This window comes from Leptospira levettii (genome assembly GCF_002812085.1).
Lineage (GTDB): Bacteria > Spirochaetota > Leptospiria > Leptospirales > Leptospiraceae > Leptospira_A > Leptospira_A levettii.
In genome coordinates, this window is the sequence record NZ_NPDM01000002.1 from 1 (window position 1) to 57,671 (window position 57,671).

Genomic DNA, 57,671 nt, shown 5'->3' on the forward strand with positions numbered 1-57,671 from the left:
CATATATAGAGAGGAAACAAATGATCAAAGCAGAGTTGATTTTTCTTTTAAATCAAAGAATAGAGAAATTCTATACATTGTGGAAATAAAGAAATGGGATGGGAATCACCATTTTGATTATAATGAAAAGTATAAAGCTAAGCGATTTGGGTATATTACGGATTATAATTTATTATATGAGCAAAAAAAGGAATGTGAATTAAAAAAAATCTCATATAAGACATGGAGAGAATTTTCAAAAAAAATTAAATCTCAGTCTGCTCCTTATCCTTTAATTGCATTTAACGAGTATTTAAAATTAGTGTGTAACATAAGAGAAATAAGAAAAATGAATTTATTGGAAGTAAATAGTTTAATAGATTTTAGCCATGTCCTTGATGAAATAATTTTTTCAAAATTTGTAAAAGAAAATAATTTAGCTAACAGAGCAAATATGCGTCAAGGTTACTACGGGTGGTATTGTAATAAATATATTTGGTTCGGACTTATCTTTGAAATTAATCAAAAAAAGAGAGAACCATTTATTGCAGTTACTATTGATAAAGAAGGATATTCTACGAACCATTTAACTCAAATTGATGTATCTAGAAAAAAAATGATTGGTGAAGTAGATAAAAGTAATGATGGAATGTTGATTTTTCCTTTGAAGCTAGTCGAATTTGAAAAATTTAATAAGATTGAAAATGTAGACAAACAAAAGGAGCTTTTGAATGAATTCTTTCAAGAGTGTATTGATTTAATAGAAGAACAAAAAATAGCAGATATAAAGTAATCAGATTTGTGTAAGGTTCATTGGATCAGCAATTATGATCCATTGCTATTCAATCGCTTCATTTTCAGCAAGTGACTGTCCATTCGCATCTTTCCATTCTGTCATTCCGTTCGCATTTCTGCCCATGACAATCACAGCACCTGCCGAGGGGGAGGAGAAAAGTTGGTCAGACGTAAAGACGTAATGTTCACCTTCTTTCTTTAGGATGTTCTCTGCGATGAGTTTTTCTCTTAATCGAACATAGCCTTTTGCCCACTTCTCCATAGAGGGTGCTAGTTCGGACAAAGCCTGGCTCCCTTGTTTTACGACAAATCCTTCGCTTGTGAGAAAGCCTGTCGCTTTGATTCCTTTGGTTGATATGGCATAATCTTGGGATTGGGAAGGGATGTCTTGCGTTTGTCGTTTATCTATTCTTTCAAACAGTTTGAAACCCAAGGTATGGACTGTTAGTTTCACATTCTCTAAAAACTCTTCCATCTCCGCTTGGTCTGCTTCTGAGATACTGGTTTTGGCAGGTATGGTAGCATTTTCCAGTTCGTAACGATTTGCCTCTTTGGCTAAATCGAATAATCGTTTTTCTAAGTATTTCACATGTGCTTTGTTTAGATTTTTGCTAAAGACACAAACTGCTTCGATCCAAAATTCCTTTGTCCCTAGATGTTGTTTCAACCGATCGAGTATACTTTCTGCTTCTCCGATATACACTAGGTCTTTCTCCTCGTTTTCTGGATTCTTTCCAAAGAGAAAGTATACACCAGTCGAATACAAATCCTCTCGATTCACAGATTCCTTGATCAAAGTCCTTGGGATTTTATACGTGATTCCATTCCAATTAGATAATTCCGCAGATATCCTCCCACTGGCATCACCATCAATCAGGAATAAGGTGATTTTTTTAGGGAAAGGTTTCATGAGATTACTGGTTGAACGCCAAGTTGACTCTTAAAATAATCCACAGTCTCTTCTTGATGTCCAAAGTGTCCACCAGATGCTGGATGGTAGAGCCAATACAATGGAATTTTACTGACTTTGTGTAGGAATTTCTCCCATCGTTTATCTTTAGGCTCACTTTCATCTTTTTGGAAATACTTTTCGATATCTGCTTCAACCTTAGCCTCACCATTGAAAATTATAATTACATCTGGAGAAAAAGCTGAATGCATCACATCCAAATCATCAAAAGATACACTGAGTTTTTTTAATTTATTATAGAGTTTTCTACTGAGGGAAGTCTTTCCTTTTACATGTTTATACGACTGTAATACATTGGTATTTCCCCAAGCAAAATCCTGTAAATGCAGTTTAAAATCTTCCTTACTTAAATCAAATTCCATACCTTTGAGTGCAAGATGAAGCTTAAATATAAGATTCCAAAATGGAGAAGTATTCCCGTTCTCTTTCAACCAGCCTATCATTTCATTATTCTTCAATGATGTAGTAGATTGAAAGATTTGTTCAGTTATATTTTTGTTAAATTCTTCTTCATCTATTAAAAAACTTAACCTTTTCCAATCTCGTACATCGATTCCCAAATAAAGTATTTTTCTTTTAGCTGTTGGATACTCTGCTCCAAAACCAGGAATATGTATGGATGGGATATCAACTAGATAGTCAGTCAATTCGGGAAGTTCGTGAAAAAGTTTGTCTCGAAAGTCTATGTATAAGGGTTTGTAGGTCTCAATTAGCTTTTGTTGTAAAATATTATCCATTTAAACTCAATCTCCAGAATTAATGCATCTCTTATGGGTAGGTTTATTTCATTTGTTCGCTAGCAGTTTTCTTGTTTTCAACGTATGGAATGGAAATAAGGATTGGTTTGTCAGATTTTACACCTTTCCCATATACTAGAGCATGTAATGGTCTTAAATTCGGTATTAAATTGATTTGATTTTGACCATAAACTTGGCTTAGAAACTCTAAACTGGTCTTGTCGATAATTTTAAATGTAATAAACGTATTGCATTGAGATAAGATTGTTTTGCTTACCAATGCAGTCCTTTGTGATACTACTACAAGTCCAACGTTGTATTTTCTTCCCTGTAGAGCAATTTGTGATATCCTTCCAACTACAGCATCTGTATCACTTCTATCATTTCTATAGAGATTAAATTCTGGTGCAATTGTATGTGCTTCCTCTAATACTATTAAAATCTGTTTATTCTTGGATCGATTTTTCTTAGCCCATTGAAAAATTGCAGATAAATATAATTCAGTAATACGAAGAGTTGCTCTAGTATTTGAAATATCATTTAATTCAAAAATTGATAAGTTAACTTTCGATTTCAAAAAATGATTAACTTCTTTATTAACTATAGATACGCACTCTTTAAAGAATTGATTAAATCTTGCTTTTTCTTTGGAGGCACTATATTCACCAGTTTCAATGTCTTCTAATAGTTGACTTGTTGTTTCAGGTAATTCATCCTTTAATCCAATTTTGCTTGGTTTAAATGATTTTAATCGTTGGGCGTAATCACCAGTTAGGTCAAAACAAATTATTTTCGTATCTTTATCTAATCCTTCTTTTATTAAATCGAAAACGACTTCGGTTTTTCCCATTCCAGTAATTCCTAATATGGCGGTATGAAATTTGGCTAGTGATTTGAAATCAAATTTAACTGGTTTAAATGTTCCTGGAATGTTGCCCAAACTAAAATAATTATTTTTCTTAGCTTTCTTTGTGTAGTTGAACTTAAATACTGGTGTATTCATTTCGGGAAGCCATGGAAACCAAGTATATTCCCCGCTATTGTCTTCTATACCAATTTGTGTAGCTTTAGCGACTCTACTACCGTATGGATTTTCTTTAAAAACTTCCTCCTTAGTCTTTGCTTCAATAATTTGATAGTATACGATTTTTTCACTAATTTTACAAAAAAGGATCATTCCTTCTTCAAGAATGGAATCAGAAGATATTTCGATTTTTATTTCTTGAATCGAAGAATCTTCAATTATGAACCCGATTAAAGTCCCATCTACGTTTGAACCAATAAATTTTTGTATGATTTCATTCGGTGATGGTAAATTGTCGCTGTGATAGACATACCCAGGTATCTCACCGACTATCTCCTGAAAATTATCGGAAAAGAATATACCTGTTCCGATTAATTTGTCATTAAAGTTTTGATAGAATAGAGGTAAGATATATCCTGCATTGGAATCCAAGAGAGTGGTTTTTTTTGCATGTTTCGAATTCCATTGGATTGGTGCTGATAAAATTACTCTTACGATGTTTGGGCTATCGATTCGAGATAATTTACCTACCACTTTTAAATCTTCTTTATCTTTTTTGAAAATATTAAATGTATATTTTAAGAACAATATCAAATTTTCAATAGGTTGAAAAAAGATTATTAACATCCAAAATGAAACGAGGAGAATTGTATCGTTTTCTGATGATTTATAATATCCAAAAATACTATATAAAGCAAGTGGCGAAAATATTAATTCAGGTTTAGATAAAAAGTAAATCAATCTATTGGTGATCGATTTAGATTTCGTAAATCCTTCGTTTTTTAATGAATATGCATTGTAAATGCCTGTAAAAAATAAAATTATGCTTAAAATCGTACAGATATGAATTAAAAAGATTAAAGATGGAAAATTATTGTAACTTGAATTTAGGTCTAACGTCGCTGAGGAAACGAATCCAGTTATTCCAAGGCTAATAGCATCGACTGCTTTTGAGAAAAAGGGAGCAGATAGTAGTCGGTAGGTTTGTAAACCTAATAAGCTTATAATCCAAATATTTTCTCCGTTGCCTGATATGCCGAATATACCAGTTAGGTAGTATTGCACCAAAAGAGATATTATTAGATACGAAAATAGGATTATAATTCTGGTAATGAAATTAAAGTCGTTTTTTCTTGAACTGTGCATAAGTTTTATTGAAGTTTAACTCTCGATCTTATCATAGTTTCCCCATACCCCCTCACACCAACCGTATCTTCCCAGTTAGTAGCACCTGCATCAATCCCTGTTTGATTCCCTTCGCTTTCTCCACCTTCTGTTCCAATACCTCAATTTCTTCATCCATTTCGGACAAAACATTCGCAATGGCTTCTTGTTCTAGTAGGTTTTCAGGAAAGCTACAATCTAAATCTTTGTATATTTCGCTACTTAGATTACCCTGTCCACCTTGCAAGAATGTAGATAAAATATATCTTTTCATTAGAGTAAGTTTATAAAATAAGAATTTTGAACTCTTATTCTTAATTAAAATTGCAAGAACCGCTTGATTAATGGCTGAAGTGATAAATGAGATTGCGGTAACTCCAGCAGTAGCCCCATATAAAGCGACTAAAACTGTTCCAGGTGTAACCATTTTACAGGCTGAGTTTTCATAACCTAAATTAGATATTCTTCCTTCTACGTCTTTTATATGATATTTATTCAAATCACTGGATGTGATCCAATTAATATGTCCATTGTAGTAATTTGGATTTGACGTGTTTGGTGTCCCGCCTGAATACATAATAGCCACATCCCCCAAACGTTTCACTTCCCAATCCTCTGGAATCAGTCCCACCTCACTGTCTTTCCATCCTTTCCCTTCACCAAATCCAGGCAGACGGCGTTTCCCCGTTAACAGCTCTTGCATGGTTCCTTGTTTGATGAGTTTTTTCTTTTCAATTTGGGCTTCGAGGGATTCGAGCCAAGCATCGGTGTCGGATAGCACAGTGGCAATGGCTTCTTGTTCATCAAGAGTGGGGGGAAGGGGGATGTAAAACTTTCTTTGAGTTAGGATTGGAACCTGCATTCTCGTTGATTGATACATAACAGGTTTGTATTGGTTTATGAAATAAGTAGATTTTAAGTTATAAAAAAAGTATTTGTATCGTAATTTAGAATTATTTATTCTGAAGCATGTAACCGTAGTACTACAAACACCATAGTTGCTTGGATGATTGAACAATGCAACTGGACCAACTGTAGCATTGTGGGCAAATAATATATCATTATTTCTTAGAAAACCCTTTCTGAATTTTCCAACCCTTTCTGGAGTTAATTTTTTACATTCATTAAAATTGATTCTATTGCCTTCGAAATCTGTTGCACCGACAAATGGGACTCCTTCGCTTACAAATTCTTGACTTCTCGGATATAGCTCTCCATGATTTCCATCGAGGTGTTCTATTATTAAACCTTCAGATATTAACTTATCTATTGTCTTCAGTTCCCAATCTTCGGGAATCAAACCAACTTCGGATTCTTTAAACTTCCCCTTCATATCCCAAACCCCATCTTTGTTAGATGATTTTTCACCTTCGCTTCTAGGTCTTTTGTTGTTTTCTCCAAATCCTGCAAGGGTTGTTCATACCGTTCCGCAAGTTCTTTGATTCGTTTGGTTAAGTTCTGGCTAATGCGATTTCGTTCGGAGTGGACATCTTCCGAGAGTTTGGCAAACCACTTAGAATCTACCACAAGGGATTTGATTTCGGTTTCTTTTAGGCTTTGGTAACGCTCTTGAAGCTTCGTTTGCAAATCAGCTTGACCTTGTTTGACTTTAGAATTTAGATCAGAGACTTGGTTTGCCACTGATAGATATTGGTTCAGGAGTTCGATTTCTTCCTTGGCTTCTTTGTCCGATTGGATTTGTTTCAAACGAGCCTGCACTAACTTAGGTGTAATCGTGTCTTTGTCTGTTTTTGCCTCAGAAAGGAGTCCTTCATCGCCACCGTGTTCTTCTGCCAGTTCTTCCAATTGCAAAGAGAGACTATCTCGTTCCGACTCCCAAGTTTCGATTGCCTCTTTTTCCTTTCCAAAATAAACATCTAAGAGAATTGATTTAGGAATCAGTTTCCCTTCAAACTCTTTGGACTTGCCAAGGGATTCTGTTTCCTTGCCAACCTTCCATCCCTCATCCACGAGGAGATACACATCGTCTTGCATGGTATCCAACCAATACGTCATTAGGTGTTGGTAGATATCATATGCATCGACAAGAGGTGTTTTGGAAAAAGCAGAAAGTAGACTTTCACTAAAGGAATGGATAAACTCTTTTGGTTTCGTATTCTTTCCAATGGAATGACAAAGACTTTCCTGTTCCTTCTTCCACTTGGTAAAGGTAGTTTCAATTTGGTTTCCAAATTTGACAAACTCAGGGTGTTCGTAGATTTTTGTTTTGATCTCTTCCTTACTGCATTTCAGGTTATAAAATCCTTTTCTTGCATGGGGAACAAATAAGGTCTCTTTTAGACCTTTATAGACTTCCCAAAAAGGAGATAGGGCATCCACATCCATTTCAGGAATCCCACCTTGCAAATGGGCTTCTATGTTTTGGATGTCTTCAGGTTCACTGCTATCAATATAACGAGGGATATTTAGATTGTATTCTTTCTCAGCAATCTCTTTCAGACTCACCTTACGGCTGTATTTTGGAATTTCGATGCGATTGGTAAAGACATCTACAATCTTATGAATGTCTTGTTCCCGAAGTCGATTTTTATTTCCGTCTTTTTCAAATCCCTTGGACGCATCGACAATGAAGAGGTCTTTTCTCGACTCAGCATCTTCTTTGTTGATCACAAGGATACAAGCAGGAATCCCAGTTCCATAAAACAAGTTGGCAGGAAGTCCAATGATCCCTTCGATATAACCCTTTTGGATCAGTTTTTTACGAATCTCGGCTTCTGCATTCCCCCGAAACAAAACACCATGGGGGAGAATGATCGCACCCTTACCATTGCTTTTCAAACTCCGAATGGCATGGAGTAAAAAGGCAAAGTCTCCATTCTTCTGAGGGGGAATTCCAAAATCCTGAAATCTCCCATAACGGTCGTTTAAGGGATCAAGACCATTGCTCCATGCCTTAAAGGAAAACGGTGGATTGGCGACAAAGAAATCAAATTGTTTGAGTTCCCCTTTGTCTGTTACATATAAAGGATTGGCAAGTGTGTTCCCTTGTTTGATCTCTGCTGTAGGATTGTCATGGAGGATCATGTTCATTCTGGCAAGTGAAGACGTTGCCACGTCCATCTCCTGCCCATAGAGAGTGATTTTACCTGCCTCAGCAGACACTTTGAGTAGGAGCGAACCCGATCCGCATGTGGGGTCATAAGCAGTTTTGCTAGATTTATCAGCAGAGGACACATGGATGATTTTTGCCATAATCCTACTCACTTCCGCAGGTGTATAAAACTGACCCTTACTCTTACCACTTTCGGTAGCAAAATGCCTCATGAGAAACTCATATGCATCACCTAAAATATCATCACCTTCAGCTATATTACCCGAAAAGTCGAGAGCAGGATTTTCAAAAATAGCAATAAGCTTTGTCAACTTTACCACCATCTCTTTTCCACTGCCCAATTTATTTACATCGTTAAAATCAGGAAAATCAGAGATTTTGTTCGCCTCACCGAGGGGTCCCAGTATCTTCTTATTGATATCGTCACCAATACTTGGCTTTCCTTTAAGGTTGATCATATCTTGAAAAGAGCTACCCTTAGGAACCGTAATGGGAGAGAAAGCCTGTCCTGCATATTTATCCGAGATGTATTTGATAAACAGCATCACAAGAACATAATCCTTGTATTGTGATGCATCCATCCCACCACGAAGTTCGTCGCAAGATTTCCAAAGAGATGAGTATAATTCCGATTTTTTGATTGCCATAGTTTATCGTCAGAGTCTTATATTTCCAAAAATTCTGCAATTGTTTCATGGTAAACGAGGGGTAGGACAAACAAGGCTGGGACTAATATTTTAATTTAAATATCACAATTTTATGCAATAAAATCCAGCTTTTGTGATACTTAAAGAAGATACACAGATTGCAAGTTCTGTATACGTTATCAATGGGAATTGACAAATAGTAGGAAACATCCTAAAATTCGAATCCTTGCATATAAAAGCCCTTTAAGATAAGAGAATTCAATTCAAATAGGAAAACCAATGTTAGCATTTACCAAAAAACCAGTTTCAATTCTTTTTATGACTACCTTCTTCTTCCTCAGTTGTAATTTTGAGAGTTATATCTCACTATCCTTGGAAGAAATCCAAAAACTCATCCGTTCTAAAGAGAAAAAGGGAATTTTGTTTCCTGCTACCATCAAACTGGAAGTAAGTGGTACCGAAAGTTGTGAACGTGACAAAGTGAAAATCACAGACTATGTAAATGACTACCTCATTGAACCGAAAGAAGGAGTCTGCACCAACGACAGTGACAAAATGAAAACCTATCTGGAAATTGAAGGGAAAGTAAAACTGGTCAACGATGAAAGTCTTCTAGCGGATGACATCCATCTTGTTAGTTTTTCTGCCTTCGAAAAAGACAAAGAACTAAAACTATCCCTCCACCTCAATAATAACAGTTTCCAATCCATTTCCGCATTCACCCAAAGAGAATTTTGGGCAAAATTAGAGCCGAAAGACTTATCTATCCAGATTTACCTTTCCAACAATACAAACCAAGATATGTCGATGAACTGTCGCAGTTGTTATCTCAATGGCACACCAAAACCATTCAGGGGCACAACCAACTTTCCAAAAGATTCCGAAGTCACAGTGAAACTCTCTACAATCTTTGTAGAATCCATCTTGGAGAACGGAAACGACACCGTTGTTTCTTTCCAAAGTAAAGACAATCTAGATACACAAACAAAAAGCAAATAGGAAAACAATGAAATGAAACAAATGAAATTAATAATTTTAGGTCTTCTCTGGTTCACTTCAACAGGCTGTTTGGATATTTTCCAAACCATTGAAATTGGAAAGGACAATGTGCTTACAAGTTTCATGCGATTAAAAATCTATATCAAAGAAGAAAAACAAAACTTTGTTCCGAGAGATAAAACTTTGTCTTTGAAAGATTACCCAGGTGTCAAGATTCAATCGAAGGTAATCTCAAATGACAATTACCAAGGTATGGATATTTCGTATTCAATACCAGTTTCAAAGTTGAAATCTAATATATCGAGTTTAACTCAGGAAATCTACCAACCGCCAATTATTGATAAAAACGGACAACTGATCTTCGTATTTTCTACTGATAAGAAGAATTTGGAAAATGCAAAAAAGGGAGAAGATGATCGAATGGCAGAGGGCATTCTTGGAATGTTTTCTTATAAGATGTATTTCCCTTCTGATTGGAAACCAAAATCTGCCGTGATACGTATATTTGATTCTAATCAAAGCATATCTCTCGATGTAATTCCCGCAGGAAATGGTGTTCTCGTTGATTTCCCAATGCGTTATGTAATTGCAGGATCTATTTTAACTTTATCAAAAACGGAAAAGGTAGATACAAGTTTAGCCAAAGAATCCATCGATAAAAACATAAAAGAAAAAGAAATAGCCAGAAAAAAAGAAGAGGAAGAGCGAAAGAAAGAACAAGAATTGGAAAGAAAAAGGCAAGAAGAATATGAAAAAGAGGAAGCCAAGAGGGAAGCGGAACGAAAGAAACAACAAGAGATTGATGATAGCAATGATGGGGAAGAGGAGTGAACTAGACTGAAGCTGATTTCCTTAGAATATATGAAAAATTTGAGAATTAATTATCAAAAAAGTCAGATTTTCTAATCTTTATTGAATTTTAGTATTGCAGGTGTTTGATGGCATTAGACTATTGCTCGATTACGAGGTGTCCTTGAATGAGAGTATTGGTCTGTTTTTTATTGATGATTTCCTTGCCTCTATATATCCAAGCCGAGACAAAATGTCCGTTAAAGTTTGAAACTGATTATATTTTGGAAGATGGAATAAATATTAGGCGTTTAACAGCTGGCTCTACCGAAATTATTTTTAAATATGATTCGGTTAGTGAATTCTCCGAAGGCTTATTAAGAGTAAAATTAAACGGAAAATCTGGCTTTGTTGATGAATCTGGAAAAGTAGTTATTGACCCACAATTTGAAGATGCAAACGGCTTTGTCGGAGGATTAGCGCCAGTTAGATTAAACGATAAATGGGGCTATATAGAAAGAACGGGAAAAGTTGTTATAGAGCCTCAGTTTGGGTTGAATAATTCCTTTTGGGATGATCTGGCAGCAATCAAAGAAAAGAATAAATGGGGTTTTATAAATAAGGCTGGGAAAATAGTTATTGAACCGCAGTTCGATAAAGCATTTGTTTTTAGTGAAGGTTTAGTTGGCGTAGAAATTAATGGTAAATGGGGTTTTGTTGATAAAACTGGAAAAGTTGTCATAAAGCCTCAATTCGATAATACGTATGGTTTTAAAGAAGGTCTTGCTAGAATTGAAATGAACAATAAGTGGGGTTTTATAGATACATCTGGTAGAATAGTAGTAGAACCTCAGTTTGATTTTGTTTTTGATTTCTATAATGGATTAGCGTCCGTGAAGTTAGACTATGAATGGGGTGCTATAGATACTACAGGAAAATTTATTGTAAAACCACAGTTTAGTTCAAGTTTATATTTTCAGGATGGACTCGCTAAGATTGAGGTAAACGGAAGGTATGGTTATATAGATACGTCTGGAAAAATTGCTATTAAACCTACTTTTGAGGATTCGGAAAGTTTCACAGAAGCTTTAGCTCCAGTAAGATTAAATAAAAAGTGGGGATATATAAATAAGGTTGGAAAAATAGTGATAAAAGAACAATTTGAAAACGTAAAACGTTTCGAGGATGGACTAGCTGCTGTTAAAATTAATTATAAATGGGGCTTTATAAATACATCTGGAAGGGTAGTTATTGAACCTATCTTTGATGATGTACTTGGATTTAAGGGTGGTTTGATTAAGGTGAAAATGAAAGACAAATGGGGCTTTGCTAAAATTTTGAATTGTATTTAAAATAGTTTTAAATTTTTTCCTAGAGAAGTAGTGTTTCTTGGAAACTTTGATTATCTAGTTTTAAAGCTTCTATTTCGAAAGTAAATAAAGTTAAAGAAAATAGTGTTAAACGATCAGATCGAAATGAATAGAGCCTTCGAATCATTTGGTTAATATTTCTTATGATTGTCTATGATATTATATATAGTTTATATTTTAAGTATATATTCGAAAACATTGAATGACCTGTTGTTTTGTATTAATAAGAAATAATAAAAATTCATTTTAAATCATTGAGAGTTGAGTAAATATATTGATTTAGTTTAAACTTTTATTTTTTATTTTCATTCATTGGAATGTAAATTATGATTCTAGTAAAGTATCGCTTTGGTATTATGGCGAGTTGGTCAAAATTTACAGAAAGAAAAAAGCTCCCCAACAAATCTTGATCGAATTAGAACGATTGATGAATTGTTTTTAGAACTTTTGAAATTAGGTGATATTAGATCACAATCACCTCATACGAATCAAAAAGAATCCACAATTCTTTAGATACTTTGTGGATTTCTTTATATTGCGTCTGAAATCTGTTGAAAAGATTCTCCTCCATGAAAGCGATCAAATTTTGAGACTCCAGCTCTGATAGGATGGCAATACAATCTTGCATAGAGTTTTGGAGTTGTGATAAGGATTGCTTCACCCTTTCTCCCATATCGACTCCATTCAGGTTGATTACCTTGTTTTGATGGACTCCCATGGAGGTGAGAGTAGGATCAATCACAAGCAATCCATGTGCCATTTGAATTAGAGATTCAAATTTTTGAAAGATGGGACGTAAGTCTTTTAATTCAAAATCTCTGAGTCCCTCGGCAGTGGAAATCCAAGACAAACCATCGATCAATTCCGCTAGAGTTTTGGTCGTTTGAAAAAACATTGCTTGGTTATTGGATTTCATTGTGGATTGTAACCTTAGTGTATTGTATTCAATCGCTTAATACACGAATCAAATCGTCTTTCGAAAACTGGATTACATTAACTGAATCGACAACTTTCTCTTCTCGTGTAGAGTGATCATGTGAATAATAGAATACGTATTTTAATGGCTGAGGACTTTTACTTAATTTTTCAATATCGCTTTTTAGTTTATCGTTATTTTTGAGATTCACTGCACTAAATGTTTCACAAGCGATCATTCCATCTTTTGATAGAATATCATATCCTTTAGTAAACTCTAGATTTAAGTAAAATATTTGTTCTCCGTGTTTGTCCATTAGATATTCTAATCCCAAAAAAGTCGTAATATTGGAGAAGGTTTGATTTATTTGTTCTATTAAATTCGAAGGGTCTGGATTGAAAGAATTGCTACCAATTTTTTCAAACTTAAGAGCGTAAAAGTAGTCGAAAGTTGATTTTGAGATCAATGAATCCATTAGACCTTTGGTTTGTCCTAAGTTGATTTTGATTCTATCGAGATTATCTTTTATGTTTTGTTTGTTATAGCAGATATTCGGTAAATATGTTTCAATTACAATACCATCCATATGAGACTCATCTGCCCAACATTTGATGTCATCAATATAACAGATATGTGCTTCTTCAAAAGGCTCCTTTGACTCAGTATATTCAGCCTGAAAACCTCCATTGAGATGAGTGTTGTAAAAGCTAAGTTGCAGATTATTCTTCGATTTGACTTTGCTAGCACATTGATTACAGACTGAATTTGGATATCTTTCACTATAATCTACTTTTGAATGACAAATTTGGCACAATTGAATTTCCATTTTTTCCTACTTAAAATTGGTTCATAAGAATTTCCATTGATTTGGAGAAAATATGGGTAATCGATGATTTCTAGCATGGGTGCTCCTTGATTTTTCTATGATTCAAACTGTCATGCGAATTTTTCATACCAAATATACCATGTTGGTAGGACAAATTTTTCACAAATTTCTCTATAGAATCATCAAAATAGCAATAAATTAATTTTACCCCGTTGGAATAACAAGTATTAAGTTTTCGTTTATCCCGTGAAATCTGTCTCTTGAACGCTTTTTTCCCTCCAAAATGTTTGATAGGTTTTACATGTTGAGCACCTTGATACTCAATTCCGATCTTTTTGTCTTCGTGTTCAAAATAGAAATCGAGTTCCAGTCCACCTAACCATTTCGGTCGAAACCGCCTTTTTATTTTGCTTGGATCGACTACTTTAGTTAGTTCCTTGTATAAAGTGTGTTCCTGGACATATCCTTCGCCAATCCGTTTATATCCCAATTTCTCTCTTAGCTGATTTTCTGACTCTCGAAGACATTCTTGAATTCTGAAACGCAAAAAAAGATAGTAATAGTATTTATTGTTTTCAAAAGATTCTAATTTTGGAGCCAAATAATCTTCGTCTTTATACTCTCGAAGATAGTGTAAAAGTAAAGATGTTCGGTTTTTGACTTTGAATTTAGGTAAATTCCTTTTGAAGACTTTTAGAAATGCTTCCAGATTACTAACAACAATATCTGTGAGAGGGTAGTGACTTTTAAAGAAGAAGAGGAATATTTTTAAGTCTAATTCAGTTTTATTTTTTAACTGATTTTTTAAATATGAAAACGCTTCCAAACTTAGTGTATTAATTCCAACCTTCCCATTGTTTAGTATATACCTATGTAAATAATTCTCCCATAACTTGTTTTTGAAAAATGGCTTTAGGATTTGAAAAACATATTTTGTGAAATCTTCTCTCGGAGTAAGTTTGAATTTTTCTAGATAGATTTTGAATAGTTTAATTTGAATCCACTCAAGACTATTATTCCATTCCCCTAGTTCAGGATTATATTCGCCTGTTCGACAAAATTGATTAATTTCATTATGTTTGATTCTAAATTCTTCTTTTTTATTACAAAGCAGAAGTTCATGACTATATTTCTTTTCAATGAAATTCATTTGATCAACATTTTTCATTCGATATCCTCCTTTGGAAAAAGATAAAATTAATAGAAACAAACTGTTTTTTCATCGAAATAGTTATTCTTGGATTTCTGCGGTTTGTTCAGGAAGTTTAAACTTATTTTCGATGTAGTTTATATAATCTTGTAATTTGGATCTAAATATCCTACAAGAGAATTCATACAAATGGCAAATGGAACTGAACTCAAATCCAGAATTTGAATTATATTGTGATTGTTCTTCTTCAATTCTGTATTGATTTGCTTTATTCAATTCAAAATGAAGTTTGTGCCATTCTTTAAAGAAATTCTGTATAAATTTTTTAGTTTTACTTACTAACGAATTTTCATTCTCGATTTTTGTCATAAGTTCTTCGAGTTCCTTAAACGGTTTATCCTCAATATAGATCATTCTTTTTGAGAAATTAATTTCATCGTAATTGCTCAATAGCTTTTTAATGCGAATATAAGTTTGATATTGTAGAGTAGTTATTTGTTGTTTCATGGAATTGTCTCCTTTAGTTTAATTTTGAATTAAGTAAATTGATTAGGAGGTATGCTTTTTTGAGATTAAAACTACCTCCCAAATTCGATTACACTTGTGTTTTGGTTAATTCATAAACTGAGAATGACCAATTTTCGATTTCTTCTACTCTTTGATCGGTCACTTGGAAATATTCTTTTTCAGAAATTAATCCTAAAACAGTTCCATCAAGCAGATGTAATCGATCCCACCTAATCTTTAGATCTGCTCTTCCTTTAAAAACGATGACAGGATGAATTCTTTCAGGACTATACATCCTGCCGAAATATCCGTTGATGTTTTGTTTAACTGTGCTTTCAAAGTCATTCGGATCGAGAATAAATGCTTTTGTGTCCCTCAATCTAGGCATTTTCATTTGAAAGTAGCTTCCATTATGAATTTGACCTAAAATTAAAGGTTTTAGACCAGCGTATTCGTCTCCAAGTCTACGAGCTAGTCCAAGTTCATTATTAACAACTAGTAATAGCCTTTTATCTGAACTAATAGTTAATGTAAGTTTATCTCTATGTTTGTTAACCAATTCAGTAAAGTCATGGTATGTTCCCTGATTGATTTTTGAGTTTTCTTTTATCATATTTATTGCTCCTTGCAATTCATAGATTTGGCATTAGCCTGTTGATTTAGTAAGAAGACATAGCTATCGCTATATCCTGTTTACAGAATTTTCGAATTCTTTTGATTTAATGATATTCTATCGAAGTGAATACTTCAGAAGGGGGTAAGGTTAAATTACCTCCTTTTTACTTCGATAATCATCTATCAAAATATTTGATGAAGATGTCCTCATAATAGTGAAGGTAGCTTCATTTGATAGTACTTGAACTTTCTGAAATTTCATAACTCATAAGCGAATTCTCCTTGCCACTCCAGTTTTTAATATCGATAAAGGGGGCGGGTATAATATCACGATCGTGGAACTTTTGTCAAACGAAAAAAAATGATTAGTGGAATTTTTTTCTAACTCAGTTCTGATTTAGATGAGTGAAAAATGATGTTAGTTCTTAGTGCGCTCAGAGGTTACTTTCGGAAATCAGAATCATATCTTATATGTCAGGCTCAAGGCTCGGAAAGGATATGGTATGCTGAGTTATTGAAGCAAGTTAGTCGTGGTTTATAAATAATATTCTTAAAAAGTCAAGTGGAAACTAGGGGACATAAAGGTGACATTATACATATTATGTGAATCCGAGTCGGGATTTATTCAGTGTTTTTGAGATTTATCTATTTTGTTATATTTTTAATTTCTTTTTAAAATATAAGAATAAATCTTTTATTAAATGATTTCTACTGGGTTCTGGTTTCATGTTTGAGGTGTCGAGATAGTTCTGTAAATTTTCCAAATATTGATTCGGAAAATCTTGGCTAAGGTGATGTTTAATGTTGGGATAATATCTATCACCTGATTTAGTTGCAGTCAATATTCTCTTTTGATCTAGGGTTTCGTCTCCTAAATTTGCAACAAATTTCTTTTTAGCATAACTATAATAAACTGTGCTGAACGGAAGTTTTGCTTTGTTAACCTCTTCTCATTCTTCATTCAAATGATAGTCAAGGTAAACTAAGTAGAGGTTTTCGTTTATTTTAGCCATTATTTTGCCAGCAAAATATAAATCATCTGTATATGGATAAATGACTTTTTCTTCTAATGAATAGCTTACTAACTCATTTGGATTGAAAATCTGTTTAGATTTAAATAAATAGCAATTGTTTGCAGTTGGTGATGGAAAATGTTTTGTGTTGAGTTTGTAGATATAATTTAAGATAGCTCCTAAATTATTTGTTAGTTTATTGATTTGTTCTTTATATGCGTTATCTTTTACTTGGATTATGTTTTTGAGCCTGTTGTAGTCATCGATAATTACCTTTATTTCTTCTCGCTCTATCCAATTCATCGTCCATCTTCTAGTAACGGCTAGGATTTTTTGATGAATCATATTTGCAAAAGGTTCAATAATGAATGGAATTGTTAGAGTTGAGATAATTGGGACGTTCAATCTGAAAGAATCTTGATTCAAAGAAGTTTTGAAATTTAAAAGTGCAAGATTTACCTCGTTAGAATTGAGCTTTGTAAACAAGATTAATAAAATATCGTAATTTGTTATTATAAATGAAGTGAATAGTGTTCCGATAAAAGGGTGATTTAGTCTGGATTTGATTACATCTTCAATGAGGTTTGATTTCTTTTCAGTCGTTTCAGGTGTCATAAAATTACTTATACTTTGTTTTTATGTTCATTTTCGGAATAATCTCCGTCAATATATTTTAATGTGTTAGTTGTTATTTCGTCTTAGAATCTAAGTAATTCTGGTTAAGTAGTTTAATGGGTTGTTGTTTGATTCGGGTTTTGATTCTTAATTTCTTTTTTAGTAATTTTGATAAAATTGTATGAATATGTTTCCTTAATATATTTAAAGTTCCCTCCAGTTTGTTTTCTTTACAATATGTTGGATTGGGATATCCCAATTTTCAGCTTTTAGATTCCATTTTCGACGATTGAAGTTTTCCGCTAATCGTGAGGGGGATATAGGCTGAAGATCTAATTTGGGTTTATCCAATCTCCTTCTTTCAAGTTTTACTATTATTTTTTGAATCATATCCTTTGTATCCTCTTTCATTGAATCCAAGTTGGATGCTGTCAAAGTACTGATTTTCCTGTTCCATTTCCCTCTTTCTGATTCATTGAAGTAGGTTTTATTCTTAATCTTAAATTTATCATAAGACATTCTCTCCCTTTCAATCTTCTCAATGTTCTTTCTACACAATCTATATACAGATTTTTGCCAAGAATTAGGGGATTGGAAAAGATTATCCAATTCAAAGGTAGTTACTCTGTTCTCTAGATTAACAATTATAGCTTTAATGATTTGATAGTTGTAATTCATTCTGAATAATCACCTTACAAAGTTCAAGAATCTCTTCTCTAGTTTTAAGTCTTTTGAGTTCCCTGAGTGACTTTTCGATTAAGCATAGGTTTTCTAGCTCGTGTTTTCCACCTTTAGTTAGGGGCTGGATGTGTTCTATTTCTACGTTTTCGTAGGTTAACTCAATACCCGAAATGTAGCATTTGAAGTTTTGCTGGTTTAAAAGGCTTCGGATATGTCCTGCTTTTAGTTTGAATTTTTCCATTATTTTTCTGCCTCCGTAAAGTTTGAATATATGAGATAAAATAGTTTTACATTTTTGATTCTAAATTTGATTTATTTTCGATATCGATCCTTTCTTTCTGTGATTTCGGCTATGTTATACTCCTTCCATTTTCATAAGATAAATAATATCTCTCGTTTACTAAGATTAAGTGAATTTGCAATAGAATCAGTATCATTCCATTTCCCAAGTTCTAAATTCGAATATATTTGATATGCTCTTCTGTTGTATTCTATCTCGTTTTTCATTCGATCTTTTTGATAAAAATTCTTCCAGTAGTAGTCATTATGCAAGATTGCTGATCGATATGATTTGTTGTACTTTGCGATGTCTTGTTCTTTATATTGATTAATTAATTTGTGATGTCTTAATCTCCCTCGTTCCTGGACTGTCAGGGGAGTATATACGTGGTAAAGAGGTCGATTCTGTTCTAATGGACGTGAATAGTGGTAATCACCAAAGCCCACATTTCTAGAATCCCCCAAACTCAGTAGATTCTTAAGTTCAGGAACAAATCTTACATTCCCAATGAAACTGATCTCATCCAGTGCCAGTTGTCCCCATTTACAACTTAAGAACCCATAACTTCTGAACGACTGCTTAAGGATGTTATTCCTTGCTTCAGCTCCATTACTACTAACACCCTCCTTAGTACACCATCTTTCACGGCTCAAGTTGTATCTCGCATCATTGGATTTCTTACTGTGATTCACTGATCTATGGTTTGGTCTATCCCATAAGAAGTTGTATCCTTCATCAGTGAAGAGAGTGACTGTCTTAGGTATCTTCTCATTCAGATCCTTCTCTAAGTAATGTTGGTTATTCAGAGGTATACTTTTGTAGAAGGTCATGCCTCCATTGATTCCTACGGTATGAACTAATGTCCCTTTCTGTTCTCCTCCTAAGCTATTAGAAAGATATATAGAAGCTGTTCCACCCTTGTATCGTCTGGATCTATGTTTGTTTGCTCTTAAGGAACTAGAATACAACACCACTGAGTCAGCGACTGCTACAGGCTGATTTTTCAGGGCTTTTTTGAGGTCTCCTTCCTTTGGCAGTCTGAAGTCTTTTGTCTTTTCCTCTAGTTCCTTGTATAACTGGGCTTTAAGAGTTTCATTCAGTTGGGTATACATCACCTGGATGCGTTTCTTCAAATAGAAGGCTGTCTTGTAGGGAATACTGAGCTTTCTACTTATTTCTCTCGATGTCATTACCTTAGGATATTGTAAGATTTGGTCTTGGATGATGTAGGAAAGATAGGCTAGAGGTAACTTGATGTTTTGGAAAGGAGTATTGGCAGTGAGGCTTATTTGTTTATGGCAATGTCCACATCTAGCGATAGATTCTCTTCCTTTGACTTTGAGGAAGTTTAGCTTAGGTTCCTTGTGTGAATTAGGGCAGTAACAGTGTTTTGGGTAGATTGTGGAGAGGATGTTAAGGGTTCTTAGGGTGTATTCTTTTCTAATGTGTTCATTCTCTAGGAGAGATAGGTTGTGATTTGGTTTGGTATATGTGTGTATAGAGAACTTAGGGAGAAAGGGTGAGTATGGATATGGGGAGTTATGTTTGTGCTTTAGTGTGGGCTTAGGTGATAGGAGCCCTTCGAGCAGTAGGTATGTCTAACCCACAAAAATCATCTTCCCCCAAACTCAGAAGATTCCTTAATTCACTAGAAAATCTTACATTCCCAAGGAAACTAATCTCGTTTAGATATAGCTGTGACCACTTTGGACTTACATACCCATAACTCCTGAAGGACTGCTTAAGGATATTGTTACGAGCTTCGGCTCCATTACTAGAAACTCCCTCCTTAGTACACCATCTCTCTCTAGACATATTGTAGCGAGGGTCTTTACTCTTAAGTGAGTGATTAACCATCTTGTGGTTAGGCCGATCCCATATAAAAGTATAACCTTCATCTGTATACGGGTCACATTCTTTGGAATCTTCTCTTCTAAGTCTTTCTCAAGATAATGACTATTGTTTAGTGGTATACTCTTGTAGAAAGTCATCCCTCCATTAATCCCTACAGTGTGAACTAGAGTTCCTTTCTGTTCCCCTCCAATTGAGTTACTCAAGTAAATAGAAGCTGAACCTCCCTTGTATCTTCTAGACCTATGCTTATTAGCTCTTAAGGAGGAAGAATAAAGAACTACTGAGTCAGCTACTGCAATAGGCTTTTTATCTGATTCTACAGGGTTTTCTAGCTCTTTGTATAACTCCTTTTTAAGAGTCTCGTTAAGCTGTGAGAAGATTACTTGGATTTTCTTCTTAAGATAATAAGATGTCTTATAAGATAAGTTTAACTTACGAGAAATTTCTTTTGAAGTCATTACCTTTGGATATTGATTAATCATATCCCATATTATGAATGAGATGTAGGCTAGGTTAGACTTGTATCCTTGGAAGGGTGTATTGGCTGTTATGGAGACTTGTTTATGGCAGTTACTACATTTTGCTACAGTAGGCCGTTTGTTTACTTTGAGATATACTAGGTTTGGAGAGGAGCAGTTACAGGACTTAGGATAGATAGTATTGAGAAGAGTTAGAGTCTTTAAGGTGAAGAACTTTGAGAGATCTTTATTAGAGAGTAAATACGGCCTTCTAGTTAACTTGTCTGAACCAGAGGTAGGATCGGAGGAGGAGTGGTTACTTGTGTTATGAGTTAACTTACGGCCTATAGCATTCTTAGGTTCGGCCTTGAGTTTGGGGGAAGATGATTTTTGTGGGTTTAGGGTGTGGTTGGGTGATACGTCCCCTTCGAGCAGTGGGTATCACCGAAGCTCACATTTCTAGAATCCCCAAAACTCAGAAGATTCTTAAGTTCTGGAACAAACCTTACGTTCCCAAGAAAACTAATCTCATCCAAAGCCAGTTGTCCCGACTTACAACTTAAGAAACCATAACTGCGGAAACTTAGCTTCAATAGATTATTCCGAGCTTCAGCTCCATTTGAGGAAACTCCCTCTTTAGTAACCCATCTCTCACGACTCAAGTTGTATCTCGCATCATTTGATTTCTTACTGTGATTTACGGATCTATGATTCGGCCGATCCCAAAAGAAGTTGTATCCTTCGTCAGTGAAGAGGGTTACGTTTTTTGGAATCTTCTCATCTAAGTCTTTCTCAAGGTAGTGTTGGTTATTCAGAGGTATACTTTTGTAAAAGGTCATCCATCCATTGATTCCTACCGTATGGACAAGGGTTCCTTTTTTGTTTGCAGCTTACTCTGAAGGTGATCCATAAGAATTACGAATGCGTTTCCAAGTGGATCTTATTGAGAACAAAAAACGAAATTCTCTAATGACAGCAGAGTTTAATTTCAAAACAGTTGTTTGTTGGTGAAAAAATTCGTGAAAATATCATTTTTTAAGGAAGTTGCATATTACCTTGTTGCTAAAGGAATTCTATTTCTTGAATATGATTTGAAATTTACATAGATCAATGGATACTCTAATCAAATGAAATTGAAAAAAATTTTTAGAATTTTCTTATTCTTTCTTTTATTCATTAGTTGTGAATCCAGCAGAGATAAGTGTTTCGAATTTCGGTCAGAAACAGATTGGGGCGGAGTCTGCGATGCATTATGGAAAGCTTCAAGTGTGGAAAAAAATGAAGAAATAAAAAGGAATGCAGAAGGAGCCATTTTACTTGCGTGCTTGCTTGGCAATGAACAAAATAAGCAATGTAAGAAAAAAAGAAATTGGGATATCGTAGATATTTTTTAATCAGCAGATGATTTTATGACTATATAATAAATTGGTTTTTTACTTACGGTCGAATTTGTAGTTTTTAACAGGAATCAGATGGATTGTTCGATATAAGATTCGCATTGCAAATTCTACCGGTTACTATTGGTTTAAAATTTGATTTTTTTTGTATTCCATCGTGGGGTATTTTTAAAACAATTTGTCTTTCATATTGATTTCTGTTGTATGCCTTCTTAATTATCAGATCGAAATTTTTTAGACTTTTAAATATTTATTCAATAGGATAGTTTTATAGAAAGCCATTCCTCCGATAATGTCCACGGTGTGAGTGAGTGACTCATCATCTTCTCATCAAACAGTTTGAGAGATAAGTCGAAGCAAATCCTTTCATATACCATGTGGATCTATATTTGTTTACTCTAAATGAATATGAGTATAACACAACTGACTCAGCCTAGTATAAAAGCTGAGTGTTCACGACTTTTTTAGGATTCTTTACTTTGGGAGATGTTTGAATTTCATCCAATTAAAGAAAATTAGATAATTTGAATTAGATGATTCTTTTTGGTAACGTGAATTCTCTAAGAATTCCACGAATCAGAAATTAAATTTTTGGAATTTGATCAATATCATGCACATGTTTAAAATCGAAGGCATGCTGATTCATATTCGGAAAAATACCAAAGTCTTATAGAGTCAAATTTCATTTGATTTAGGACAAGTTGCCCATTGATTCAAATTCATTTTTTGCTATATCAATACCTGAATCTAGCAAATCAGATATTGATAGGCATTGATTTTGTGAACTTTAAAGTTGGATTTTGGAAAAAAGATAGTTGTATGATTTATTATCGAGATTCCAATGGTGCGAAGTAAAAGTGCAACTAACAGAATCATTGGTTACAGATATCATATAAGAATGGAATAGGAAGATTTTATGGGGAGAAAGGTAATCATCGTTTTATTTTTGATTGTAAATTGTTCTGTTTCAGTTTCAACGAACAATGGTGACTGCTCGGAACAAAAAAAGAAACTGCAAGCCTGCCTATTTCTGGCAAATTCGGCTAAAGATTCAGAGAAATTACCATTAGTCCTTACTTGTCGAAGTATTATTCGAATCGATTCAATTTGTGATTAGTCCTACAAACTAACGTACGCTGTAGAAAGTTTTAATCATAAATAATATCGTGGTAATGACTGGATTTGCAGTCCTTGTGCCATATCCTCTTCCTTACTTCAAAGACTCAGTAAAAAACGCAATAGTCCTTTTTTCAGCTTCTTTAGGATCAAAATTCCATATCCGTTCGTGGCGATTGCATTCAGGTGCCCATAGACGTTTTGGTTCTTTGGCTTTTGCATACAAGTCCAGTGCATGGTGGTAATCTACATATTCATCCATCTTACAATGAAAAATGGCAATGGGTCTAGGATAGATACTAGCGATTGAATCAATTGGTCTAACAGAATTCATATCAATTCCACTTCGGTAGTCTAAAACCAATTTCACAACTGGGATAAGGGGATAATAAGGAATTCCAAAATCACGTTTGGCGGATTCAATGAGAACATCCATTGCACTCGCATACCCGCTGCTAAAAAGACCCGCTTTGATTTCTTTGTGGTTTGCCATCGCAATGATACTTGTCGCAGATCCCATGGAAAATCCAAAGATCCCAATTCTCGTTTCTCCTTTAGCCTTTAGGAACTCGAGTGCAGCATCTACATCTTTTTGTTCGAGGCCACCCATCGTTGCAAACCCACCATGGTTTCTGCGTAGGCTTAGAAGTAATAGATTGTAACCTGCTTGGTGTAGACTCTTGGAAAAACGGAGTCCTTCATTCCTTTGGCCACCATGCCCATGCACCATAAGGATTGTACCTTTCGGTTGTTTGGTGGGGATCCAGTAACTAACAAGGTTCAATTTGTCTTCGGTAGTGATGTTTACTTCTTCATAATCCAGTCCCAGTTCCTTGGGTCCCTCACAATAAACATGATGGTCTGGGTTACAACGAACCTTTGGGTATAATACCATGCCTGAGAAATAAAAAGCGATGCCGAAGAGTAGGATGAGACTAAAAAACAAAATAACCGAGATGAGTTTGAAGGTCCGTTTCATGAGATAAGGAAATTACAAAGAAAATGAAAATCTGCAAGTAAAAAAAAGGGGAACTTTAAGAGATGGAAGTATGGAAGCAGCTTTAGGTGTATTTTTCATTTGTTGTATGAGTGTTCTCAGTCCTTTTTCCGGTGTAGACGATGGTGAACTTCGTGGTTGCCCACCTTCACCTAACTGTGTTTCGTCGCAAAGTATGAAATACAATTTTGTCCACAAAGTGGATCCCATTATGTATTCAACTTCAAGAGAAGAGGCATACAAACGAATTTCCAAATATTTTCATGAGTCGGAAAATATTTATATCAGTGAGGAAAAAGAAGGGGAATACATTCGGATCATCTTTTTTACCAAAGTGTTTCGGTTCCCCGACCGCGTGGAAGTATACTTTCCAAGCGACAAAAAAGAAGCACAGGTCAGGTCCCAATCAATCCTAGGTCTTTGGGATATTTTTGCTAACCGAAGGAGGGTGAATGTCTTTCGTGAAATCTTAAGCAAAGAAGATTCATAAGATTCCATTATGGATAAGAAAATATACTCCGCCGATTATCCTTTCAATTTTGGATCCAAATAACCAATCACCTAACACCATTATGCCAGTTTCTTTACACAGAGATTTCCATTCCAAGAATTCCTCTGAATCAAGTTGCAAAGCACCTTCACGACCAAGGAGGGGCATTTGCGCTTGTGCATACCTCCAACGGTGGTTCCAAATTTCATCGGGATTGGGTGCCTGCCATTTTTCCTTTAAGGTAGATGTTAACATTTCTTCATAGAAGGGAGTTGGTTTTTTTTCTGGATCCATCCAATACTCAAAATGTGATTCGGAAAACATGGATGAAAATTGTACGAGTAAAGTGGATCCTGTTTCATTTTGAATTGGGTATTTGATAGATTCCCAACTTTGGTATTCCCAATCTTCGCCTCTTTCTAAAATGGTATTCAAAGGGAATTGGGAATTTTGGCTGAGTCCGAAGGATTCCAAGTTTGGTTTCCAATTTTTCCAAAGAAATAAACTGACAAGGGTTTTACGGTAGTCATTATAAGTTTCTAAAAACTGAATCCATTTTTCTAAGTGGACATTTGTTTCAGAATGTTTGAAGATTTCAAGGATTTGAGGGATCGGGAGTGTGAGGATCACTTCCTTTGAGGCAACTTGTTCCATTCGTTTGTTTGTATTGGAATAAAAATCGCAATTCCATCCATTGTTTTGCCCTTGGTTGATGGATTTTAAGGTCATACTTTGGGAAGACGGGTGGTGTCTTAACATTCCCTTCACGATTGATTCCATTCCATAAACTGGATAATGGTGGTGATTGTCATAAATTGGTTTTGTTTCTACCGAGACAAGGTTCGCATTCCAGATCTCAAATAAATTGTAGGAAGATGTTTTTCCTAACCAATTGACTTCCATTTGGTCTCGGAACATCGTTGCTCCAATATCAAAACGGATTCCAAAATCTTGTAATTCTTTTGTCGTTACCCTTCCGCCAGGATTTCTTGCTTTGTCAAATAAGCGAACTTCTGGTTTCATCATCATGATGGATGCACCAGTGATTCCTGAACCAACAACGATGGGTGTTTCAGATGATTTCAAATCAAATTCGTTCACGTTTGATTAGACGGACTACAGATTGTTTATAATTGTTTGATCAACGTTTTCAAATCATTGATGAGGGAAAAAGGAATTGGTTTGATTTCTTCAGCGAGTTGGATTGTGTCTTGGATTGTCCTTGTCAGGACTTGTTTTTCCGCTTGGTAGGCAGCTTGGGGCAGTTTGGTTTTATTTTTTTTGAAGATTGAAACCTTCGTGTCGATGATTTCGATCATCTGGTTTAAATACTGTATTTTTTGATCCATAAGGAAAAGTTGTAACACGGATCGGAAAAATGAGAAACCAATTTTTGAGACGGTACTTTCTTTGGATGTAGGGGATGTGATGACAGACGAGATTTGGGATTCTTTATTACCAGTTGCATACAAGGCCATTTCTCCTTACCAGTGGACTCCTATCGAAATCACTCGGTTTACCTGGGAGTATTTAAAAACAGAATCTGTATCTTCCGTTATGGATTTAGGTTCAGGGGTTGGTAAATTCTGTTTGAACTTGGTCCAGTATGCTAATGGAAGTTTCCCTGTGTATGGTGTTGAAGACCGAAAAGAATTAGTAGAATTGTCTCTAGAGTTAAAGCAAAAAATGGGACTAACCAGTGTTCATTTCACACATTCTGATTTTTTGGTCAATTTCCCTTTTGGACATTCCCATTATTATGTTTTCAATCCATTGTACGAAATGATGAAGGGAGAACATTCGATTGATTTCAAAAAAGAAAAGTCAGCAATGGTTTTTATCAAAAACATACAAATTTTAAAGAATCATTTGAACCAATGCAAAAAAGATACTAAAGTAATCACCTATCATGGATTTGGTGGAACTGCTCTTCCTGGATATAAAAAAATTTTAAAAAAGGAATGGGAAATAGGAGAGTGGATGGTATGGGAAAAAGAATAGTCCATTTCCCAAAATCCATCACTTCAAAAATCTTAAATTGATTTTGCGTATTTTTTCCGTATATGTGGTTTAGCGATGGTAAGGTATAATAAACCGGTTGTTACCACCACTAGAGAAGTAAAAATCATTCCGTAATTAATGAACCAAGGTTCGTCAGGTGATCTTGGCCACACCATATTAGAAACTGCAATGATCCCATAAACCAAGGCTAGTACGTTAATTCCATAACCATACTTTCCTAATGTGAAACTACCTTTTGGTTTCCACCCTTTGGTCCTTGCATATAAGGCTCCAAAAACAACCATTTGAAACGCCACGTAAATTCCGCAGGATGCAAAACTGATAATGGTTGTGACTGTATCTTGTAACCAATGACCAATACTTGTGATGATAATGGGTATAATCCCTGTAATGATCAGAGCCTTCGTTGGAACTTTTCCTTTTTTGGAAAGATGATTTAAATATTGGCTCCCAAAAATCATTCCATCCCTTGCGAATGAAAATAACAATCGACTTGCCGCTGCCTGTAAACTCAGTAAACAAGATAAAAAGGAAATCATCACAACAATGATGACCAATCTGTATCCTGTCATACCCATTGCCGTTGTGAGTGTAGACGTTACAGGATCAGAATCTTCTCCCGATATTGCCTTTTCCACATTGGGTAGTGCCAAAAGTAGGGCCAAACAAATGAAAATGGCAGCACCACCACCAATATAAATTGTCATCCGCATGGATTTTGGAATCGCTGAACTTGCATTTGGTGTTTCTTCTGCAACATCTCCACATGCCTCAAAACCATAATAACAAAACATAGCGGCAACCGAAGAGGCAAGAAAGGCTGGAAAATAATCGACTCCATTCCCGAAAGAAAATGTATTCCATAAAATAGAAATGGAATTTACTTTTGCAAAAAAAAGTAAATAACCTCCAACAAGGATAGCACCTACAAGTTCACAGAAAAAACCAAAAAAGGCAACCTGTGCTAATAATTTTGTTCCACTTAAATTGAGTAAGGTGGAGATGAGGATCATACCAATCGCAATCCAAATAAAACCAGTATTTCCAAGTTCCACTCCAAGTAGGTTATTTAAAAAGGGGGCACCACCAACGGCAACGGCTGCAACAGACGTAAACAATGCCCAAGCATAAACCCAAGCTGCCATCCACGCAAATTTATCTCCGACAAGTCGGAGTGACCAAGGGTAAATCCCACCTGAGATTGGGTATTGGGATACCACTTCACCAAAAACCAAACAAACTAAAAATTGGCCAAGTCCTACAAGGAGATAGTTCCAGACCATAGGTGGTCCACCCGCTTGGATGGCTAGGGCAAATACGGAATACACACCCACAACGGGAGACAGATATGTAAAACCTAGGGAAAAATTTTCCCAAAAACTCATACTCCGTTCAAATTCTGATTTTAATCCGAGGCTCTTTAACTGTTCTGCGTCTCGGTCTAAGGATGTTTGGTCCATTCCATTACCTTTTGTTTGGTTGTAATTGGATTGGTTTTACAAGAGGGCTTCTTTTCTACAAACGATTTTGTTTTTCCATTGACGAAACAAGAAATGAAAGAATCCTTTTTTACTTACGGTAAATCGAATGAAAAAAAGTATACTCTTCTTCTTAACATGTTTATTTGCGCTATCTTGTGCAAGTTCTGACTCAAAAGATGCTGGTTCTAATGAACCTGGTCTTGTAGATAAGTTGATCGAAAAGGCTAATTCCGAAGAAGGCCAAAAAGCCATTCAAATGGGAAAAGAAAAACTGCAAGACCCTGCCACACAAGAAAAGATCAAAGGTATGATGTCCAAGGACAAAAAGAAAAAAGACCCAACTGCCATTCCTGGCCAATAACGAATTTAGGTTGGTTTAGGCTCCATTGGATACTAGTTCCAAGGAGCCTTTCTTTTTTAACCAAATCGTAATAGATCAGGATCATTCCCTGAGAATTCAAAAATCTGTTTTAAAATCCAGTGTCTAACGTTCGTTATGTCACTCGTCTCACAAAAATAAAACAACGAAAAGCTTACTAAATCTGTATCATTAACCAAACAAAGTTTCGAATCCATTTGGATCAGATCTTCCCAAGTTTGGAATGGATATTCCTTGCCATACCATTCGATAGAAGTTTTTGTGATGGAAATTTCTTTTACACGTTTTTGTTGGTAAAGGACATATAAAAAAGGAAAAAATCCAAAAACCAAATTTAGAAATAAAAAAACCATTTGCCCTGGCGAGGGAGGAAACGTTTCCCATTCAGTCATCGATAGGGAAAAAAGATCACCGATAACAAATTGTATAATGAGTGTTAGGGCAACACTGACAGAAAACGCGACAAAAACTAAAATTCGTTGTTTGTAATTCGATTTCAGTGTGACCTTTTGGTTTTGTTTTAAAACCGATAACTCAGAATCTTTTGAAAATTGAATCTCTTGGTCCAAAATGGACTGTGGGATTTTTCGTTTATGGATTGGTAAATCTAATTCAGAAGGTTGGATGGTGAGTCCATCGGAAGTGAGGATTGGTACTTTCAAATGTTTACAAATTTTTTCCCCATCAAATCGTAATTTTGAATAGTTAGTCCCTTCAATGAGTTGGATTTTTTCCAAACCTACATTCCCTAAAACAGTATAAACTGTAACGGTTCTTGTTCCATTTTTTGTTTTCACTGTATACGTATATTCTGAATAAGAAATAGAGTTTATACTCTGAAAAGGTAAGGTTTTGGTTTCCTTTTTTCGTTCATACCAATGGATGGTTTTTGTTTCTAAATCAAAAACTGTTTCTTTTGGTTTGGTAGTGAATGACAAAAGAAAATGGGGGAGTGAAAAAAAAAGAAGCATAAAGATCCCAACAATTCCAAAACTGAGAAAGTCGGTTTCCTTAAATTCTGTCATTGAAAAAACGATTCCAAGTATGATTATGGTGACTAATTCACACCCTACGAGTATCATTCGAACCAAATGTAAATTTGTCGATTTATGATCTGACCAGCGTAATTCTTTTTCCATTGATATAAACTACCGAATCCTTATAATTTGAGGTTAGCAGGTTCTGGAATGGAAGCAGAAGGTTTCATAAACAAATAACCTTGGGAGTATTCAATTCCTAATGACTCAACTAAATCTTGTATGGCGGGTCTATCTACAAATTCAGCAACTACTTTTGCACCAATTCCTCGTGCTAAGTCAACTATACCTTGTACGAGTAAGTAAGCTGTTTTGTTTTCAGGTAGGTTTTTGATAAACTTACCATCAATTTTTAAATAATCAGGGTTGAATTCCAATAACCTTGCTAAGTTGGAATATTGTACACCAAAATCGTCGATGGCAATTTGGCAACCTATGGATTTTAAATCTTTGATGGTAGATAAGCTATGTTTGTGTTCTGAAAAACTGATGTCTTCTAGGATTTCGAAGGTCACACGTCTCGGTTCAATTTTATATTGGGAGAGCCGTGATTCTACCCATTTGCTAAAACTTTTATATTCTAATTCTGATTCGGTTAAATTAATCGAAAAATCATAAGGAAAATTGGAAAAATACTGCATGGACTCATCAATCATCTGTAAGCCAATCATACGAATGCTTCCCGTGACTTTTGCTAATTTCAAAAAAACATCTGGGGTTAAAATTGTATCTCGGTCTTTAATCCTTGCTAAACATTCAAATTTTCGTATTTCTTTTGTTTGGTTGTCTAAAATTCCTTGGAAAAAAGGAACAATCTGTTTATTGGAGATAGCGGAATGGATTTTTTGACTGAGTTGGAAGTTTTGTAAGTGGTGGTCAGTTGATAGATCTTCTGTATAAGAAACAAAATCCATTGAGTTCTGGATTTCTGCTTGGAAGAGGGCAAGTTTTGCTTTGTAATAACAATCTTCTTGTCCTGTAGCGGATGCATAACGGCAGTCCAAATGGAAGCCGACTCCATCCAAATAGAATTCATCCGATTTGAGCATCATTCGGAAACTACGTATGGTATCAACTAATGCGAGTTCGGAGAGATTCGAAAGTATGGCAATTTCATCCGAATATAGATGGAATACCTTATGTTCATTTTGTAAGTGTACCGTTAGCAATTGTAATAATTTGCGAAAAATCTTTCTGTACACTTCAATCCCAAAGGTTTTGATGATCGTCGGGAAAGTTACAATTTTAATGAGTAAAATCGATTGGTTTGTATTCGAAATATTATTGTTTTTGAGTTCTTTTGCTAGGGATTCAAAATTGGGAAATTTTGTATCACGGTGGAAATAAAGAGAATCAGCTAGTTCTTTGTTTTTTTCTTCCAAAGACTTTTCTTGGAAAAAAGCGTCGATTGCCTGTTTGATGGTGAGTTCCAAATCATGTGCATCCCATGGTTTAGACAAGTACCGGTACAAACATCCATGATTGAGTGCATTTCCTATGGCTTGTGCAGGAGCCTGTCCCGTTAGCATGATTTTTTTGGTTCTGGGATGGGTTTTTTGCATTTCGATGAGAAATTCATCCCCTTTTTGGCCTGGCATCACATGGTCGCAGATGACAACCGCTAAATCAGCTCCACTGCTATCAATTTCTTTCATAATTTCTTTGGCAGTTTCTGCACTTTCGGCAGTTTCTATGGTAAACCCTGAACCAAAGACTTTCTTAAGTTGTTCTTTCAGGTTCCAAAGGATAAAGAATTCATCATCAATGCATAAGATGTAAGGTTTTTCGTTCAAAGGGCACCCTGGAGAAGCGTTTCAAATGAATCCGAATCTCCAGATTATGCAAGAATTATTTGCAGTTGACAAGTTCACTTCTTTGGTTCTAATTTAGCCGTTCCAAGGTACTTGGGGCATGCATTTCTTTTTAAGAGGACAGGAATGGTTTCAAATAAAATTTATGTAGGGAATTTAAAATTTTCCCTCAAGGAAGAGAATATCCGGCAAATTTTTTCAGTGTATGGAGTGATCCAAGATTTGAAAATGATACATGATCGTGAGACAGGTAATTTTAGAGGGTTTGCCTTTATCACTTATGCAAATCCAAGTGAGGCGGAGGAAGCAGTCGCTCAAATGAATGGCCAACCTGTGGATGGTCGTAACCTGAAAGTTACGTTCGCAGAGGACAAAAGAAAAGAAAAACAGAACTAAAATTCACTTTTCTTACCACTACTACCAAATAAAGAAGGAGGATGACATCATCCTCTCCATCTCCTGTTCATAAAATAGAAGATTATTCTCCCTGCCTTTGGTTCACCCCAAAGGTTCATTTGCGGTTCGATTTGGACCCTCACCTCACAGTTGTCAGAGCCGATTACGAGGTAAAATCCAATGGAAATCAAATTTCCCCTTTGTTTTTAAATGGCGAAAATTTGGAGTTTTTATCGCTCCGTGTGAACGGAAAGGTTGTCGATCCCTCTGAATATAAAATCACAGATTTAGGTCTGGAACTCATACAACCACCAAGTGAGGTTTTCCAACTCACGGTGGAAAACCGCATTTGCCCCAATCAAAATACAAGTTTAGAAGGATTGTACCAATCTGGATCGATGTTGTGTACACAAAACGAACCTGAAGGTTTTCGTAAGATTGTATATTCCATTGATCGCCCAGACAATATGATGCAGTTTACGGTTACCATTGCGGGTGATCCAAGTTATTTTCCGGTTATGTTGTCGAATGGAAATTTGAAAGAGGAACACCCACCAGTGAGTGGCAAAAGAGAAGTGGTTTGGGAGGATCCATTTCCAAAACCAACATACTTATTTGCCCTTGTTGCGGGAGAATTGATCGAAACAAAAGATGAGTTTGTCACCAAATCAGGAAGGATTGTCACACTCAAAATTTTTGTCGAAAAAGGAAATGAAGAAAAAGTCAGTTTTGCATTTGAATCCTTAAAACAGGCAATGAAGTGGGATGAGGATACCTTTGGATTGGAATATGACTTAGATTTATTTATGATTGTTGCCGTGGAAGACTTTAACATGGGAGCGATGGAAAATAAGGGTTTAAATCTTTTTAACGCAAAACTGGTACTTGCTGATAAAAAATCGGCAACTGATGAAACCTTTGAATCAATCATGGCTGTGATCGGACATGAATACTTTCACAATTGGACAGGCAATCGTGTCACCTTACGTAACTGGTTCAATTTAACCTTAAAAGAAGGTCTGACCGTATTTCGTGACCAATGGTTTACGGAAGACATGACGGACCCTGCCGTCAAACGGATCAAAGACATTTTGTTTTTGAAGGAACACCAATTCCCTGAGGACCAAGGACCTATGGCACACCCCATCATTCCAAAGTCTTACACGGAAATGAATAATTTTTATACGGTGACGGTGTATGAAAAAGGGGCAGAAGTCATACGACTGGTTTCCCAAATCCTAGGAAGAGATGTCTTTAAAAAAGGCCTACAGGATTACCTGACACGTTTTGATGGCCAAGGTGTTACATTTGAAGAATTTATCTCCAGTATGGAAAGGGCACATGGAAAACCAATCCCTTACTTACGAAACTGGTACCATAGGAGTGGTACACCCATAGTACAAGTGGAGGAATCGTTTGACCAAAACAATCAGGAATGGGTGTATACGTTAAACGATAAATCGGATGGTAACCTACCTCTCGTATTTGTCAATTCCTACGCAGCGTTTGATTCCAAAGGGACACTGATCACTGAAAACAAACGAATCCAAGAAGGCACAGAAGATCAAATCAGAATCAAAACACCAAATGATTCCAAATCGAAACCGATTGTTTCTTTTTTTCGAGGGTTGTCGAGTCCCATTCTCTTAAAATCAGAAATGACAAAGGAAGAGATCCGTATTTTGGCAGAACATGAGCCAGATGGTGTCTCCAGGTTTTTTTCGTTTCAAAATCTCATTTTTTTATGGATGTCTTTTGCATTAAAAGATGGATCTAAAACAGAAAACCTAACTGATGTTTTAGAAATCATTCAATCGAGTTTCAAAAAAAATTGGGACAAAACTTATTTTAGTTTTTATTTAACTTTTCCTTCATTGAACCAATTTTGTGAGCACCTTCAATTTTTTGATTACAAACAAGTGGAATCCCTTCGAAAATTTGCCATCCAAACCATCGCAGAAACCTTTACGAAAGAATTCCAATTTCTCTATGAAGAAAATCGTAAAACAATACCAAAACAATCCAAAGAAGAAATTGGTAAACGAAAGTTAAAAAATACAGCTCTTTACTATTTGTTACACCATCCTAAAATTTCATTCGAAAGCCTTGCCATTTCACAACAAAGGGAAGCAAAACATATGAGTGAAGAAATTTTTGCTCTTCGAAGCCTAATTGAAATCGGGTCCAAAGAGAAAGAGCAGGTGATTTCACTTTTCTATGATAAGTGGAAACAAGATGCCTTGGTTCTAGATGTATGGTTTGCAGCCCAGGTGGCCACAGGTGAAAACCGCATTTCTGATTTGGAACGATTGGAAAAACATTCCAAATTTAATCTTAAAAATCCAAACAAGGTAAGATCTTTGTATTTTAGTTTTGCGAGAAATCCATTGTCCTTTCATGAAACGGAAGGAAAAGGGTATGTTGTCATTGCAGAACGAATCAAACAATTGAACGGAATCAATCCTCAAATTGCAGCAGGACTAACAAAGTTGTTTTCGCAAAGTTCGAAACAAATTGGGAATTTGCCAATGATCGCCAAAAGAGAGTTAGAAGGAATTCAAAACCTCCCCCAAATATCGAAAGATTTAGGAGAGGTAGTGGGGAAAATCATCAAATCACTTTAGTTATACATTGATTTGATGAGATCTTTGTATTTGTCATGGATGACATTTCGTTTCATTTTGAAAAGGTTGGTGAGTTCATCACCAACTTCCATGGCTTTCGGTAAAAATCGAAAATCAGAAAGTTTTTCAAAAGATTTGAAACCATTTTCAGAAGAAATTTGTTTTTTAATAATGTTTTGGAAATACAACCTAACATCTTTATTTTGGTTGAGGTCTTCTCCATCTTTCCATTGTAAACCGGCTTCTTTCATTCGGTCTTTATCAGGCCAAATGAGTGCCGTTAAGGATTTTTGGTCTTGGCCTACCACAATCACTTGGTTGATCAACGCATTTTCTAAGAGTAAATTTTCAATGGGAACAGGTTCTACGTTCTCACCACCAAGTAAGACAATTGTGTCTTTTACTCTCCCTCGAACAGAAAGTGTATCGTTAAACGAGATAAAACCTAAGTCACCAGTATTCATCCAACCATCTACAATGGCTTTTTTTGTGGCTTCTTCATTTTTGTAATACCCCTTCATCACTTGAGGTCCTTTGATATGAATGACACCCATTTTTCCTTTGGGAACGGATTCTCCTTGTTCATTTACAACTCTAACAACAGTTCCATCTGGCCATTTACCAACAGAACCTTGGACAACATGCCCAACCGACCTAACCGAGATGATGGGGGCACATTCTGTCATTCCATACCCTTCATACACAGGGATCCCAATGACATTGAAAAATTCGTCTACATGAGAAGGTAAGGCTCCTCCACCAGAAATGGTTCCAATCAAATGGCCACCTAAAACATCTCTGATTTTAGAAAACACAAGTCCATCTAGAACTTTGGCTAGTAAAAATAAATTGAGCACATAACCAATGGAGATGGTTGTGTTTTTCATTCTTTCAAATGGAGACTCTTCTTTTGTGAGTAATTTATTCCCTGCTAAATAATCTTGTCCGTCTTTGAATTTTTTACAGATATCATATGCGAAATCAAAAAGTTTCTTTTTGTTTTCTGGAGCCTTTTCCAATTTTTGTTTGATACCTAAGTATAAGTTTTCCCAAAGTCTAGGAGCGGACGCCATAAAACTTGGTTTTATTTTTTGGAAATCGTCCCGTAGGTCTCTAATGTTTGTATACGCGATAGATGCACCTTCTGCGATGATCGCATAATCAATGGCTCTTTCAAAGATATGCCATACAGGTAAGATGGAAAGTGTTCGATCAGAGGACCTAAGGCCCACTCTTGGCGGAACCTTTACCACATTGTATACCATATTTTGGTGGGTTAACATCACACCCTTGGGCATTCCTGTTGTTCCGGAAGTATAAATGATGGTAAATAAATCATCTGGTTTTACTTGTTTGGATCGTAATTCTAAAGAAGGGAGGTTTTTTCTAAGAGATTCCCCTTCTTTTACAAGAGAGGTCAAACTAATCGCAAAAGAATCTTTGGAGGCAAAGTTAGGATCTAAGATGATTACCTTTTCCACTTTTGTATTGGATAATATTGGCTTTAGCATGTCGTAAAGTTTTTCGTGTTCTACAAAACAATACTTACTTTCGGAGTGGCTTAGGATGTACTCAATTTCCTGTGCAGTCGAGTCGGATCCTCTCGGAACATTGACAGCCCCATTCAAGAGAGTGGCAATATCTGCGATGGCCCATTCCGTTCTGTTATCTGCCATAAGACCAATTCGGTCTCCAGGTTGTAGGCCCATTTGTAAAAGGGATAAGGCTAAATTTTCTGCTTCGTGAAAGATGTCGGAAAAAGTACGTCCTTTGAAATTTTTTGCATTGTCTTTTGCAAAGAACATTTCCTTGGAACCATAGGTTCTTTTGGCATAATAAAATACATCATTCAGCGTTGTGAAATTTTTCATGAATCAAATCTATCTCCGTAGGGAGTAAACTCTTACGGCTTTCGTACTTTATTCAAGTAATATTTTGATCGGTAGGTCTTACCACTTGGAGATTCCAAAAAATTGAGAAAAAGTGGGTCTCCTTCTAATTTTTGGAAGAGGTCTAAATCGAGATAAAGAGCTTGGTCTAACCAAAGTTTTCCTTCTCCTTCGCGTTTGGTTGCGTAGGATGCTCTCGCTAATTTGTAATACACGATGGGTAAAAATACTTTTTCTCCGCCTAAAATCTGTGCCCTTTTTAAATTGGTATAAGCTTCATCAAAATTACCTAAACTCAATTCACAGGATCCTCTATAATAAAAGAGGAAAAACCTTGGATAAGGCATAAGTCGTCTTGAGTTTAATTTTTCTAAACTCGTTAAACAAGCTTTAGGTTCCTTTGACATCAAATAAGCATAAGCAAGATTGAGTGAGATTTCTGGGCTAATTTCCCCATGAACTTTTCTATAGATTTCGGCTGTCTTTTTGTAACTTTCCTTCGCAGAAACATAATCATTTAATACATAAAGATAATAATAGGATTTATAAAGTAAAACATCCAAAGAATCGGATTCACAAACTCGATAGGAAAAAAATTCATCCAATGTTTTTGTAAAAGAATTAAATTCCCTTTCATTGTACTCAATGTTTGCAATTTTTCGGAGTAAGGAACAAGTCCGAAGGGTTCCATTGGGAACTTCCTTTTTGTATTCAAGTAGGGATTTGCGATAAAATTTTAATGCTTCTTTGTATTTTTCCAAAGTTTCTAAAGATACAGCTTCTCGTTCTTCTTTTTCACCAACGCCTTCACAATAGGTTTCCTTATTATTTTCATAATAACAAATTCTCTCCTTAAATCCATTTTCATTGGCATCATACTCAATTCTTACAAGTTTACAATTTTGGTAGTACCACCATTCATCAATCCCTCCAAAATCATTTTTATCTTTTGTGATTTCTTTGGGACAACCGTTACTCGCATAATAAGTAAAACTATCTTTTTTGCCATTTTTGGTTTCATCTTCTTCGGTCAGATACAATTGTCCACTTTGGTTAAAATGATCATAACGGTAGGGGAAAAATTCATTTTCGTTTAAGAAAAAATGAATCTTTAAAAGAGAACTTCCATTTTTCCACCCGGAAAAACATGTGAAACTTGTTTTGCCACTTAAAAAATTTTGGGATAGATCTCCATATAAATCGCTTAGGTGGGAACGTATGTCTTCTTTGAGTCTCGGATAAGGGTAGTTAGAGTGGTATTTTTCAATGTATTTTTGGCAAAACCAAAACACTTCATGATTAAAGGTTTCTTTGTGAATGAAAGACGGACTTTGGTTGGTAAAACCAAAGAGAAATCGTTTGGGACTATCATCTTCTAATTCAAACGTTTCTTTTGATTTTTGAATGGCATCCCAATATCCCTCTAAAAGTGGATTGGCATTGAGAGGGATCGTAAAAAAGAAAAAAAACGATAAAAGGTTACGAAAATAGATCAAGATTTACTTTTTAAATACAAATCATAGAGAATTGGATTTTCATAAGGATTACCAACTTTACGTATGGAGAATAGTTGCAGGAGTGGTGGTCCGTTTTCTAAATAAAATGCACCATGTTCGTGATTGTATCGTATAATGCCTGTATGTTGAGTTAAGTTTCCACCTTTCGCAACTGTATGTTCAATGATGTCTTCTTCATACAATTCTTTGTCATATTTATCTTTTAAACCAGTGAAACAATTAATCACATAATTATCTTCGTTTGGAATAGGTTGTCCAAATTTTAGTAATTTTCCATCTAAGGTTAAAGAAAATCCTTTTTGGGTGAATTCTTTCTCTTGTTTGTCCCATACTCGGAATCGAATTGTGAATGCCATAACAGGAACCAATTTAAGTAGGTCGAAGTCCTTTCCAAGGAAAATTCAAAAAAAAATCAGTGGTCAATGGATGAATTCTGGAAGATCTTAGCCCCATGAAGGTGATTTCAGTTTCCAATATCAAAGGGGGAAGTGGTAAATCCACAACGGCAGCCCACTTGGCTTGCGCTCTAGCAAGAAGAGGGAAAACTCTCATTGTCGATATGGATATGCAAGGGGATTTAACTGACTTTTCTTTGCCCGATTTGGATTTAACGGCACTAGATGAATCCAATGTCATGAGTGTCCTACTTGGAATGAAAAAAATTTCTGACTGTATTCGAAAAACCAAACACTTTGATGTTTTACCTTCCACTCTCAGTTTGGCAAAACTCACAAAATACAATCCTGACTCTACAAGTTTGTGCCTTCAGTTCAAACGTTCTTTAGAAGAAGTACGTAAAAATTACCAATTTGTTGTGATTGATACTCCGGGTTCGGCAAAACATGAACTCACAACTGCGATTTATAATTCGGAACTCATCTTAATTCCCGTCACACCCAGCAAATGGACCATAAGAGCCGTGAACCTTTTGTTAGATGAAATCACACAAACAGAAACAGTTTTTAGCCAGAAGAAAAAAATAGCCTTTGTTCCTTCTTGGTTTGGTCCTTCCAAAAAACATAGGGAACTCTTGGAAAGATTAAAAGCCATTGAAGAAATTCCCACTTTAGGGGAAATTCCAAAATCAGAATCCATTAAGGTCAAAACAGAGAAACAAGAATCCTTAAAGAAGGATACAAATGCTTGGTATGCCTTTGATCGTTTGGCAGATGAAACCATTGCACTTGTTGATCCAGAAAATTCAATTTCCCAAATACGCTTATAACAAACAAATTTTAATCTTTAGGTTTGAAACTCGATTGGTGTTTTTTTCGTTCCAAAGCAATTTCTTGGATGTGGCCTGCAAAACTCGGATGGTGTTTTAGAATTTCACTAAAGGCATCTCTACTCAGTGTATAAACATCACAATACGAGCCGGCTTTGATTGTCGCTGTCCGCAAAGAATCGTCAATCAAACTCATCTCTCCAAAAAAAGATCCAGAGTTCAAGGTTGCGAGTAGTTCTCCTGATTTTTCTTTGATCACTTCTACATGTCCCTTCGATAAAAAATACATATTATGAGGGACGTCACCTTCTCGGAAAATCACATCTCCTTTCATATAATAAGCAGGTTTTAATTCAAGAACCACTTCTCTCTTTAATTCTTCTGGTGCATGTTTGAAAAATGGGACCACTGAAATCAGATGGTTATGTAAAAACATGGAGACATCAATTTTGATTCCCGATGGAAGTTGGTCCCAAATTTCTTTTTCATCTATACCATGTTTGTTTTCCCAAAGATTGATATAGTAGGATCTAATTCTGTTAGCTAATTGAGGAGGTAATTTTTTGTATTTAATAAAGGAGTTAATTGTATTTAATTTTTCTTGGAAAGTAACACGGGAAATATCCAGATTCGATAGTAATGTTGCAATATTACCAATCACATAACCATATATACCAACACCTAAAATCATCACTCCCATCGTATAAATTGTTTGTGGGTTAGAAGTGGGTGTGATATCCCCATAACCAATGGTTGTGAGAGTTGTCACTGACCAGTACAAAGACCTGATATAACGTGTCGTCATATCTTTGTCTGGTAAAAACTCTGGACTCAAATGGATCCAACCACAAGCAACCCAGTGTGCAAAAAGGGAAGTCCAATAGACAAAGAATATCAATCGAAAGGTCATTGGATTGATCACATCTAATAATTTAAATCGATCTTCTGACTCTGCTCCAAGAGCTAACATTCGTAAGGATTTAAAAAGTTCAAAAACTCTAACTGATCGAAGTAAACGTAAAATTTTTAAACTATCGGTCACACCGAAATACTGGAAAAAAAATCCACCAAATAAATCAAATGGAAAGGCAGATAAAAAATCGATGAGAAACCAAGATTTGAAATACGTTTTGGCTACGATTTTTTTGTTTTGGATGAGGAGTCTGTCCTTTAAAATCGCAGTAAAAAAATTGAGAATTAGGTCGATTCCAAAAATGACTTGGATCCCTCTTTCGAAGTGGGTAACGCCTACTGATAGTTTATGAGGGAATACAAGGCGAAGTGGGACTTCTATGGCAAAGTAGGTAATACAAATAAAGACAAAAAGATCCCAGATTCGTTTGTAGGGAGAATTTGGATGGATCATATACTATAGTATCGACAAGCTATGTTTTATATTTGCGTTCTTTCAGATAAAAAAAATCCTGAATTGCATAAGAGGTGATTATGTTCGGTGGAGCCGGTGGAAACAAGTTTGATATGCTCAAACAGATGAAAAAGATGCGTTCGCAAGTGAAAACCATGGAAAAGGAACTTGCTGGCCTAAATTTTGTAGGAATTTCTAAAAATAAACTTCTATCCGTCACTTTGGATGGTAAATTCCAAATGAAATCGATCCAAATTGAAGATGAGTTATTGGAGAAAAAGGATAAAAATCTCCTCGAACGTTCCATCCAAGAAGCTTACACAAAAGCATTACAAGACGCACAAGCTGGTGCAGCAAAACAAATGCAGGCGATGGGTGGATTTCCTGGGCTTGGGATGTAGACAAAAGATTCTTTTTCTACGTTTCTAAAAATGGAAAAGCCTACAAAGGAATTCTTTGTAGGCTTTTTTTTTGGGATTTTCTCCAGTTTTTGTCGTTACGAATTGAAATTAACTTGCTGGAACAATTTCCACTTCAACACGTCGGTTGGAACCATCTTTTGGATCTACATTTTTTAGTGGAGTAGAGGAACCTAATCCTTGTACGGTTCCGATTCGTTTTCCTTCAACACCATTTTCAATGATGGCATCTTTTGCAGTCACAGCGCGGTCATTGGAAAGTTTTTGGTTGAGGTCTTCTGCACCTGTGCGGTTTGCATGACCAGTGATATTGATTTTTGTTTCAGGGTAAGCAGCAAGTGCTTCCGCTAATTTATCAATATTTTCTTTTCCTTTCCCTTTTAGATCCGCTTTTCCATCCTCGAATGCAATACCGCCGTCCATAGAGGCAGTGAGAGCCACTGTTTCTCCACCACGTTCACTCTTAGTAAGAGTAATGCCTTGTTTTTTCATTTCTTCTGCCATGTTGTCGTACATGGTGTTGAGATAAAATCCTGTTCCAAGACCAGCTAAACATCCAGCACCCAAACCAACAATTTTACCTTTGTTTTGAGGTTTCTTTTTTTCCATTGCCAAAGATTCTTTTATTTGTCTTTGGAAATCGTTCTTTTTGTTCTTAGTGTCTTTTTTTCTTTGTGACTCATCATACACAGCACCTAACGCAAGACCAACTCCACATCCGATGGATGTACTGAGGATGAGACGTTTTGTGTTGTCTGAAAGGCCACAAGAAATTGTGGTAAGTAATGATAGGGATAAAATTCCGGAAATGATTTGTTTCAAAGTGATTGTCCTCTTTCTCCTTCTCAATGAAGGTTTCGGACAAAGTTTAAAGAAATCCTCCCTGTTTGCAAGGAGGATTTCCATCTCTTTAAAATCCTTAGTATCTGTCCGTGAGGAGTTTTACTACTGATTCTGGTCTGAGATTTGCTTGGGCAAGCATGGCCACACCCGATTTGGTTAGGATTTGGTTTTTGGAGTATTCTACCATTTCCGTTGCCATATCTGCATCTCTGATTTGTGATTCGGAAGAAACCATGTTCACATAGTTATTACTCAGTGATTTTAAGGTTAAATCCAATCGGTTGTAATAGGCACCCAAGTCCGACCGTAGTCGATTGACTCTGGAAATGGCATCATCCAGTACCTGGAGTGAATCGGTAGCTTTGTTTGGAGTTGAAAGAGTCAACTTGTTTCCAGCTTGTTTCAGTTTTAAAGAAGAACTTGTCATCGTGTTGATAAACACTTCTATCTTTTCTGAACCGTTTGCACCCACTTGTAAAGTCATCGGGTTTTTGCCAGCGCGAGAGAATCGACCATCCAGCGGCCTAACTTTATTAAACTCTGCAGATGTTCCGATCCTTTCCACTTCTTCAACTAATTGTGATACTTCTAACTGGACAAGTTTCCTGTCTTCATTCGAATAGATCCCGTTAGCAGATTGAACTGAAAGTTCGCGTAACCTCTGTAAGATAGAGTTTACTTGGTCCAAAGATCCTTCCGTTACTTGTAAAAACGACATACCATCCTGGGTATTTCGTTCTGCTTGGCCTAAAGCACGGATTTGGGATCTAAGTTTTTCGGATACGGAGAATCCCAAGGAATCATCCCCTGGTCTGTTGATTCGCATACCCGTTGCTAGGTGTTCCATGGACTTGTCCATGTCACGACTTGTGTTTGTAAGTGCCCGTTTTGCAACGAGTGCACTGATGTTGTGATTGATAATCATTGTCACACCCTCCTGTGTGTCCATGACCCGCTTGTTTCCCTACAGGCGGAGAAAAGAAAAAATCAGTTTCCAGAAATCCTTTCCTTCGAGGAGAGAAGGGGTTGCCTGCCCTTGGTTCTCCCGGGAATTTTTCCTTTCCAGATGATTCTATACCAAAAAACTTATGTCTGTAAAGAAAATTTAAGGTGCGAGGTCTTAAGATTTTGAAAATCTACACCAAATTTGGCGATGGCGGACAAACCTATTTAGCGTCTGGGAAAAAAGTTTCAAAAACTGACAGACGAGTGGATCTGTATGGTACCTGTGATGAATTGAATAGCACCATTGGACTTGCACTTTCCCTTGGTAAAAATGAAACGCTTCCAACTTCCTTTTTAGAACATTTGCAAAACATCCAAAGTTTTCTCTTTGAAATTGGTTCAGAGCTTGCTGGTTATGTTCCGAAGGAAGCAAAGGATGGAACTGTTGTTAACGCAAATGATGTAAGTATTTTGGAACAGGAAATTGATCGTTTGATGGAAACTCTTCCTGAAATCAAATTTTTCATTTTGCCAGGAGGTAGTCCTTTTTCGAGTGCCTTACATATGGCACGAACGATCTGCCGTAGGTTAGAAAGGGATTTACTTGTTTACATTGAGGCAGGTGGAGAAATTCATAATGATCTTAGAATTTACATCAATCGATTGTCTGATTATTTATTTGTCGCCGCTAGGTTTGTCAATTTTTCATTGGGGCAAGAGGAAACCATTTGGAAAAGTCGTACGAAATCAAACTAGAAAAACAACCTAAAGGGATCACAAGTTTATTTCTCACAGAAATGTGGGAAAGGCTTAGTTATTATGGAATGCGAGCATTACTTGTTTTGTATCTTGTGAATGCTTTAGGTTTTTCTGATAAAGATGCAGGTGTGATTTATGCTTATTACACCAGTTTCGTGTATCTAACTCCTGTTATCGGAGGGTACATCACAGATCGATATTTGAGTTACCGATTTGCTATTTATTTAGGAAGTGTTTTGATGTTATTCGGCCATCTGTCCTTGGCCATTTCTGGTTTATCTTATTTTTATTTAGGGTTATGTTTACTCGCTTTAGGGAATGGATTTTTTAAACCAAATATTTCTACAATTTTTGGAAGGTTGTATGTAGAAAAACCCAATTTAAGAGACAGTGGGTTTACCATTTTTTATATGGGGATCAATTTAGGTGGTTTACTGGGTCCAATCATTTCCGGTACTTTGGGTGAAAAAGTAGATTGGCATTTGGGATTTTTATCAGCCGGGCTTGGAATGGCAATTGGGATCTTCGTATTTTATTTTGGAAGTAGATCCCTTCCAAAATCCATTTGGGAAAAAACAAAGGGAATCAATTTAACACATACGCACGAAAGTGGCACTTTAACCAATGATTCCGAAAATGAGGTAGTTCCAAAAATCGCTCTGATTGGCCTCCTTTCTTTTTTTAGTATTTTTTTCTGGATGGCTTTTGAACAAATGGGATCTTCTCTGAATTTGTTTGCCTTACGTCATACAGATAGGAATGTATTTGGTATAGAAATTCCAGCCTCCATCTTCCAATCATTAAACCCTTTGATGATTTTGATTTTTGGACCATTTGTTTCTTTTCTTTGGACTTCTCTTTCTAAAACCAATCGAAACCCAAATCCGATTTTAAAGTTTGTGATCAGTTTGTTTTTCCTCGGGCTTGGTTTTTTAGTGATGGTATTTGCCGCTAACAAAGCTGAAACGGGAGTCTCAGTTTCCCTATTCTTTTTAGTATTTGTCTACTTTTGGAATACAATCAGTGAACTTTGTCTTTCACCAGTAGGACTATCGTTTGTCAGTAAAATGGCGCCGACGAAGTTTGCATCGTTTCTTATGGGCACTTGGTTTTTATCAACAGCCTTTGGTCATTATGCTGCGGGAATTCTTTCTGGTTACCAAAGAGAATGGGGGAGTATGGCAAATTTTTATGGATTCTTTGTGATTGTCTCCTGGTTTGCTTCTTTCATCCTGTTGGGGATTTACCTTTGGAAAAAAAATTCCATCCTTCCCTTATTGGAATCAGAAAAAACGAGAAAATTGGACTCATCTTCACCTATACGTGGTTCCATCGAAACCTAAGGTTTGTTAGCTCTTGAGTTTATCCTTTTGTCTCTAATACTAAAGTTTCAATTTCCTCAAACTTTTCTTCGCCAGCAAGAGTGATGACTTGTTCTGCGAGTAATTTTGCTTTCCATGTGGAAATTTCTGTCACCTTTTCTGCAACTTCCTTCATCAAAGGGAGAGCCGAACTCAAATCTCTGATCCCTAAACCAATGAGTACGGCAGTAAACATCGGATCACTTCCGATTTCCCCACAGATGCTAATAGGTTTTTTTTGAGAATTGGCAACGTCGACAATGTTTTTGAGTAAAAGTAAAAACACAACTTGCCACGGGTTGTATAAATCTCCCACCAAATGGTTGTTACGTTCAACAGCAAGTAAATATTGTAATAAATCATTTGTTCCAATACTATAAAAATCGACATGGTTTCCCAAAAAAGGTAAGTTTAAGGCGCATGCAGGAGTTTCGACCATTATACCCAGTGGAATTTTTTTAGTAATCACAAGTCCTTGGTTTTTTAATTCTTCCAGACATTCACTTATCAAAACTTTTGTTTGTAAAATTTCAGAACGAGTTGTGATCATCGGTAACATGATCCTCATGGTTCCAAATTCACTCGCACGAAGAAGGGCACGGAGTTGTTCCTTAAAAAAATGAGGGTGTCTTAATAAATAACGAATTCCTCTATTTCCGAGAAATGGATTTTCTTCTTCATATCCATTTTCCATTTTATCGGCTCCTATATCCCATACACGAAAGGTCACTGGGCGGCCTACCATCTTTAGTAAGATTCGTTTGTATACGGCAAACTGTTCTTCTTCTGTGGGTTTGAATTCGATATAACGGATGAATAAGATTTCTGTTCTGACAAGTCCAATCCCATCGGCTCCCTGCAAAAAGGCAGTATCTACTTCTTCTTCTGAATCGATATTCGCACGTAAGGTGAATTTTTTCCCATCTTTTGTTTTGAGTTCTTTCGGACCATCGCTGATTTCTCGTAAGGGAATTGTTTTTTTAATTTCACTTTTGATCCCTGCGAGTTTGATTTCATCAATGGCAGGGGAACGATTGAGGATACCTCTCGTTGCATCGAGTAAAATATAATCATCGTCTTCAACGTGTGAGGTGATGTTCTTAAGCCCAACAATTGTGGGAATTCCATAATTTCTTGCAATGATTGCCGTATGTCCTGTTTTCCCTCCGAAGTCAGTGGCAATCCCTCTTAACCTGCACTTGCCCAATTGGATCATTTCGGATGGTGTGATTTCTTTTGCGATGAGGATCACATCATCTGGAATTTTAGTTGGTTCTGCACCTTTCTCTGGGTACAAATTCGATTCAATCCGTTTGCCTATGTCGAGAAGGTGGTCTGCTCTTTCTCTGAAAAATTCATCAGGAATGGATTGGAATTCATCATACAAGGAACTCACGGCTGTTTCTAGTGCAAGTCCCGCCGACTCATTGTTTTGTGCAATTCGTTCAAAGACTCGAGCACGAAAGAGTGGATCGTTTAAAAAAACAATTTGGGATTCTAGTATTTCTGAAAGTTCGACATTCTGTTTGGATTTTTGTACAAGGTCAGCTAGGTCATCTTCCGTTTTCTGAAGCCCTTTTTTTAAGAGTTCAATTTCTTCTTTGATTTCATCAGGACTTAAGTCCGTACGATCTTCCCGTTTCCGTTTGGATTGTTTCCAACGAAATACCTTTCCGTAGACCGTTCCCGGGTAGGCAGAGATGCCTTTAAATGTGGTTTTTTCTTCCATCCGAACCTATGCCAAAAATACTTTTGGTTTGGTCTAGTTTGGAAAGTAAAAAAAGATCAGAACTACCGAGTTGCTTCTTTTTTAGAGAAAAGAGGAATCCGTTTGCTTTTGTACTGTGTGAGTTCGTTTCCTGTGACTTGGCTCATGATGCATTTCGCAAGCGAAATGTCGAGGGCGTGTCCTGCTTTGGAAGCGATGAGGTGACCTCTGAAGGGGCGACCCATGACTGCTAAATCTCCAACAAGGTCTAGGATTTTATGGCGAACACATTCATTGTCATAACGCAAATGGTCATTGAGGTAACCATCGTCAGTGAGAACCACTGCATTGTCGAGGGAACCTCCCATGGCAAGTCCTCTTGCTTGGAGGGCTTCCACATCTTTTAAAAACCCAAAGGTTCTCGCAGGGAGAATGTCTGTTCCTAAAATGGACTCGTCTAGGGTCGTTGTATAGGATTGTCCTCTTAAGAGTGGGTGGTTAAAATCGATGCTATAAGTGACCTTTAATTCATCTGAAGGGAGCATAACGAGGTATTTGTCCCCGTCAACCACCCAAATCGGGTTTGTGATGGTGATGGGTTCCACGGTTTCGTCAAGGACACGAATCCCTGCGGAACGAATTCCTTCCCAAAACGGAAGGGAAGATCCGTCCATAATCGGAACTTCTACGGAATCAATTTCAAAAATACAATCTGTAATGCCTAATGTGTGGACTGCTGCGAGTAAGTGTTCGATGGTTTGCACCCGATTGGAACCACCGTCCCCGATGGTAGTTGCGTTACTCGTGTCGACTACATGGTCTAGAGTTACGGGGATTCTGACTTTTTGGGTGCCTCGATAGAGATAAAAGATAAGTCCCGTATTTGCCTCGGCAGGATGGAGGCGAAGGGTCACCACTTTTCCAGAATGGACGCCAATTCCCTTGAGCGTAATCGAATTTTGGATCGTTTTTCTGTGGATTGCCGTTTGCATAATCAGTTCCTACATACAAAATTGTAGGAATCTGACCTCGGACAATACCAAAACCGAAACCGAAATCCAAAAAAATGTCTCTTTTTTACAACAGTGTGGTGGAATTGTGACGGCCCGAAACACCAGGATTTTACCCTAAATTTTGCTACAAAAGGGACCGTATTCTCCGTGTTAGTCCTTAAAAAGCACTGAGAGCAGAACGGATGAAACTTGTGACGGGGGCTTGTTCCCTTGTATCTTCCAATCCTTCCCTAAGTTCTTTCAGAACCACTTGGGCATCTCCCAAGGTCGTATTCACAGATTTATGAACATCACTTTCATTGATGAGTTTTCCCAGTGTTCCCTGACCTTCATTGATTTTTCCTGTGATATTCGCTATGTTTTGCACGGTTTTACGGATATCAGACCTGTTTTCTGCGATGAGTTCAGACAAAGAGACAAGCGGGTCTTGGGTGACTTTCCCTTGGATGGGAAGGAGTTTCCCCGATTTGGGAGAAATTTCAATCTTACTGAGTGGTTCTTCTGCCATCATGTATTCTTTGGTTTTGGGATCCACAGGGTATTTGGATCCTGGGTCAAGGGCAACCACACGACCAGAGAGTAAACTTTCGTTTTTGATTGTGATTTCGTAATTGGAAAAAAGTTGGACCTTACCTTTGAGGAGTAACGTGAGTTCTACCTTCGTTCCAATCCCCGTTTCTCCATCAGGCAATAAATTGCCCATTTCATCAATTTGTACCAAACGGATTTTAGAAACATACCCAAACGGAACACCGTGGATGGTGACCTTGTTTCCAATTTTAATCCCCTCTGCATCAGGGAAGTAAACAGGGAGTTGGTAACCTGACTTTTGGAACGGTCCACCTTCCGTTACAATCGTAAAATACCCAACGGCAACGAGTGAAAAAATGAATAAAAGACCAACAATGAGTGCGCGACCTATGGTAGGCATTCCCTAAATTTCTCCTAATTGTGTGAACAAAGTCAATTGGATTTTCCTTTTTTTAATTCGGAGTGGTCGAGTATCATCGGACCTACTGTATTTCCATGAATGAATTGTTGGATCACTGGATCTTTGGACACTTGGATCTCTTCAGGAGTTCCACAAAATTGGACTTTTCCTTCATATAAAAAACTGATGCGATCTGCAATTCGATACGCAGAATTCATATCATGGGTAACCACAATGGATGTGAGGCCTAACTCTTTTTGTAAACGAATCACAAGGTCGTTGATGACATTGGACATCACTGGGTCAAGGCCAGAGGTTGGTTCGTCATACATGACAATTTTTGGTTGGGATGTGAGAGCTCGTGCAAGCCCCACACGTTTTTTCATCCCACCAGAAATATTACTGGGAAGGGTATCTTTTGCCGGAACCAAATCCAACCATTGTAATTTTTCCATCACAATACGATCCAGTTCCACACCATCTGCGATTTTATGTTCTCGTAAGGGAAGGGCTACATTTTCATACACAGTAAGCCAATTGATAAGTGCCCCCGATTGGAAAAGAACACCTAACTTGGAACGTAACTCTTCTCGTTTTTTTTCATTCGCATGGACTATGGACTCTCCATAAATAAAACAATCTCCTTCATCTGGGTCAAGTAAACCTGTGATGTGTTTGAGACTTACCGATTTTCCCGTTCCAGAGGGTCCAAGGATCACCATTGTTTCTCCTTGTTTCACTTGTAAATTCATACCTCGGAGGATTTTACGTTTGCCGAAGGCTTTGTGCACATTTTTCATTTCGATGGCAAATGGTTCCATACTGTCCTTACTTATAGAAGAGGGCTGTTAACACATACCCTGAAAAAATCACCATGAGAAAGGAAGTGACTACCGCCTTCCTCGTTGTTTGGCCCACGCCAATGGCCCCACCTTCTGTACGAAGGCCTTGGCTACACGAAATGGTAGCAATGGAAATACCAAACACATAACCTTTCAAAAGACCAACATATAAATCTTTGAGTCCAGGCACTGATGAAATTCGGTAATAAACATCTTGGAAATAACTAATGATATCAATCCCTAATTGAAAATGTCCAACAATTCCACCACCTAATATTCCTAAGGCGGAAGAGTAAACGCATAGAACAGGAACCATAATGGAAAATCCAACTATCCTTGGCATCACAAGGTATCGGACTGGATTAATGGACATAACCTCTAAAGCATCAATTTCTTCAGATACTTTCATCGTTCCGATTTCGGCAGCCATAGCAGAACCAACAGACGCTGCAAGGATGAGGGATGTCATAAAGGGAGACATTTCCCTTGTTAAGGTGATTGTAAGGAGTAGTCCAATTTGTCCTTCTGCCCCGAAATCGCGGAGACCAAGTCCTGTGTTAATCCCAAGGATCATACCCGTAAAAACTGATACTATGGACACAACAAATAACGATCCAACTCCAGCGATAAACATTTGTTCTAAGATTTCACGGCGTTTGAAATACAAATGGTGGGATTGTCCAATGGCCCGAAATAATAACAATACAGTATAACCAATTGCATACAAAAGGGGTTCAATGGTTTTACGATACATTTGGATCATATTTTCCACCAAAAGAGTTTGTAATGATTTGTTTCTTCCCTTGTATCAATTCCAAAAAGTCCGTAGGCAAAATCATATGAAAATCCTGAATTGGTTTTTGAATATTCCATTATGATAGGGATATGGATATGAGTTTCATCTTGAGTCCAACGATGAGTGTACAATCTAGTAATCAAGTGCAATCGTTTTTCTCCATTAGATGACCTCTTATATTCAATGATAGAAAAAATTGGTTCCCAAACATCTTCCATCACTTCAAAACGAACGGGAATGATCGCGAGTGTATTCCACCCAAAATTCCCTTCCGGATCTTTGTGGTAACGAAAGAAAGGCCAAAGTTTCCAATAATAATCTTCCCTTCCTGTTTGGACGTATTCATTTTTCATATGGGAATAAAATGGTAAGATAAAATGAGAAGTTGATTTGAGATGAGAGGTATTCTGAGACAATCGGATATAAAATGGAGTGATAAATTCGGCTTCTTTGTTGGCAAAATAAGAATAACCATAAAATGGAAAAAACACAAGTTTCTCTGTATCTTTTTTGACTGAAGTTGTATATTGGAAAAAAATAAAGAGTGCTGTGTAATTCGTTTGTCCCGTTTTTTTGTCATAACCATACGAAAAAAGTGAGTTGAGCAAAGGAAACCAAAGAAAGGCATAACTTTTCATGTTCCCGTCGACAGAACTTTTTTGGTTGTAGAACGGAAAAAAAATCTGATACGAAGTTGGTTCCTTTTTATCTAACCTCTCCTCTCCCCATTGGAAAAAAGGCCATAGGACCGAATAACGTTTGTATTTACCTTCATGTGATTTCTTCGAATACAAAGGAAAGATCCGAAAGTCATCTCTTGTTTCCGAACCACCCCACATGACAAAAGGCCAACCAATTGACCTTGCTTTATATGTTTTATATCTCCACTCAGAATAGATGGGAAATAAAACATAATTTAGTTCTTGGTAAGAGAGTTTGTTTCTAATTTTTCCATACAGAGGGAAGACACTATAATAATTTTCTCTTTGTGATTCTCCTTTCCCCCATAAAAAAAGCGGAGTGAATAAAATGTCTTCGTCTTCATCACCTTCTTCATGTTTAAAACCAGTCCCACTAAAGAAAAATAAGGAAGACCAAGTGTACCAATAATTGGTTTCTTCTTTGTAATAAATGGGGGAAAGGTAACTATGAAATCGGAAGGCGTAAGTTTTGTCAGAGAAAGACATATAAAAAGGACGAATGGCAAAGAAGTTCTGTCTGCCCCTGGTTTCGCTTTCGTATAAAAACCAAAATTGAGAATAATTTGATTTGATATCTTCGGTAAAAGAATTTGGAATTTTTGCAAATAATGAGGAAGTAATAATGAAAAGAGAAAAAACAAATCCGAATTGAATTTTAAAGCGGGAATCCACGTAATTTCAATATCGTTCACTTTCATCTAAAGGAATCAAGTGATTTCATGCCAAAAATAAAAATCGCATTACTTTTCGGAGGGGTCTCTGGAGAACATATCATATCCATTCGTTCCTCAGCTTTTATATTCGCTACAATTGATAGGGAAAAATACGACGTATGCCCCATTTACATTGACATGAGCGGAAAATTTTGGATCCCAACGATAACAGATCCAAATTACCCTGACCCAACGGGAAAATCTGAAACTGAATTTTCACAAGAATTTAACAAGTCCAATCAAATTGAAACCTCGAGTGATCCGAGTCAATTAGGGAAACATGGGTTTACTTCCGCCTTCCTCGGATTACACGGAGGAGCGGGCGAAGATGGTAGAATCCAAGGATTTTTGGACACGATGGGCATTCCTCACACAGGGTCTGGTGTACTGGCATCAGCCCTTGCGATGGATAAATTTAGAGCGAATTTACTCTTCCAATCGATAGGAATCCCAGTTGCTCCATTTTTGGAATTGGACCGAGTTCAATCTGATCCCAGAAAAGTTCTATTAAATTTACCATTTTCGTATCCCGTTTTCATTAAGCCCACGTTAGGTGGATCAAGTGTCAATACAGGAATGGCAAAAACACCTGAAGAAGCAATTACCCTCGTAGATAAAATATTTGTATCGGAAGACCGTGTCCTCGTTCAAAAATTGGTATCTGGAACAGAAGTTTCAATTGGTGTTTTAGAAAAACCAGAAGGGAAAAAGCGAAATGCATTTTCACTTGTTCCAACAGAGATCAGACCCAAGTCGGAATTTTTTGATTTTGAAGCAAAATACACAAAAGGCGCAAGTGAAGAAATCACTCCGGCACCTGTTGGTGAAAAAATAACGCAAACATTACAAGATTACAGTTTAAAATGCCATGTGATCTTGGGCTGTAAGGGTTATTCCAGAACTGATTTTATCATCTCAGACGGTATTCCCTATGTATTGGAAACGAATACTTTACCAGGTATGACTGGCACAAGTCTAATCCCACAACAAGCAAAAGCCTTGGGAATCGATATGAAACAAGTGTTTACGTGGTTACTTGAGATTTCTCTTTTTTAGGGAAACAATAAATACCAAAAAGAATGGCGATGAGACTGGCGATTGTTCCATAAAAATGGTTTGTCATATCATCCCCATAGACTTCCAAGATAAGCCAAGTAACGATACCAACAAACAATGAAAACAGAGCAGAACGTTCATCTGCTCTTTTGCTTAAAAGACCAAATACCATGGGAATGAATAGGGTAACAAGAGAGATCCCACCCGAATCTTCGACTAGTGCATAAATCGAAGGTTTTCCCACTGCGAGTAAAAATGATATCCCTGCAATGATGAGAACCGATACCCGTGAGAGTAAAAGGAGTTTTTTATCGTTCATATCTTTGAATGCATATTTTAGAATATTCTCAGATAATATAGAAGAGGGAGCGAGAATTGCACCCGAAGCTGTTGATAAAATAGCAGAAATTAATGCTGAAAAAAATAAAACCTGAATCCAAGGACTAGAAAATTTTGAGATCATAGTTGGGATCAGAAGTTGCCCAGTCTCTGAATTTAAATCAAATTCTGGAATTAGACTTTTTGCATGGAGTCCTAATAAGAGAGGGATCATTGCAAATAACAAGTACAATACGGAAGATAAATAAGATGCACGTATGGCTACCTTTTCTGATTTAGCAGACATCACTCTTTGGAAAATATCTTGTTGGGGTAAGGAACCAAAACCAACAACCATCCAAGCCGAAAGATACAAAGTCCAGGCATGGTAATTGGATTCAGGAAAAAATTGAAAAAAACCATCTGGTTTTTCTGAGATAGATGTCCAGATAGGTTTAATTCCATTCAATTCAATGATCACAACGACGAGACCTATGATGATGGATATGGATTGAAAAAAATCGGTTAAGGAAACAGACCACATCCCACCTAAATACGTGTAAAAAACAACAAGGCATGCTCCAATGACAATGGCTGTAAACTGGTTCATCCCAAATAAAATTTGTACCATAATTCCGAGTGCAACAAATTGAGCAGCTACCCAACCAAAATAGGAAAAGATTAAACAAATACCTGCAATGAATTCCATTTTTTTACCATAACGGTTTTTATAAAAATCACCAAAGGTAAGGATTTGCATTCGGTAAAGGTATTTAGCAAACACCAATCCAAGTAAAAATAAACAAAGAGCACCACCAAACGGATCTTGGATTACGGATAAAAATCCACCTTTTGCAAATTCGACAGAGGAACCAAGAATCGTTTCACTACCAAACCAAGTGGCAAATAATGCTGCTGTTGAAATGGGTAAGGGTAAACTTCTACCTGCAAGGATAAAGTCTTTTGAATTTTTTACTTTTTTTGCTGCATACACCCCAATCCCGATTGTCACAAGGAGGTAAGCTAAAATAAAAATGGCTTGGAAATTCATTCTTTAAAATAAATCTTCTTCCGCTTTATTAGAAGTTGTCTCTTCCTTCTTTTTTTTCACAGTTGATTTCACTACTTCACCATTGGGAGCTTTGGTTAAAAATTCAATTTTAGCTTCTGCATCTACCAAACGTTCTGAACATATTTTTTTCAGTTCCATTCCACGTTCATATGCCTTGATTGAATCTTCTAAAGACAAAGTTCCACGTTCTAATTTTTCTGCAATGTCTTCCAATTCACGGATTGCTTCTTCAAAACTGATTGTTTTTTTTTCTACCATCGTTTGGTCCTATTTTATTTCTTTTACTTCCACTTGGAGTTTGCCATCGAATAAAAAAACTTCCAATGATTCTTTTTCTTTAATTTGTGTGATGGAAGAGATCACTTGTTTGTTTGTATTACGAAGAACCGAAAATCCTCTTTTGAGTGTACCTAATGGAGAAAAGTGATCTAATCGTTGTTCTGCGAGTTTGTATTTTGTTTTGACTCTTTCTAGATGGGATTTCCAAGTTTGTTGGAAAGAATCAAATTTTTGGAATTCACTTTGTTTTTTGACAAGGTAGTTTTTACCTAGTAGAGAAATTTTGGTTAATAATTCATCCAAATGATTTTGCCTAGGTTCTAACACCGCTTTTGGGTTTTGGAAAACCACTCTACTTGTTACACCTGACCACTTTTCTTTTCCGATCCTTATAACACCTGTCAGAGCGGAACGTAATCGGTCTTCCATTTCATCCAAACGGATGAGAGTATCAGACACATTGGGTATTGCTAATTTTGCAGCTGCAGTAGGAGTAGGTGTCGTTGCATCTGCTGCTAAATCCGTAAGAACTCGGTCAATTTCGTGTCCTACCGCAGAAATAATGGGAATCCGTGAATGGTAATACGCCATCACAACTGCTTCTTGGTTAAATGCCATTAAGTCCTCAAAGGATCCTCCACCACGCCCTGCAATGATCACATCTACTTCCCATTTTGGATCATTAATTTCTTTAATGGCTTCAATGATTGAATTTTCTGCACCATCTCCTTGGACAAGGCATGGAGATACTAAAATTTGAATGGAAGGATTGAGGTCTGTTGCAATGCGTATGATGTCTTCTACAGCAGCTCCCTTAGGTGAGGTAACAATTCCCAATCGTTTTGGAAATTTAGGTAACGGTCGTTTGTGGGAAACGTCAAATATCCCTTTTTCTGCTAACAATTTTTTTAATTTTTCGATTTTAAGGAGGATATCACCTTCCCCAAGTTCTTCAATTTTTTGGACCGTGATGCTATAATAACCACCTGGTTCATAAACAGAAACAGAACCATATACTAAGATTTCCATTCCGTTTCGTAAGGGAGTTCCTTTATAGTTTTTGGCTTGGAAGGAAAAAAACGCACATTTAATCACACTTGTTGTATCTTTTAAGGAAAAATACATATGACCGGAACTATTGGTTTGGCTGAAATTGGAAATTTCTCCTCGAATCCAAAAGTTCTTAAATTCAGGAGAGTCTTGTAATTTCGCCTTGATACGGCGATTGACTTCACTGACTGAAAGGGAAGAATCAGCTGTTTCCATTTACGTTGTTTGGAATCGAGTTTCTCGAAATATTTTCCAAAAATCCCATAAGATGATTACGAGAGTTAATGCCATTGGCCCAATGATGATTCCTGCAACACCAAACTCTTGTAAACCGCCAATAAGGGAAAGGAAAATTAAAAATGGGTGAGTTTTGAGTTTTTTATCAAGGAGTTTTGGTTTTACAAAGTTTTCTAAAATGAGATAACTTGCCCCACCTGCAATCATAAAAAGTACACTACCTGTCCAATTTTCTTGGACAAGTCCAATATAAAGTCCAATGGGAAACCAAACCACGGATGTACCAACGACAGGTATGAGAGAAAAAATAGTAGCGATACTGGAAAGTAAAAACTTGTTTGATACAGATGTAAAAAGTAAAAGAATATAAATCAATGCACCTTGTAAAAGTGAGATGAATAAATTCCCCATCATAACTGTTCGTATGGCTTCTTCGATCCTACGTCCAAGCCTTTCTTCTATTTCTGTGGGGAAAGGTAAAAGTAAAAACAACCCATGTTCCATTCGGCTTCCTTCTTTGTAGAGAAAGAAGAGTAAGATGAATGTAAAAAATCCGTTAAAGATGATGGCTCCAGGAACCTCAAATGACCCAAGTAAAAAACCAGAAGAATTTTTTAATAAACTATAAATGGAATCTAAATTGAGAATGTCCATGTGTTGTCCCACGTATTCGCGGTAAAGAATCGGAAGTTTGATCCAAAAAAATTCATTCTCGGTAAAAAAGTCTGTCAACATCGGACTATTGAGTAAAAGCGAAACAACCGATTCTTCTGTGAGTTGGTTTCTTACATAACTGACTAAATTTAAAGATTCACGGATGAGCGTTGATACGATTAAATAAGAAGGAATAAACACACAAGCGAGCATCAGAATGACCATGATATAGGGAGATAGGCCATGAAATTTAACACCCAATACATTCTTTAATCGTTTGTGAAGTTTTCTTGTGGTTAAATAAAACAATAAGGCTAAAAAACTGGACCATAAAAATGGTTTGAATACAAAAAACAACGTAAAACAGGTAGCGAGAAAAATCCCTGCTAACAGAATGTAGACGATCGTTTCGTTTTTATTTTTGATCCAATTCATGATTAATAGGTAGAGTGTTTTTTAAAGTAAAAACGAATTTGGTTGTTTGATTCATTTTTAGTTAGATAAATCGATAATGATTTTTTAATAAACCCTTCCAAAAGATAGGAAACTTCTGTTTCATTCACATTTTTTTCGATGAGTTTCCAATCACCTTGGTTCACTCGGTAATCAATCCGTTTTTGGATTTCTTCCCATGACTCGGGAGTTTCCAACAGTAAAAAAGCTTCTTTTGTATGGATGTGACTGGTTTTGAATTCACTTGATTGAAGGAAGGTAGATTTTTCTGGAAAAAAAGACTGTGGGAAAGCGGGGGGTGGGTTTGTAGGGAATTTTGTCACGATGATTTGGTCAAACCGGTAGGTCTCCGTTTGTTTGTTCGGAGTACATTGCCAAAACACAAGGAGTGAAAAGAGAAAAAATCGAAGCATTAGGGAAAGCAAATGTCCTAGTATTGATTCCTTCCATTCATTTTTTAAAATCTTTGTTGCCTATCCCAAGAAAGGTTTATCCTTCTTCTTGTGTTAGAATCCATCCCGTTCGAAGCCATAATGAAAGAAATTCTCGAATTACCACCACTATTCCTTTGGGGTTTTTTCTGTTTTTCGAACTTTCTGGAGAATATTTTCCCACCCTGGCCGGGTGATACAATCACAGTCTTTTCGGGTTTTATATCCTCTGCACCCAACTCTCCAGTCTCCTTTGTTTCCGTTGTCATCGCAACGTTTTTAGGGAATCTTTTTGGGGGCCTCGTGATGTATTATTTTGGGGAATCGTTTTTGAAATTTCTGAAACGAACAAGGATCCCTTTTTTATCCAACCTATACCATGAAGAAAGTTTGCATAAGACTTTGGTATGGTTTCGAAAATACGAAAATGTAGTGGTTTTACTTTCAAGGTTTTCAGCAGGGATTCGTTTTTTTGTTTCGATCGTCGCAGGAATGTCCAAAATGAACATCATTAAATTTGTAATCCTCTATTCTGTTGCCGTTTCGTTATGGTGTGGGTTACTTTTATTCGGTGGAAGTTTCCTCGGTTCGAATTGGAACCAAATCATTGTTATACTATCATTCTACAATCGAACGATTCTTGCTATCCTTCTCGTTATTTTTTTATACTTCCTTTACCAAATGTTTGGGAAATCAAATACGAAGTTGACATGATTTGGATATATGTTAGGGTTTTCATCCATGGATTCTTGGGGAAACATAGCGTTTGATTTTTATACTTTCGGCTCTCTCGTCGGAGTGATCTTTACTTTTTACAATGCACAATTATTTCTAACGGTCAAAGAGAAATCAGAAGCCACCTACAACTTAGGAATGGGAAC

At 36.4% G+C, this 57,671-nt stretch carries 55 protein-coding genes (1 of these 55 running past the window's edge); 17 read left to right on the top strand and 38 right to left on the bottom strand.

Translation table 11 applies throughout. The annotated features are described in order from the left end of the window. Positions 1-772 (top strand): hypothetical protein (locus CH354_RS18335; RefSeq protein ID WP_165780936.1); only part of this gene is annotated, 772 nt, incomplete at its 5' end. A 45-nt stretch (positions 773-817) separates the two neighbouring features. Here CH354_RS18335 and CH354_RS07635 read toward each other — a convergent pair. The 5 genes from CH354_RS07635 to CH354_RS07655 form a co-directional block, all read right to left on the bottom strand. Further along, on the bottom strand, positions 818-1,684 hold the full coding sequence (locus CH354_RS07635; protein ID WP_100766369.1) for a GIY-YIG nuclease family protein: 867 nt from the start codon (positions 1,682-1,684) through the stop codon (positions 818-820). Beyond that, positions 1,681-2,481: a hypothetical protein gene (locus CH354_RS07640; protein ID WP_100766370.1), complete on the bottom strand. Its 801-nt coding sequence runs from the start codon at positions 2,479-2,481 to the stop codon at positions 1,681-1,683. Before CH354_RS07640 ends, CH354_RS07635 begins: the two co-directional genes overlap by 4 nt. 43 nt (positions 2,482-2,524) lie before the next feature. After that, positions 2,525-4,570 carry an ATP-binding protein gene (locus CH354_RS07645; protein WP_243396046.1) on the bottom strand — a complete coding sequence of 682 codons (2,046 nt, stop codon included), beginning with the start codon at positions 4,568-4,570 and terminating at the stop codon, positions 2,525-2,527. A gap of 133 nt (positions 4,571-4,703) precedes the next feature. Continuing rightward, positions 4,704-6,002, bottom strand: a complete 1,299-nt coding sequence (locus tag CH354_RS07650) for a restriction endonuclease subunit S (protein ID WP_100766372.1) — start codon at positions 6,000-6,002, stop codon at positions 4,704-4,706. Continuing rightward, the gene (locus tag CH354_RS07655; protein ID WP_100766373.1) at positions 5,999-8,389 is read right to left on the bottom strand and encodes a type I restriction-modification system subunit M; all 2,391 of its coding nucleotides are present in this window, start codon (positions 8,387-8,389) and stop codon (positions 5,999-6,001) included. Before CH354_RS07655 ends, CH354_RS07650 begins: the two co-directional genes overlap by 4 nt. Positions 8,390-8,668: 279 nt before the next feature. Between CH354_RS07655 and CH354_RS07660 the strand changes: the two genes are divergently transcribed. From CH354_RS07660 to CH354_RS07670, 3 genes are all read left to right on the top strand, one after another. Then, positions 8,669-9,388 (top strand): DUF7424 family protein, encoded by a 720-nt coding sequence (locus tag CH354_RS07660; RefSeq protein ID WP_100766374.1) that lies wholly within the window; start codon positions 8,669-8,671, stop codon positions 9,386-9,388. A 12-nt stretch (positions 9,389-9,400) separates the two neighbouring features. Then, a complete protein-coding gene (locus tag CH354_RS18280) occupies positions 9,401-10,219 on the top strand; it encodes a hypothetical protein (RefSeq protein WP_125226277.1) in 819 nt (272 codons plus the stop codon). 146 nt (positions 10,220-10,365) lie between these two features. Further along, a complete protein-coding gene (locus CH354_RS07670; protein WP_100766376.1) occupies positions 10,366-11,529 on the top strand; it encodes a WG repeat-containing protein in 1,164 nt (387 codons plus the stop codon). Positions 11,530-12,010: 481 nt separating this feature from the next. Here the strand turns inward: CH354_RS07670 and CH354_RS07675 are convergent, their stop codons facing one another. From CH354_RS07675 to CH354_RS07725, 10 genes are all read right to left on the bottom strand, one after another. After that, entirely contained in the window at positions 12,011-12,463 is a 453-nt protein-coding gene (locus CH354_RS07675) for a hypothetical protein (RefSeq protein WP_100766377.1), read from the bottom strand. 28 nt (positions 12,464-12,491) lie between these two features. Continuing rightward, complete coding sequence (locus CH354_RS07680; RefSeq protein WP_125226278.1) at positions 12,492-13,289, bottom strand: hypothetical protein; 798 nt, start codon at positions 13,287-13,289, stop codon at positions 12,492-12,494. A gap of 70 nt (positions 13,290-13,359) precedes the next feature. Next, positions 13,360-14,457 (bottom strand): hypothetical protein, encoded by a 1,098-nt coding sequence (locus CH354_RS07685; protein ID WP_100766379.1) that lies wholly within the window; start codon positions 14,455-14,457, stop codon positions 13,360-13,362. 63 nt (positions 14,458-14,520) lie between these two features. Next, on the bottom strand, positions 14,521-14,946 hold the full coding sequence (locus CH354_RS07690; protein ID WP_125226279.1) for a hypothetical protein: 426 nt from the start codon (positions 14,944-14,946) through the stop codon (positions 14,521-14,523). A gap of 88 nt (positions 14,947-15,034) precedes the next feature. After that, positions 15,035-15,559, bottom strand: coding sequence for a hypothetical protein (locus tag CH354_RS07695; protein ID WP_100766381.1), 525 nt, complete (start codon positions 15,557-15,559; stop codon positions 15,035-15,037). Between the two features lie 952 nt (positions 15,560-16,511). Next, entirely contained in the window at positions 16,512-17,189 is a 678-nt protein-coding gene (locus tag CH354_RS07700) for a hypothetical protein (RefSeq protein ID WP_100766382.1), read from the bottom strand. Between the two features lie 204 nt (positions 17,190-17,393). After that, a complete protein-coding gene (locus CH354_RS07705; RefSeq protein ID WP_100766383.1) occupies positions 17,394-17,867 on the bottom strand; it encodes a hypothetical protein in 474 nt (157 codons plus the stop codon). Between the two features lie 375 nt (positions 17,868-18,242). Beyond that, a complete protein-coding gene (locus CH354_RS18445; protein ID WP_243396009.1) occupies positions 18,243-19,283 on the bottom strand; it encodes a hypothetical protein in 1,041 nt (346 codons plus the stop codon). Positions 19,284-19,862: 579 nt separating this feature from the next. Then, positions 19,863-20,486, bottom strand: coding sequence for a hypothetical protein (locus CH354_RS18450; RefSeq protein ID WP_243396010.1), 624 nt, complete (start codon positions 20,484-20,486; stop codon positions 19,863-19,865). A gap of 374 nt (positions 20,487-20,860) precedes the next feature. Then, on the bottom strand, positions 20,861-21,301 hold the full coding sequence (locus CH354_RS07725; RefSeq protein ID WP_243396011.1) for a hypothetical protein: 441 nt from the start codon (positions 21,299-21,301) through the stop codon (positions 20,861-20,863). 288 nt (positions 21,302-21,589) lie between these two features. Between CH354_RS07725 and CH354_RS07730 the strand changes: the two genes are divergently transcribed. Then, positions 21,590-21,856: a hypothetical protein gene (locus tag CH354_RS07730; protein ID WP_100728847.1), complete on the top strand. Its 267-nt coding sequence runs from the start codon at positions 21,590-21,592 to the stop codon at positions 21,854-21,856. Between the two features lie 1,213 nt (positions 21,857-23,069). Here CH354_RS07730 and CH354_RS07740 read toward each other — a convergent pair. After that, positions 23,070-23,954, bottom strand: a complete 885-nt coding sequence (locus CH354_RS07740) for an alpha/beta hydrolase (protein WP_100728004.1) — start codon at positions 23,952-23,954, stop codon at positions 23,070-23,072. A 70-nt stretch (positions 23,955-24,024) separates the two neighbouring features. On the opposite strand from CH354_RS07740, the gene CH354_RS07745 reads away from it, so the two are divergent. Continuing rightward, a complete protein-coding gene (locus tag CH354_RS07745; protein WP_100728005.1) occupies positions 24,025-24,462 on the top strand; it encodes a DUF1499 domain-containing protein in 438 nt (145 codons plus the stop codon). On the opposite strand, the gene CH354_RS07750 is transcribed toward CH354_RS07745, so the two are convergent. Continuing rightward, positions 24,457-25,548, bottom strand: coding sequence for an NAD(P)-binding protein (locus tag CH354_RS07750; protein ID WP_243396012.1), 1,092 nt, complete (start codon positions 25,546-25,548; stop codon positions 24,457-24,459). The genes CH354_RS07745 and CH354_RS07750 overlap by 6 nt on opposite strands. A 41-nt stretch (positions 25,549-25,589) precedes the next feature. Continuing rightward, the gene (locus tag CH354_RS07755) at positions 25,590-25,811 is read right to left on the bottom strand and encodes a hypothetical protein (RefSeq protein ID WP_100766385.1); all 222 of its coding nucleotides are present in this window, start codon (positions 25,809-25,811) and stop codon (positions 25,590-25,592) included. A 79-nt stretch (positions 25,812-25,890) separates the two neighbouring features. Between CH354_RS07755 and CH354_RS07760 the strand changes: the two genes are divergently transcribed. After that, positions 25,891-26,463, top strand: a complete 573-nt coding sequence (locus CH354_RS07760; RefSeq protein WP_165780939.1) for a methyltransferase domain-containing protein — start codon at positions 25,891-25,893, stop codon at positions 26,461-26,463. A gap of 32 nt (positions 26,464-26,495) precedes the next feature. Here CH354_RS07760 and CH354_RS07765 read toward each other — a convergent pair whose 3' ends face one another. Further along, positions 26,496-27,944 carry an APC family permease gene (locus CH354_RS07765; RefSeq protein ID WP_100766386.1) on the bottom strand — a complete coding sequence of 483 codons (1,449 nt, stop codon included), beginning with the start codon at positions 27,942-27,944 and terminating at the stop codon, positions 26,496-26,498. 127 nt (positions 27,945-28,071) lie between these two features. Here CH354_RS07765 and CH354_RS07770 point away from each other — a divergent pair, with 127 nt between their 5' ends. Next, positions 28,072-28,326, top strand: a complete 255-nt coding sequence (locus CH354_RS07770; RefSeq protein WP_100766387.1) for a hypothetical protein — start codon at positions 28,072-28,074, stop codon at positions 28,324-28,326. Between the two features lie 56 nt (positions 28,327-28,382). Here CH354_RS07770 and CH354_RS07775 read toward each other — a convergent pair whose 3' ends face one another. Continuing rightward, positions 28,383-29,369 (bottom strand): hypothetical protein, encoded by a 987-nt coding sequence (locus CH354_RS07775; RefSeq protein ID WP_243396013.1) that lies wholly within the window; start codon positions 29,367-29,369, stop codon positions 28,383-28,385. 134 nt (positions 29,370-29,503) lie between these two features. Continuing rightward, positions 29,504-31,174: an EAL domain-containing response regulator gene (locus tag CH354_RS07780; protein ID WP_100728009.1), complete on the bottom strand. Its 1,671-nt coding sequence runs from the start codon at positions 31,172-31,174 to the stop codon at positions 29,504-29,506. Between the two features lie 144 nt (positions 31,175-31,318). Here CH354_RS07780 and CH354_RS07785 point away from each other — a divergent pair, with 144 nt between their 5' ends. Both CH354_RS07785 and pepN read left to right on the top strand, forming a co-directional pair. Beyond that, on the top strand, positions 31,319-31,588 hold the full coding sequence (locus CH354_RS07785; protein ID WP_100728010.1) for an RNA recognition motif domain-containing protein: 270 nt from the start codon (positions 31,319-31,321) through the stop codon (positions 31,586-31,588). Positions 31,589-31,629: 41 nt separating this feature from the next. Then, positions 31,630-34,212, top strand: a complete 2,583-nt coding sequence (gene pepN / locus CH354_RS07790; RefSeq protein ID WP_100766389.1) for an aminopeptidase N — start codon at positions 31,630-31,632, stop codon at positions 34,210-34,212. Here pepN and CH354_RS07795 read toward each other — a convergent pair. Genes CH354_RS07795 through CH354_RS07805 form a run of 3 tightly spaced genes read right to left on the bottom strand, consistent with a single transcriptional unit; the run spans position 34,209 to position 37,974 of the window. Next, complete coding sequence (locus CH354_RS07795) at positions 34,209-36,083, bottom strand: AMP-dependent synthetase/ligase (protein ID WP_100766390.1); 1,875 nt, start codon at positions 36,081-36,083, stop codon at positions 34,209-34,211. The genes pepN and CH354_RS07795 overlap by 4 nt on opposite strands. A 32-nt stretch (positions 36,084-36,115) precedes the next feature. Continuing rightward, entirely contained in the window at positions 36,116-37,597 is a 1,482-nt protein-coding gene (locus tag CH354_RS07800; RefSeq protein ID WP_100766391.1) for a hypothetical protein, read from the bottom strand. Next, a complete protein-coding gene (locus CH354_RS07805) occupies positions 37,594-37,974 on the bottom strand; it encodes a YopX family protein (protein ID WP_100728014.1) in 381 nt (126 codons plus the stop codon). Before CH354_RS07805 ends, CH354_RS07800 begins: the two co-directional genes overlap by 4 nt. Positions 37,975-38,069: 95 nt before the next feature. On the opposite strand from CH354_RS07805, the gene CH354_RS07810 reads away from it, so the two are divergent. Beyond that, a complete protein-coding gene (locus CH354_RS07810; RefSeq protein ID WP_100766392.1) occupies positions 38,070-38,843 on the top strand; it encodes a ParA family protein in 774 nt (257 codons plus the stop codon). A gap of 10 nt (positions 38,844-38,853) precedes the next feature. Here the strand turns inward: CH354_RS07810 and CH354_RS07815 are convergent, their stop codons facing one another. Beyond that, a complete protein-coding gene (locus CH354_RS07815; RefSeq protein ID WP_100728016.1) occupies positions 38,854-40,209 on the bottom strand; it encodes a cyclic nucleotide-binding domain-containing protein in 1,356 nt (451 codons plus the stop codon). Between the two features lie 80 nt (positions 40,210-40,289). On the opposite strand from CH354_RS07815, the gene CH354_RS07820 reads away from it, so the two are divergent. Further along, positions 40,290-40,610 carry a YbaB/EbfC family nucleoid-associated protein gene (locus CH354_RS07820; RefSeq protein ID WP_100728017.1) on the top strand — a complete coding sequence of 107 codons (321 nt, stop codon included), beginning with the start codon at positions 40,290-40,292 and terminating at the stop codon, positions 40,608-40,610. 108 nt (positions 40,611-40,718) lie between these two features. Here the strand turns inward: CH354_RS07820 and CH354_RS07825 are convergent, their stop codons facing one another. Both CH354_RS07825 and CH354_RS07830 read right to left on the bottom strand, forming a co-directional pair. Beyond that, positions 40,719-41,450, bottom strand: a complete 732-nt coding sequence (locus CH354_RS07825; RefSeq protein ID WP_100728037.1) for an OmpA family protein — start codon at positions 41,448-41,450, stop codon at positions 40,719-40,721. A gap of 97 nt (positions 41,451-41,547) precedes the next feature. Beyond that, entirely contained in the window at positions 41,548-42,396 is an 849-nt protein-coding gene (locus CH354_RS07830; RefSeq protein WP_100728038.1) for a flagellin N-terminal helical domain-containing protein, read from the bottom strand. 203 nt (positions 42,397-42,599) lie between these two features. Between CH354_RS07830 and CH354_RS07835 the strand changes: the two genes are divergently transcribed. Together CH354_RS07835 and CH354_RS07840 are read left to right on the top strand one after the other, a co-directional pair. After that, the gene (locus tag CH354_RS07835) at positions 42,600-43,172 is read left to right on the top strand and encodes a cob(I)yrinic acid a,c-diamide adenosyltransferase (RefSeq protein ID WP_100728039.1); all 573 of its coding nucleotides are present in this window, start codon (positions 42,600-42,602) and stop codon (positions 43,170-43,172) included. Beyond that, positions 43,145-44,518 carry a peptide MFS transporter gene (locus tag CH354_RS07840; protein WP_100728018.1) on the top strand — a complete coding sequence of 458 codons (1,374 nt, stop codon included), beginning with the start codon at positions 43,145-43,147 and terminating at the stop codon, positions 44,516-44,518. The genes CH354_RS07835 and CH354_RS07840 overlap by 28 nt, the downstream gene beginning before the upstream one ends. Before the next feature lie 19 nt (positions 44,519-44,537). Here CH354_RS07840 and ptsP read toward each other — a convergent pair whose 3' ends face one another. The 6 genes from ptsP to CH354_RS07870 form a co-directional block, all read right to left on the bottom strand. Continuing rightward, complete coding sequence (gene ptsP, locus CH354_RS07845) at positions 44,538-46,265, bottom strand: phosphoenolpyruvate--protein phosphotransferase (protein ID WP_100729011.1); 1,728 nt, start codon at positions 46,263-46,265, stop codon at positions 44,538-44,540. Positions 46,266-46,327: 62 nt separating this feature from the next. After that, on the bottom strand, positions 46,328-47,236 hold the full coding sequence (gene lpxC / locus CH354_RS07850; RefSeq protein ID WP_100728020.1) for a UDP-3-O-acyl-N-acetylglucosamine deacetylase: 909 nt from the start codon (positions 47,234-47,236) through the stop codon (positions 46,328-46,330). Between the two features lie 178 nt (positions 47,237-47,414). Next, positions 47,415-48,188 (bottom strand): mammalian cell entry protein Mce, encoded by a 774-nt coding sequence (gene mce / locus CH354_RS07855; protein WP_100728021.1) that lies wholly within the window; start codon positions 48,186-48,188, stop codon positions 47,415-47,417. A gap of 32 nt (positions 48,189-48,220) precedes the next feature. Next, positions 48,221-49,009, bottom strand: coding sequence for an ABC transporter ATP-binding protein (locus CH354_RS07860; RefSeq protein WP_100728022.1), 789 nt, complete (start codon positions 49,007-49,009; stop codon positions 48,221-48,223). 7 nt (positions 49,010-49,016) lie between these two features. Beyond that, positions 49,017-49,793 carry an MlaE family ABC transporter permease gene (locus tag CH354_RS07865; protein WP_100728023.1) on the bottom strand — a complete coding sequence of 259 codons (777 nt, stop codon included), beginning with the start codon at positions 49,791-49,793 and terminating at the stop codon, positions 49,017-49,019. Then, positions 49,790-51,199 carry a hypothetical protein gene (locus CH354_RS07870; RefSeq protein ID WP_100728024.1) on the bottom strand — a complete coding sequence of 470 codons (1,410 nt, stop codon included), beginning with the start codon at positions 51,197-51,199 and terminating at the stop codon, positions 49,790-49,792. Before CH354_RS07870 ends, CH354_RS07865 begins: the two co-directional genes overlap by 4 nt. A gap of 47 nt (positions 51,200-51,246) precedes the next feature. Between CH354_RS07870 and CH354_RS07875 the strand changes: the two genes are divergently transcribed. Further along, positions 51,247-52,296, top strand: a complete 1,050-nt coding sequence (locus CH354_RS07875; RefSeq protein WP_100728025.1) for a D-alanine--D-alanine ligase — start codon at positions 51,247-51,249, stop codon at positions 52,294-52,296. On the opposite strand, the gene CH354_RS07880 is transcribed toward CH354_RS07875, so the two are convergent. From CH354_RS07880 to CH354_RS07900, 5 genes are read right to left on the bottom strand one after another with little or no spacing between them, the layout of a single operon-like run. Then, positions 52,265-53,665 (bottom strand): high affinity choline transporter 1, encoded by a 1,401-nt coding sequence (locus tag CH354_RS07880; RefSeq protein WP_100728026.1) that lies wholly within the window; start codon positions 53,663-53,665, stop codon positions 52,265-52,267. The genes CH354_RS07875 and CH354_RS07880 overlap by 32 nt on opposite strands. Before the next feature lie 3 nt (positions 53,666-53,668). Next, complete coding sequence (locus CH354_RS07885; protein WP_100728027.1) at positions 53,669-53,944, bottom strand: exodeoxyribonuclease VII small subunit; 276 nt, start codon at positions 53,942-53,944, stop codon at positions 53,669-53,671. Between the two features lie 9 nt (positions 53,945-53,953). Beyond that, entirely contained in the window at positions 53,954-55,231 is a 1,278-nt protein-coding gene (gene xseA / locus CH354_RS07890) for an exodeoxyribonuclease VII large subunit (RefSeq protein ID WP_100728028.1), read from the bottom strand. Continuing rightward, positions 55,232-56,341, bottom strand: a complete 1,110-nt coding sequence (locus tag CH354_RS07895) for an AI-2E family transporter (protein WP_100728029.1) — start codon at positions 56,339-56,341, stop codon at positions 55,232-55,234. It abuts the gene before it with no gap. A 2-nt stretch (positions 56,342-56,343) separates the two neighbouring features. Further along, complete coding sequence (locus CH354_RS07900; RefSeq protein WP_165780377.1) at positions 56,344-56,772, bottom strand: hypothetical protein; 429 nt, start codon at positions 56,770-56,772, stop codon at positions 56,344-56,346. Positions 56,773-56,892: 120 nt separating this feature from the next. Between CH354_RS07900 and CH354_RS07905 the strand changes: the two genes are divergently transcribed. Next, the gene (locus CH354_RS07905; RefSeq protein WP_165780378.1) at positions 56,893-57,504 is read left to right on the top strand and encodes a DedA family protein; all 612 of its coding nucleotides are present in this window, start codon (positions 56,893-56,895) and stop codon (positions 57,502-57,504) included. 27 nt (positions 57,505-57,531) lie between these two features. Continuing rightward, positions 57,532-57,671, top strand: partial view of a SpoIIE family protein phosphatase gene (locus CH354_RS07910; protein ID WP_100766472.1) — the 5' portion only. 3,010 nt of this gene lie beyond the right edge of the window; only the first 140 of its 3,150 coding nucleotides appear in the window; its start codon is at positions 57,532-57,534; the stop codon falls past the right edge of the window.

What these genes read in the sequence shown, in the direction of transcription:
- CH354_RS07635 (WP_100766369.1), bottom strand. Translation starts at nt 1,684, where the DNA reads ATGAAACCTTTCCCTAAAAAAATCACCTTATTCCTGATTGATGGTGAT.
- CH354_RS07640 (WP_100766370.1), bottom strand. Translation starts at nt 2,481, where the DNA reads ATGGATAATATTTTACAACAAAAGCTAATTGAGACCTACAAACCCTTA.
- CH354_RS07650 (WP_100766372.1), bottom strand. Translation starts at nt 6,002, where the DNA reads ATGAAGGGGAAGTTTAAAGAATCCGAAGTTGGTTTGATTCCCGAAGAT.
- CH354_RS07655 (WP_100766373.1), bottom strand. Translation starts at nt 8,389, where the DNA reads ATGGCAATCAAAAAATCGGAATTATACTCATCTCTTTGGAAATCTTGC.
- CH354_RS07660 (WP_100766374.1), top strand. Translation starts at nt 8,669, where the DNA reads ATGTTAGCATTTACCAAAAAACCAGTTTCAATTCTTTTTATGACTACC.
- CH354_RS18280 (WP_125226277.1), top strand. Translation starts at nt 9,401, where the DNA reads ATGAAACAAATGAAATTAATAATTTTAGGTCTTCTCTGGTTCACTTCA.
- CH354_RS07670 (WP_100766376.1), top strand. Translation starts at nt 10,366, where the DNA reads ATGAGAGTATTGGTCTGTTTTTTATTGATGATTTCCTTGCCTCTATAT.
- CH354_RS07675 (WP_100766377.1), bottom strand. Translation starts at nt 12,463, where the DNA reads ATGAAATCCAATAACCAAGCAATGTTTTTTCAAACGACCAAAACTCTA.
- CH354_RS07680 (WP_125226278.1), bottom strand. Translation starts at nt 13,289, where the DNA reads ATGGAAATTCAATTGTGCCAAATTTGTCATTCAAAAGTAGATTATAGT.
- CH354_RS07685 (WP_100766379.1), bottom strand. Translation starts at nt 14,457, where the DNA reads ATGAAAAATGTTGATCAAATGAATTTCATTGAAAAGAAATATAGTCAT.
- CH354_RS07690 (WP_125226279.1), bottom strand. Translation starts at nt 14,946, where the DNA reads ATGAAACAACAAATAACTACTCTACAATATCAAACTTATATTCGCATT.
- CH354_RS07695 (WP_100766381.1), bottom strand. Translation starts at nt 15,559, where the DNA reads ATGATAAAAGAAAACTCAAAAATCAATCAGGGAACATACCATGACTTT.
- CH354_RS07700 (WP_100766382.1), bottom strand. Translation starts at nt 17,189, where the DNA reads ATGACACCTGAAACGACTGAAAAGAAATCAAACCTCATTGAAGATGTA.
- CH354_RS07705 (WP_100766383.1), bottom strand. Translation starts at nt 17,867, where the DNA reads ATGAATTACAACTATCAAATCATTAAAGCTATAATTGTTAATCTAGAG.
- CH354_RS18450 (WP_243396010.1), bottom strand. Translation starts at nt 20,486, where the DNA reads ATGATTAATCAATATCCAAAGGTAATGACTTCAAAAGAAATTTCTCGT.
- CH354_RS07725 (WP_243396011.1), bottom strand. Translation starts at nt 21,301, where the DNA reads ATGACCTTTTACAAAAGTATACCTCTGAATAACCAACACTACCTTGAG.
- CH354_RS07730 (WP_100728847.1), top strand. Translation starts at nt 21,590, where the DNA reads ATGAAATTGAAAAAAATTTTTAGAATTTTCTTATTCTTTCTTTTATTC.
- CH354_RS07740 (WP_100728004.1), bottom strand. Translation starts at nt 23,954, where the DNA reads ATGAAACGGACCTTCAAACTCATCTCGGTTATTTTGTTTTTTAGTCTC.
- CH354_RS07745 (WP_100728005.1), top strand. Translation starts at nt 24,025, where the DNA reads ATGGAAGCAGCTTTAGGTGTATTTTTCATTTGTTGTATGAGTGTTCTC.
- CH354_RS07755 (WP_100766385.1), bottom strand. Translation starts at nt 25,811, where the DNA reads ATGGATCAAAAAATACAGTATTTAAACCAGATGATCGAAATCATCGAC.
- CH354_RS07760 (WP_165780939.1), top strand. Translation starts at nt 25,891, where the DNA reads ATGACAGACGAGATTTGGGATTCTTTATTACCAGTTGCATACAAGGCC.
- CH354_RS07765 (WP_100766386.1), bottom strand. Translation starts at nt 27,944, where the DNA reads ATGGACCAAACATCCTTAGACCGAGACGCAGAACAGTTAAAGAGCCTC.
- CH354_RS07770 (WP_100766387.1), top strand. Translation starts at nt 28,072, where the DNA reads ATGAAAAAAAGTATACTCTTCTTCTTAACATGTTTATTTGCGCTATCT.
- CH354_RS07775 (WP_243396013.1), bottom strand. Translation starts at nt 29,369, where the DNA reads ATGACAGAATTTAAGGAAACCGACTTTCTCAGTTTTGGAATTGTTGGG.
- CH354_RS07785 (WP_100728010.1), top strand. Translation starts at nt 31,319, where the DNA reads ATGGTTTCAAATAAAATTTATGTAGGGAATTTAAAATTTTCCCTCAAG.
- pepN (WP_100766389.1), top strand. Translation starts at nt 31,630, where the DNA reads ATGACATCATCCTCTCCATCTCCTGTTCATAAAATAGAAGATTATTCT.
- CH354_RS07795 (WP_100766390.1), bottom strand. Translation starts at nt 36,083, where the DNA reads ATGAAAAATTTCACAACGCTGAATGATGTATTTTATTATGCCAAAAGA.
- CH354_RS07805 (WP_100728014.1), bottom strand. Translation starts at nt 37,974, where the DNA reads ATGGCATTCACAATTCGATTCCGAGTATGGGACAAACAAGAGAAAGAA.
- CH354_RS07810 (WP_100766392.1), top strand. Translation starts at nt 38,070, where the DNA reads ATGAAGGTGATTTCAGTTTCCAATATCAAAGGGGGAAGTGGTAAATCC.
- CH354_RS07815 (WP_100728016.1), bottom strand. Translation starts at nt 40,209, where the DNA reads ATGATCCATCCAAATTCTCCCTACAAACGAATCTGGGATCTTTTTGTC.
- CH354_RS07820 (WP_100728017.1), top strand. Translation starts at nt 40,290, where the DNA reads ATGTTCGGTGGAGCCGGTGGAAACAAGTTTGATATGCTCAAACAGATG.
- CH354_RS07830 (WP_100728038.1), bottom strand. Translation starts at nt 42,396, where the DNA reads ATGATTATCAATCACAACATCAGTGCACTCGTTGCAAAACGGGCACTT.
- ptsP (WP_100729011.1), bottom strand. Translation starts at nt 46,265, where the DNA reads ATGGAAGAAAAAACCACATTTAAAGGCATCTCTGCCTACCCGGGAACG.
- lpxC (WP_100728020.1), bottom strand. Translation starts at nt 47,236, where the DNA reads ATGCAAACGGCAATCCACAGAAAAACGATCCAAAATTCGATTACGCTC.
- mce (WP_100728021.1), bottom strand. Translation starts at nt 48,188, where the DNA reads ATGCCTACCATAGGTCGCGCACTCATTGTTGGTCTTTTATTCATTTTT.
- CH354_RS07860 (WP_100728022.1), bottom strand. Translation starts at nt 49,009, where the DNA reads ATGGAACCATTTGCCATCGAAATGAAAAATGTGCACAAAGCCTTCGGC.
- CH354_RS07865 (WP_100728023.1), bottom strand. Translation starts at nt 49,793, where the DNA reads ATGATCCAAATGTATCGTAAAACCATTGAACCCCTTTTGTATGCAATT.
- CH354_RS07875 (WP_100728025.1), top strand. Translation starts at nt 51,247, where the DNA reads ATGCCAAAAATAAAAATCGCATTACTTTTCGGAGGGGTCTCTGGAGAA.
- CH354_RS07880 (WP_100728026.1), bottom strand. Translation starts at nt 53,665, where the DNA reads ATGAATTTCCAAGCCATTTTTATTTTAGCTTACCTCCTTGTGACAATC.
- CH354_RS07885 (WP_100728027.1), bottom strand. Translation starts at nt 53,944, where the DNA reads ATGGTAGAAAAAAAAACAATCAGTTTTGAAGAAGCAATCCGTGAATTG.
- xseA (WP_100728028.1), bottom strand. Translation starts at nt 55,231, where the DNA reads ATGGAAACAGCTGATTCTTCCCTTTCAGTCAGTGAAGTCAATCGCCGT.
- CH354_RS07895 (WP_100728029.1), bottom strand. Translation starts at nt 56,341, where the DNA reads ATGAATTGGATCAAAAATAAAAACGAAACGATCGTCTACATTCTGTTA.
- CH354_RS07900 (WP_165780377.1), bottom strand. Translation starts at nt 56,772, where the DNA reads ATGCTTCGATTTTTTCTCTTTTCACTCCTTGTGTTTTGGCAATGTACT.
- CH354_RS07905 (WP_165780378.1), top strand. Translation starts at nt 56,893, where the DNA reads ATGAAAGAAATTCTCGAATTACCACCACTATTCCTTTGGGGTTTTTTC.